This is a genomic window from Oceanobacillus sp. HCA-5259 (assembly GCF_037892815.1).
GTDB classification, from domain to species: Bacteria; Bacillota; Bacilli; order Bacillales; family Amphibacillaceae; genus Oceanobacillus; species Oceanobacillus indicireducens.
This window is the reverse complement of the sequence record NZ_JBBKBV010000026.1, coordinates 1-52159: the sequence shown is the minus strand read 5'-3', so window position 1 is coordinate 52159 and position 52159 is coordinate 1. Positions and strand designations below refer to the sequence as shown.

Below are 52159 nucleotides of genomic sequence, written 5' to 3'. Positions count from 1 at the left end.
AGGATTGAATGTGTTGGATATAAAGAAAAAAGTAAACAAAGAAAATTTTTATAAAGGTGACCCAAATCTCCGGCGACTGTTACAGAATTCTCTCTCTGATGACTTTTTTCAGTGGGCGGATGAAGAATTGGAAAAATACGGAGAGCTCTGCGCGGGACCGATTGATGAGAGAGCGATTCACACGGATAGAGAAGGAGAGCCCAAGCTCATTCGCTACGACCAGATGGGGAATGAAGTGTCGCGTGTCTGGTTGAACGAGGGATATAAGCAATCAGTGAAAGAGACATACAATACAGGTATTGTCGGTTACGTTCATAAGGAAATTCCAGCCTTTGGGCAGAAAGGGAATTACGTTTATTCTTATGCGCAGAAATATTTGCTATCCCACACAGAACCTGGTCTTGCCTGTCCCGTGACGCTGACAAAAGCAACAGCTTATTTGATTGACCATTATGCATCCGATGAACTAAGGGAAAAGTATTTGCCGCATGTTCTTTCAACGGGGGATGTTGAGTTATATGAAGGTGCGACATTGCTTACAGAAAGGCAGGGTGGTTCGGATGTCGGTGCGAATGAAGTATCTGCTGTGAAGGAAGGGGATAGTTACCGGATAAGTGGTGAAAAGTATTTTGCAAGTAATGCCGGCGCTTGCGGTGTTGCAATGGTATTAGCCCGTATTGACGGGGCCGAGAAGGGAACGAAGGGATTAAGTTTGTTCCTTGTGCCCTGGGAAGAAAATCGGGCTGCAGGAAACTTGCGAATTCGCAGGTTGAAAGACAAGCTCGGTGTTCGGGCGGTGCCGTCTGCCGAAGTTGAATTTGAACACGCAGTTGGTTATCTTGTTGGGGAAGAAACAAAAGGATTTTATTATATGATAGAAGCACTGAATTTGTCTCGTGTTTCGAATGCAGTTGCTTCACTGGGAATTATGCGCCGTGCTTATTTGGAAGCTCGTAATTATGCTAAGCAGCGATCGGCATTTGGTAAAAGGCTCATCGAATATCCGATGATACAAGCGACACTTAGTAAAATGGTTGCCAAGCAGGAAGTAGAGATGAATGCGATGTTCCGTATAATTGAGCTAATGGATAAGGTTATGGGGAAGGATACGAAACATACAGCAACGGATAGGGAAAAAACATTATTCCGGTTATATGTGGCGGTTATGAAAAAGGAAACGGCGGAGCAGGCTGTTCACTTTGCCCATGAAGCGATTGAGATGCATGGCGGGAATGGTTACATTGAGGATTTTGTGACACCGAGATTGCTACGGGATTCCCAAGTCTTAACAGTTTGGGAAGGGACGGCAAATATTTTGGGGCTTGAAGTGTTACGATTGATGGAGAAATATGAGGTTGAGCGAGTATTTGTCGAGGAGATGCGGGAGAGACTTTGGGATATTAAGGCATCTCGGGAAATGGATTTAGTGCGTGATTGGGTGGACTTATTATTGGAACAGATAAGGCAGTTTGAGAAGCGGGTAGCGGAGATTAGGAAGATGGCTTATGAGTTGAAGACTTATTATGTGAAGGATATTGCGAAGTGGGTTGCGGAGTTATTTGAGAGTGTTATTGCAATTGAAGAAAGTGTAAAAGATAGTAGGCAGTCTAGCATTGCTATCGTTTATCTGGAAAACGTTTGGAAGAAGGATGATTTCCAGCTTGAACCGGCAAATTTATTCCGGTTTGAAGAGATTTGTCTGAATTAAAACGGCAATCTATACGTGAAAAAACAGCTCCGAGAAAACTAAAATAGATCCTAGATAATAGAGGGCGACTGACTGTTTTTTATTAGTGTCTATTATCTAGGGTTCATTTTATATACAAGGTTCGGAGCTATTTTTATTAAAAAAATGCTTTAAATTAGAAAGAACTTTGCTATAATCAATTGAGATAGTCTAAAAGACTTATATGTTTCTTTTCTAGGGTTATAAAACTACTTTCCTTTACATAAAATCATCAAGGCAAGTGTACGAAAGGAATAGTTAATATTATAAAGGAGAATGTACAATGTTAGTCTGTCTAAGTTGTAACCATCAGCAGGAGGCTGGGAAGTTCTGCGGTGTATGTGGCGCAGCGATGCAGTCACAAAACGATGTTGATAACTCGAATCAGCAATCTAGAAGAGGGGAGGAGCCGTCCCAAGCGAATACTACGGAAGGGAATGCACAAGTAGAGCAACAAACAACAGCAAAGTCGAATCCAGCCGCGGCAACGATAGAAGGAAATGCACAACCAACAGCAGATGCGGTTAAAGAAGGGTTAAATCATTACTGGTCTTATTTTTTACATTTATTAAAAAACCCGGCACGGGCATTTCAATCCGGTGAAAAGCAATTAACGAACAGCTTGATCAACATCGGTCTATATGCCTTATTTTTCTCATTGAGCATTTATTTTCTTGGGAACTCCTTATTTAAATCATTTGGTGGGAGCTGGATGAGCGAATCACTTCCATTCTTCAGAATTGTCCCAAGGCTCTTTTTCTTTGCGCTTATATTAATTGCGATTACGTTCGGAAGTGCTCTTGCAATGACGAAACTCGCGAAAAATCAGGACTCATTTAAAAAAATTATCGCCGAGTATGGCTCGATCTATGTTCCGTTCGTTGCATTAAATTTAGTCGCCGTGCTCGGTGGACTGATTGGTTCTTATCAATTAACATTCTTTACGCTCGTTATTTCACTAGTAATGATATTTTCATATGTTCCTGTCTTATATGTTTATCAGAAAGCTTCCGAGGTCAACCCAAATGGACAAAAAATATACTTTAGTCTCGCAACGGTTCTATTAATCAGCTTTATCTGTTTCCTGCTTGCTGATGCGGTCTTAATGGACTTTATCAGTCAAATCGAAGACCTAACATCTTATGGGTGGTAAGAAAATTGAAAAGCAGCTCATGATTGCAATGCAAATGTTGCTGTTGTGATCTGTTTTTTGTAGAAAAAATTTTACTGAAAAAGTATTAAACAATTCGAAAGTCCTGCCGATATAAATAATAGAACAGCGGGAAAGATACATAGCTATGGCCATTCATCCTGTAAATAGGAGGAAATTTCGGCTGTGAATCGTTTCTGAGTGTTCTAATCAAATAGGTAGTAATTCCACAGGACGTGGAATTATTATAGATCAGCAAGATCACATGGATGTGGCTTGCTAGAAAACAAAATACATGGAGGTAGATTGAACATGATTATCAATCACAATATTTCAGCTCTTAATGCACATCGCCAATTAGGAACTAACCAGAACGCAGTACAAGGATCTTTGGAGAAACTTTCTTCAGGTCTGAAAATCAACAAAGCCGGAGATGACGCTGCAGGTCTAGCAATCTCTGAGAAAATGCGTGGGCAGATTCGTGGATTAGAAATGGCGACTAAAAACGCCCAAGACGGTAAACGAGAAATGCCGCACTAAGCAGCAATGTTTAGTTGATAACTCCGTGAATTCGGTGGAACCCCAAACCATATGAAGGATGGTGGGCAATACCGAGCCAAGCCTAATGAATTGGTAATAAGTAGTTGGGAAGGTGTAACGACCAGGTGGTGAGGAACCATACCAATAACCCACCCACGAGCGCGGGGCATCCTTAAAGGGATGAAGATATGGTCTGAACTTTATGGAAACATAAAGAAGTAGCGGATAAACAGCCACTACGATAACAAATTTGATTTCTCTAATCCAAACAGCAGAAGGTGCACTCAACGAAACACATGCAATTCTTCAAAGAATGCGTGAACTTGCGAATCAAGCTTCAAACGATACAAATAACGAAGCCGATCGTGGCGAACTACAAAAAGAAATTGACCAACTTGCAAATGCTTTAAATGATATTTCAAATGATACAGAGTTCAACACGAAAACTTTACTAGACGGAAGCTTGCAAAATGTTACTTTCCATGTTGGTGCAAATGAAGGACAGAACTTGAAAGTTTCAATTAACGATATGAGTGGTACAAAATTAAATGTTGCTGAGACTTATAAAAAAGATGATTTAACTTATAAAGTAGCAACTGATGATGTTAAATACACGGCAGTAACAACTCCTGGGGAAAATCCTGGCGACGATGATGTTCATACGATTACTGATGGTGATGGTTTCACAGCCACTTGGCAAGCAGCAGACACTTCGGATGAAGACCCAGCTAATCATACTGTAGCCGGATATTATAAAGATGGCGAATTAGTTCTAGCAGCAGATTCAGCACTTACGGATGGTGAAACTGGTACAATCAAAGGAGATGAAGCAGGTTACTATAATGATGCTGGTCGACTAGTATTAGCATCAGAAGAGGATTCTTTGGTAGATGGTGCTACAGTTACAGTAGGTATAAACATCACTGATCAAAAAAGCGCAGATGGTGCAATTACAACAATCCAATCTGCAATTGATACAGTTTCTGCAGAACGTTCTAAACTCGGTGCAGTACAAAACCGACTTCAACATACTATTAACAACCTAGGTACATCAGCAGAAAACTTAACTGCTGCAGAATCACGTATCCGTGACGTTGATATGGCGAAAGAAATGATGGAGTTCACTAAGAACAACATCCTTTCACAAGCGGCACAATCTATGTTAGCTCAATCTCAACAAATGCCTCAAGGAGTATTACAACTCTTACAGTAATTGTTGAGAAGGGCGTCTAATCTGGTAACGGATTAGAGTACCACTGGGTGAATTGCTGGAACTTCCTAAAGTGTTTTGTACCACAACGTAGCTGGAAACGGCAGACGTGAAGGTTTGAAAAACAAAACAATGAAACAATGGATAATCAGCAGCCAAGCGCCTAAGGTGAAAACCCGGCGAAGGTTCAACGACTAGAATGCACTGCCTAATGGTTAAATCTTATGGCAATGAGATTCGTAGAGTGATTGCAATCAATCATTCGAAGTGCCCAGCCCCTTATGAATATAAGGGTGAAGATATAGTCTATTCTATGATCGAAAGGCATAGCGGCGAAGCAAGCCAACCAACAACCACAAGGTGTTTTACAATTATTACAGTAATTCTAGAATTGAGAGACTCTGGCTTTGGCTGGGGTCTCAATTTTATTAATTAAGGAGATAGGAATGGACATAAAACGAGTATTACTTCAAGATTTTATTTATGATATCTGTATTTTGATTGATAATGGTTTTGATATAGAAATAGAGGAAATTAATTTTCTTATTGAAAGTAAGAAAATTAAAAATTACTTTAAGAATAAATATTCATTCGAAGTGGTTGGAGTTCCATTACAAGGCTATCAATTTTCTGATGAGGATTGGGGCATACTACAAGATTTATTGGAAGAAGTCCACAATGCATATGGCAATAAAAGGTTTGGTATAATAAAGAGAGGTTTACCATATCTTATTGTTTTAGCAAATACTAATTTAAGAAGTTTATTAACCAAGGACTATTAAAAATCTATTCTGTAAATGAAATTTAAGATTAAAAAGTTAAGTGAAAGCTTTTTAATGGGGCTCTGGAGTCCATGGATGCTCTAATACGATAATGTGGCAGAGTACTTACTTTTTTAGCCTAATATATCAAAGTGCGTGTTGACAGTGCCTAATTATTCGAAACTCTTATAGTAATAATCATTCCGTCAATATTATAAAGCAGCAGCAAAATATGATAGCGGTTTCAGATGAAAAATGGTAATATTAACCTAGCAACTACATAAGTAGGATGGGCGGTGACCATTTCCCTGAGAAGGGAGGTGGTAAGATGGTGACATATCTAGAATTAATTAAATTATTAATTGATTTTGGAAGTTTCATTGTAGTATCGTTAGGAACAATCGTAGCGATAATTGCGATTATTGTCACCAATAAAAATAAGTAACCGCCCTCCCGAGCCATAGGATAAGGCGGTTACTTATTCACTTGATTAATAGGTCACCGTAAATCTTACGGCATGTAGTTGCAATAGATCGGGTGTTGACGCACCTGAGCTTTTATTATTATATGTCTTTCTTAAGATTAGTATACCTTGTTTTGAAATGTCTTTCAATAAATAAATAGTATTTTAAAATGAAAGGGCATTACATTTCTGTTTCGAATGAGGTTATACACTAATTAACTTTGGTATTTTTTTGTAATGTCGTTAGCAACTATTATACAAAATTACATTAGTTCGTAATTGGTCAAGGAACCTGATCCACCGTCCTAAACCCTTTCCTTAAAAATATTCTTCAAATCTATGTTCAGCTTAGGAAAAATTCCAGTAGTTACGCTCTCCTTCTGCTCATAAATCCCTGCTTGATGTATCCCACAGTTCATAAACTTCAACAAACATATTAGCGGTCAACAATTCAGTATTCTTTTACTCCCACTTTCTCATAACTGTTGAATTTATTCCAGCGATCAATACGGACAGTTGATTGGGAGAACACTTCAATTATGTTTTTTTGAAATAAATTACACTAAGAACTCCTATCTTTTGATACAGACCACTCACTCTTTCTTTTGTTTTAAAATAAATATTCAAGGGCATTCAGGGGCATACTTAAGACATAGCGAAAAAGTAGGCTTTATCGCGCTAAATTAACGACGAGGAGAAGATCTATGGCGAGTCTTGACTATGATGACATACAAGGAATCCTACTGCAGGAGCGCCCTGAAAAGTATGTTGGTATGTATTTACTCTTACAAATAGATGATCCAAAGAGCGGACGTAGTGTTCTAAAAAAACTCCTTCCTGAAATCACCTCTGCCAATCGTTGGGAAAAACCATCGGATGGGGCTTGGGTTAATGGTGCCTTGACCTATAAAGGTCTGGAAAAGCTCGGTGTTCCAAAAGAGTCTTTGGAAAGTTTTCCGGCTGAATTCAGGGAAGGCATGTCTTCACGAGCTGAAAAGCTGGGAGATTACAACGAAAGTGCACCCGAAAACTGGGAAGATTATTTTGAAGAAGAACGGTTGCATTTAGCGATTGCTATTTTCTCACCCGATGAGGAGCGGTTGAAGGAAGCTCTGGACCGTGCGAGAAAGGTATACGATGAGTTGGATGGAATTACGCTGCTGTACGAACTTAGCGTCAGTTCACCGGAAAATGGGCTGTCCCATATGGGGTTTACGGAGGGGATCAGCAACCCGGCAATTGAAGGAAATGAGCTGCATCCGCCATTAAAAGGTGAGACCCCTCTCAAGGCGGGAGAATTCATCATCGGAAAAGAAAATGAAAAAGGGAATATCGAGGAGGGTCCGACTCCGAACATACTTGGGAATAATGGCAGCTATATGGCGCTGCGGAAAATTCATTTGCGGGTCGCGGCCTTTCGCTCGTACTTGCACGAAAAAGGAGAAACTGATGAAGAGCGTGAATTGCTTGCTGCAAAAATGGTTGGCAGGTGGCCAAGCGGAACTCCTCTTTCCTTGTCACCGGATAAGGACGATCCAAAACTTGCACTGGACGAGAATGTACGGAATGATTTCCTGTACAAAGACGATCCGAAAGGGCTCAAATGCCCTCTGAGCTCCCATGTTAGAAGAGCTAATCCGCGGGATAGTCTGGAGGACTCAATTGCAGATGTAAATATTCATCGTCTGCTCCGGCGCTCTACCATGTATGGTCCGCCCCTTCCTGAAGGTGAGCTTGCAGACGATGGGGAAGACAGAGGACTAATCTTTGCAGGGATTTGCACCTCGCTCTCCCGCCAATATGAATTTATCAAATCAACCTGGCTGAATGACGGCAATTTCATTGAACTGTCTGAAGAAGACCCTATTACAGGCAACAAAGCCGGAGAAGGTATGTATACCATCCCGGAGGAGCCATTCCGTAAAAGAATGCACGGAATTCCTGCTTTCTCTGTAACAAAAGGAGGATCGTATTTCTTTATTCCCAGTATTTCTGCATTAAAATGGATTTCTGAGTTGGGTGAAAAATAATTTATTATTTCGGAGGTTAACAACAATGACAAATGAAAACAACGAGAACAAACAAAATCAAGCAATTGAGATGGAAACTGCAGGTCGGGTCGGCTTGCGACTGGGTAAAGTCTCAGAACTGACCGTCATCGCTCCTTTGAAAGAAGGCGGTGCTGAACGTCTGCGAAAAAAACTTTCAAATAATCCGGACCAAATGGAAGTTATGGCCCGAATAGCAACTGTTCATGACATGCGCTGGGTGATTTTTGATGATGACAAGCGGTTGTTGTTCGCGACCGCCTATGATGGTGACTGGGATGCTTATATTGACGATTTCGGCACGAAGATTCCGGAGCTGCTCGACCATTTCTTTTCGGAAGTTGTAGATTATCCGGGAATCAATGATCCGACAATCAAAGACTTTATTGCCAAGCATCAAGTGACTGCTACTGGCTGGTATTGTGCGTACCCTAACTCTACTGTACGTGACATTTGGCGCGGCGAACGCAGCTTGAAAGCCTTCAACGACCTGATTGATGCCGTGCAGGGTTATTAAGACCATCTTGATACCTAAAGTATATAAAAGAGGAGATCCCCATGACTAATCACAAACAGAAACCATTAACCGAAGATGCCATCGATACGCTTGAAAAAATAGCGGGTACATTCCCTTCGGCTCGCCGGGCGCATGCAAAAGGACAAGTGTATGACGCGAAGTTTGTACCGAATGGAAATGCCGTGTCCTATACGACGGCACCCCATTTTCAGAAAGAAGAAGTGTCCGCAACTGTCCGTTTTTCAAACAGTTCTACGAATCCGACGGCAGCTGACATTCTGTCCCCAGTAAAAGGGATGGCCGTTAAATTCAACTTGCCGGATGGCGGGCACAATGATTTGATCGGTGTATCGATTCCTCTCTTCCCTGCTGAGAGTCCGGAAGATTTTATCGAAATGATTAAAATACTGACCGATGATAAAACGGACAAAAGGATGGCACTCAAAAATCTGCTTACTCGCTACCCAGACAGTAAGGAAGCTCTGCTGAAAGTAAAGGAACTAAAAAGTTATCCGCCTGCCAGTTTTTCGGAACTGTCCTATTATCCGCTGCACGCTTTCTACTTTGTAAATAAAGAAGGAATGAAGCAGCCAGTCCGGTACGAGTGGCATCCGATGCTCGATAAGCATACACTCACCAGCAGAGGAGCTAAGGAGACATCCCATGATTACTTGATGGAAGAACTGGATGATCGACTGACAAGAGGCCCCATCTCATTTGATTTGATCATTCAGCTGGGTGAGGAGGGGGATCCAATTGATGATCCTTCGAAGTCTTGGCCAGAAGCAAGGACGAAAATTTCAATCGGACGGCTTTCCGTAATCAGCAAACAGACTGGAACACCAGAGAGTCTATTGTTTGATCCCACCGTTGTAAGTTCTGGAATTGAGCTTTCCGGCGACCCATTCCTGAATTTCCGTCATGAAGCGTACGCCGTCTCTCTCGACCGACGGACTAACGGCTGATTTAGATTGCACGGTTAATGGCCTGATCACAAGATAAAAACGAGCCACCACTTTATTTGAAAGTGGCAGCTCGTTTTTTATGCTGTTTCAGACTGAAAGTTGAGTTATAATAAAGGTGATTACAAGACTATTTTTAAATAATTAACAACGCATACAAACACAAGAAAAAACCCGCCTCTTACAGAAAGGAAATTAAAATGAAAATACAAAAAGTATATAAAAAAGGAGACAGCCAAATTAACGAGGATACTTGTGTAGTAAATGAAGCTGCACAAGTATTTGCGGCTATTGACGGGGCTACTGGTCTGTTTGGCGCACCGGGCTATCTCGCTTCTCAGACCTTACAAGAGGGTCTGTCAAAAATGACCGAAAGCAGCAGTCTCTACCAATCTATTCAACAAGCTAATGAGAGACTTGGTACCAAAATGGTTGATTATTATGAAACAAATATCGGAAAACTGGCAAGCCCTGTTATCACGGAAATACCTAAAAGTCAGCGAAGTACAGCAGGAATTGCTGCAGTAAAAATTCATCCAGAAAGAAAAAATCTTGAATATGTGCATGCTGCTGACTGTATGATGTTTCTTAGATATAAAACTGGCGAAATTCGAAGTGTGACCTACGATGGAATCCATTACTTTGATGATTTAGCCATTAAAGAGATGGTTCGCCTTCGGGAGGAAGATCCACCAATCAGCCAGCAAGAAATCCAACAATCTGTAAATGCTATTTTACTCAGTAATAAAGAAAAACTTAATACAAACGAGGGTTACGGTATCATCGACGGCAGTGAAGAAGCGCTTGAATATATTTCCTATGGCAGACTGCCGCTTCATCAAGTTACAGATCTTCTGCTTGTAAGCGACGGATTGCTTTTACCTACAGATGGAACTGAGACGGATATATGGATGGAAACTGCTAAGCTAGTTTTTGAACACGGGCTTCATTCATTGGTAGCAGCGGTTGAAAGACGAGAGGAATGGGATGCGGATTGCGAGATGTATCCGCGTTTTAAACAGAGGGATGATAAGACAGGGATTTTATTAAAGTTCGAATAGGTCATATTCAGTTGTGATTGATATGAAGGGTTGGCAGGACTTGCTTGCTAATGAAATTTTATCAATAAAAGTAAGAATAACCGCCTTTCCGAATCAATGGATAAGGCGGTTATTTCTTATGCTTAGGAGTTTGGTTAGCTAGTCCTTCAGTATTAAACACCAATTCAAGACTTTCCATTCATGATTATTTTACATTTACAACGGCGGGTATGCTAACTTTACCAAAATATAAAGCGGAGATAGAAGTCTTTACACCTTGCCCCTCGGCTTACATCTTTCTGAATTTCCTTTTTTCTCTTTAGGGGTTTTTCTAAATTCAACTTCTGTACAATCTTTTTCCTTCAATTGCGAATTATGAATAAATTAGGTTGTACACAATTGAGAATATCAAATATAGAAGAACATCTATCGGAGCCTTACAGTATTCCATTCTCCTGCACAACAAAATCATACACTTTCGGATGTTCCGCTTTTATCATATACTTTTCAAAAAACTCTTGCTCCACATCAAGCAAACTAGCTAACGACTTCAGCTCGAATTTTAAATAACCCAATACATCCTCCACCGACCGTACGTCCTTTTCAAATATAGCTTCGAACGAACTTCTGATTTTACCGGGTTTCATTATAACAATTTCATCATCAAGAGGTTCCATCAGCTTATAATTCTTCCGGTTCAATGAAGCATTAAAGTATCTGTATTGTTGATAGGTCATCTGATTAAGGGAGTAAGCGTGGTAAGCCATAGCGGCGATTGAAACTTTCCACTTTTTCTTGAGAACGCTGTAGGCATCGGGATTAGAAATTTTACTCACTGTTTTTAAATCGCTCAGGAACTCTTCTTTTGGTAAAAGAAAGTGTCTTGCAAACGTATTTGCTTCTTTTTCGATTGTGCTATATTCTTTATTGTTTAAATCAGTGATGTCCATTTTGTAATGTAAGAGCAAATGTCCTAATTCATGTGCTAAATCAAAGTTTCGTCTTACCGCAGTTTTTTTAATATTTCCAAGGATAATATAAGGAATACCACTGCTTGACCAGGTGCTGCATGCGTCAACAGTATCCCCGAATGATTTTTCGAAAATAAAGGCTCCACTCTTCTCAATTAAAAATAGAAGGTCTTCATTGTGCTGGTCGCTCAACCCAATCGAGTTCCTTGCGTATGAAGCGATATGCTCGATTATTTCATCCATTTCTAAATAACCAGCGTTTTTACTTTTGTAGTTAACGGCATAGTCTTTTATTGCCTTTATTTGATTTGGTGGAAATGTAATAATAGAACTTAAATAATTCGTTACATAATTAAGAAATTCCAAATAAACCGTTTCCGATTTTGTTTTCTGCCTGCTATTACGTACGGTTGAGCGATATGCGATTTGTTGTTCATTTATTTCATTAGAAAGGTTAAGATTTGAATAAAAATACTTTGGCTGGACGTTGAAATATGTCCTCATTTTATTAATGACTTGTAAACTGGGGGAGATATACCCATTTTCATACTGCCAGATGGACTGTTCTGTTAGATCTAACTCTTCAGCTAGTTGTTTTCTCGATAGTCCGCGGAGTAATCGAATGTTGGTTAAGGAATCACCAACAAACATGTTGCATTCCTCCTTTATTATTCTGTGTCACTAGCTTTATCTTTGTCTTCAACTACTATATCATAATCACCAATGGTTATTTGTGTATCAATTTCTTTATCATCCCTAATTCCTGCAAAATCTTCATCCGTAAATTCTATATCGATTATATCAATAAATCTCGTCAATGAATCAATCCGGTGCAATTTAAAAGTATCTGGATGGGGGAGGCATAAGGAAATGTCGGAAATCATTTTTTGTTCATCAAGTGTATATGTAACAACATAAAAACGGTCAATTTGGTCTTCTAGTTCTTCTATTTCACTTTCAATCAAGTCGGGAACAACTTGAATCTGATCATATAATCTAAACAAATTTAATTGCTCACTAACAGTTGTTTTGCTGGAAAAATTGATTTTTCCATTGAATTTTCTTGCCATTTGTTCGAGGTAGTTGTCCTCCCGATTAGCTCTTTTTTTGGTTACATTCCTTTTGATTGCAGCCCCGTTTTTAATTAAAAAGAGCACTTTATCGTTAATATTTTGAAATTGTAAATATCCCCATGAATAACCTGCCTTTGAGGGGATATAGTTGATGCCTAAGTTTTTTGTCTCCATTGCTACATAGTGGTCAATATGATTTCCTTGAACCCATGCATATGCACTGCTGATAATAAGTTCTTTTTTCTTTTGAATACGCTCATTTAAGTAACTTTTATATCCTCTCATGATTCCCTTTACAATACTTGCACTCATTTCATCTGTAAATTTATACTCATCCATCGGTTTCTCCCTCCCCCTTATATTAAATTTATTATAAACAAAAATGTTATTAAAGTAAATCTATAAAAGGTGGAGAAAAATTAAAGTGATAGCATATACAATATTTACTTTTGCAAAGTTGGATGCAATGTATTACAGTGTATTAAATTATTGTCATCAATAAAATAAGTAACCGCTCTTCCCAGTTAAAGGATAAGGCGGTTACTTATTCGCAATTTAAAATAGGTCACCGTATATCTTACGGCATGTAGTTGCAACTGCTCGGGTGTTGACGCACCTGAGCTTTTCTTATTATATGTCTTTCTTAAGATTAGTATACCTTGTTTTGAAATGTCTTTCAATAAATAATATTATAAATTGAAGGGTACTACATTTCTTTTCGAATGTGGTCATACACTAATTAACTTTGGTATTTTTCTTCTAATGTCGTTAGCAACTATTATTATAAAATTGCATTATCCCTCAATAGAACAAGGAACCTGATCCACCGTCCTAAACCCTTTCCTTAAAAATATTTTTCAAATCTATTTTCAAATCAGGAAAAATTTCCACTGTTATGCTCTCCTCTTGCTCATAGATCCCCGCTTGATGAAAGGATGTATCCCGCAGTTTATAAACTTCAACAAACATATTAGCTGGGTCAACAATCCAGTATTCTTTTACTCCCGCCTTCTCATAACTGTTGAATTTGATCCAGCGATCAATACGGGCTGTTGAAGGGGATAATACTTCAATTACGAAATCAGGGGCACCGACAATATTCGTATCTTTTATTTTCTTTCGATCACATATAACAAATAAATCAGGCTGTACCCAGTCGAAAATGTTTTCTTTTTTTGTTGTTTCTGTGGCAAATAGGCAAACGTCCATTGGAGCTGAAAAAGCTATGCATTCTTTCCCACGAAGAAACATTTTGAATTCAGCGGTCAATTCAGCAACGACATCTTGATGTTTTGGTGTAGGAGAAGGAAGGGACATATTGAGAATCTCACCGGCAATAACCTCATAGGTTTCTTCCTTTTCTAAAACATAATCGGCGTAGGAATGTTTCTTATTATCCAATGTCATACTCATTATCGCTCCTTAAATTTATGTGAGACGCGGTAAAATAGAAACAAATATTTCTGAAATTGTTAGTTGTCTTTGCCTATAGTTAATGGCAGTATACCCTGTTTTGTAATGCCTTTCAATAAATAAAGTTATGAGGTCAGCCACCTGCCACATCCTTCAAGCGTTTGTAACACTAAGAACCAAACGAAGGGAAACAGATCATACACATTCAACGGTTGTATCTCCATTTATACTTCTCAAAAATCTCTCGCACCCCATCATGTAAGCCAACTAACACTTTTACTTAAATTTTATTAACCTAATATACCCTCAACGGACCTGTGTTTATTGCAGGGTACAAGTGGAATGCATTACAATGAATACATAATGAACGATTTGCTTTTAAAACTTCTATCTAAAATACACCTCTATCTACGTGAGGCTTTTTTCCCGTCATATCTTCTAAAAGGATGTGAAAATATGCAATCGAAAAAGAAAAAAAATGTCATCCGCGAGGAGCCGCTAACCTATGACGATTATGCAAGTCTTGCTGATGATGGTGTGCAGTATGAATTAGCTGATGGGATACTTCAAGCTATGACGCCAGCGCCTCATCCCATTCATCAATTAGTTAGCCAAGAGATAGCATATCAATTAAGGCAAGGCTGTCAAAATGAATATATTCTCTTCGTAGCGCCAATAGATTTAATTCTCTCTAAGCATGAAGTAAGGCAGCCAGACTTACTTCTGATACACACAAGGAAATCAGAATTTGTTACCAATCGTGGAATTGAAGGGAGTCCAGACTTAGTTGTTGAGATTTTATCACCTTCATCTATGAAACGCGATAGAAAGGACAAGTTAGATACCTATGCAAAATATAGCATTTTCTATGGATACTATTTTTAATGAGATTCCGGATTTTCCCAATCTGTAATTAAACTAATTTATCTGTGGTTGCAGTGTGAGAATACAGGGATGTAACCTCAATCAATAAGGAGTGAAAGTCATGAATTTAACAAAAAAGGAAAAGCTGGCAATATTAAGAGCGGCGGATGAACTGATCGCGACAGGTGGAAGAAATCTTCTTTCCAAAATCTTAAAGGGATCCCGCGAGAAAAAAGTGCTTGAATTAGAATTGGATAAATCACCTGTCTATGGTTATTTTCAATCCGAAACAATCGCAGCGATAACGGAAAAAGTAGATTGGATGATTGAGCATGATTTTCTTGAAATATTTTATTCAGGTAAGCTACCGATGATTGTATATACGGACCGGGGCTGGCAAATTGAAGCAAGTCAGCGAGCGGATGAATTTTTACTAGCAACCATAAGGAGGAGAAATGAATGGATGGTCGTGAAGTTTTTGAGGAATTTGATGTGAAAGCACTCAAAATGTATCAAGTTATCTTCCCCTAAATCTCTTGAAATCCCTGCAATTAATCTTCATAATACAAAGAAAGACCCCAAAAATGAGGTGAAGGCTGATGAAGAATATCGGAAGAAACGATCCATGTCCCTGTGGTAGCGGCAAGAAATATAAAAAATGTCATGGCGCTTCAAATGTGATCGAAATTAGTCCAGAACGGTATAATGCTGAATTGGAACGCCTTCATATAGGTTTATTAGAATTTGCCACGCAGAACTATTCATATTTTATAGAAAAAGAATTAGATGAAATACTAGAAGAGTATAAGGAACTACAAGTAGCGGATGATGAAGAGAAAGAAGTTTTTTCATCCATTCTCAGTGCTTGGATTATTCTCCATGCACCAATACAAAATGATAAAACGATCTTTGATTTATATTATATGGAACAAAAGTGGAAAATTAGTAATGAAAGGGTAAGGAGAACTTTTGCATCATGGTCGGGAACGGTTCCTTCGATTTATGAGGTACTCTCGAATACAGAAGACGAAATAGAAATTAAAGATTTGCGTTCTCAAGAAACGTACAAGCTTATAGGAGCAGGGGCTGAAGAAAGAGATTTTTTAGAGGGAAGTTATCTAATGGGCTTCTTGCTTCCTTATATTCAGTTGTATGATTTCTTTATGATGATACCAGAATTCACCGATACGACTCCAGAAGCTCTGGAAATGATCCAAACATGGAGCGAGGAGGAAATCATAAATAACTACCCTGATATATTAGCTGCATCCATTGAATTTGAAACAGTTACCGGTGAGCTCGAATGGGATTATCCACCCTATGAAATGGTTGCAGAGCTTTTCGCAAGACATATGGAACAAAAGAAAGCACCTCAAAATGTGATTTCAACTGGGATAGTACTCTGGAAGTACTTTACAGAATTGGAACAGCCCATGTTTACAAAGGTAGGATCTTATGCTGGGGCATTAGAGTATGTTATTCAGCGTGAAATTCTTGGGATTGAATTGGATAGCCAAAAGGAATTGGCGGAAGAGTACGGGATAAGTGTTACGACATTATCTAAAAATGCAAAGAAATTGAAAGAGCTATTAGAAGAACAGATCACTGAAGCAGCGGAGAACATAAAAGCGGACTTACCTCATGATCTGGACGACCTTCTGGATCCAGAAATAATGGAGAGTTTTATGGATGAAGTTGAAAGCCTTCTAGAGGAACAGGAGTTTGAATCAGAAGAAGAAGCGGAGGCCTTTGTTGATCAGTTGCTGGAAAGTGTTGGGTTATTTGATCCTATTTTAGAGACACCTAGAGATCTCGCCGAAGAAAAACTGGCTGAAGCAATTCAAACGAGCGGAAAGGGCCGGAAGAAACTTATTGACGAAGCGTTAGCAATTGATCCGGATTTTTCCGATGCATATTTAATGAAAGCGGAAGATACAAGCTCAACCAATGAAAAATATCAGCTTTATTATTATGCGCTCTCACTTGCTGAAAAAGAGTTAGATAAAGAATATTTTCATGAAGATAAAGGACATTTCTGGGGAATTACGGAAACTCGTCCCTTTATGAGGGCAAAGGCAGGACTTGCTATGTTCCTTGATGAATATGGCGATAAGACGAAAGCTCAAGAGCATTATGAACAATTACTTGAATTAAACCCAAATGATAATCAGGGAATCAGATATTATCTATTGCGATTATATCTTGAACTTGGAGATTATGAATCTGCTAGGAAGCTAGTCACTGAATATAAGGATGATGAGTCTGTAGAATTTGCTTTCAACAATGTGTTGCTGCATTATTTCCGGGATGGAATCACAGCAAAAACAAAGAAACTATTGAAACAAGCAATGAAGCAGAACCCGTTTGTCAAATATTTTTTAACTGGTCAAACAAAGCTTCGGACGAAGAGAGACAAAGTGGCAAATATCCAAGACATGGAAGCGAATGCCTATGTTCTGGATAACATTGCCTTGTGGCAACAAGCTGGGGAGCTGATTGAAGCGATTAAAAAAATGTAGTCTACTTTGTTCAGTGGAGAAGATCATGGAACTTAGATAATCCCGCTCACGTTATTTTATACAAGCAGAATAATCATCCGACGAGGAGGATTATTCTGCTTGTTTTTTTACTGCTCTACATTCAAGGATAAAATCTGCTATTGAGGGTGGGTATCTAGTTGGTGTGAACCTCGGCTGTATGGAGTGACGACATATAACATCATACCTTAAAGCGTCGGGCAGCCAATGGGTGTTAGCTAAGTGATGTGTGAAATGTTGAGTAGCGTGCGTGTATATAGGCAAACTTAAACAAAGATACTTTCACATGTTTACCTAGAAGTAGTAAAACGGAGTAAAAGATCAAAGAGTTATAACAAGTAGTTGTAAGGCGTATTACAAACTTATAGCTGCCGGCAACGCATCGTCTCGTCGTTTTTGTTTTGTTGAAGGAATAACATAATTATTCCAAGAGATTAAGACGTTACAAGCTTGAAGTTGCTGCTCAAAATTACGAATATATACTTTCACTTTTTTATGGTTTTCCTTCGCTGGTATAGTTACAATCGAAGCAACTGCTTCATACCATTTACCAGAAATTTTTATCGAAATTGGATGGTAACCTGTTGTAGGTAATGGGATATCCGGATGGATATTTATGTCCGCAATTTGGTAATCTAAAAACTTAGAACGAATATTTTCCTGTGAAATGGTTCCTTGTGTTTGATACAGACAAGCAACTGTTGGATCAGCTTTGTTCATGTCATGACCTCCTTTTCATGTTTTTACTATTTGTGAAGCGTATCACTTAGTATTATTATATAAAAAATTGCTCGTAATTGCAAGGGCTTTCATGAGTGAGAGGATGAAGAGCAATTTGCATTTTATTATAATCCATATTTTTTAATCTCAAAAATGGTAACAAGTACTGAAACTCCAGATTATATACATTATTTTACCCTCTGCTAATCCGTTATTAACATTAACTTTTTACATCATTATTTAACAAAAAGGGAAGAAAACTACTGAATTAAGAATCGTTTCTTGGCATGGACAGTAAATTCCTAAAATACCAGCAGAAAATAGAATGTAGGAATTTAGGCCTTTGAGTATTATTGATAGTTAGTGCTGTAGAGATCTTAGGGTCAGCGTACTTGTCCCTAAAAAATGGGGTGTGAGCACTGACCCTCAAGTCTCTTTTTTTATTTGATAGTGTTTCCACCGTCAATGACTATGTTTTCGCCTGTGATTAGGTTTGTGGCATCACTTGCGAGGAATAGAGCAATTGCTGCGACTTCTTCAGGGTAGCCGAAGCGTCCGAGTGGTATTTCTTTTTTCGCTTTTTCTCCTTTTTCACCAGCCCATGCTTTTTGACCGAGTTCAGTCAAAACTACAGTAGGGGAGATTGCGTTAACATTAATTCCATATTGTGCCCATTCAAGTGCAAGCACTTTCGTCATTCCTACAATTCCCGCTTTACTTGCACCATAAGCAACATGATTATCGAGAGCAATAATTGCTGCCTGGGAAGCTAAGTTGATCATCTTCCCTCCGTTACCCTGTTCGATCATGACATTCCCGATCTTCTGACACATCTTGAATGAACCCGTTAAATTTAAATCAATCGTTTTTTGCCAATAACTATCAGAAATATTTTCTGCATCGTCTAATAGTGCAACTCCAGCACAGTTTACGAGAATATCAATTCTACCGAATACTTCTCTTACTTTCGAAACAGCCTGATCCATACTTTCATCATTCGTAATATCACATTTTACACCGATTGCATGCTCATCGCTAATTTCCTTCGCTGCCTCCATGACGTCTTCTTTCAAGTCTAAAATAGCAACATTGGCACCTTTTTCTACATATAAGTCCGCGATGGCTTTGCCGATTCCGCTAGCTCCACCTGTTATTACTGCAACTCTATCTGTAATATTAAAGTTTTTATCAAATCCTTGAAATCCCATTCCAATCCCTCATTCCTAAATTTATTAATTCATTAAGTAAGCGATTACCAAAAGGGTGAGAAAAATGAACAACAATTACATAACTGTAATGTTATTATCTTGTAAGCTCTCCAGCATAGCCGCACTAATTTGTTCTTCCGAAATTAATACATCAATTTCATCCGTAGTAGCAAAAACCGAACTTGACGTTTTCCCTATTTTGGAGTAGTCGATAATTGCAACTACCTTTTTTGAACGCTTAACCATTTCTCTCTTTAATTCCACTTCATATAAATTGAAGTCTGTTAATCCATTCTCGACGGTATACCCACTTGCAGAAGTAAACATGATATCAATATTCACATGATCCAAGATGCTTACTCCAAGTTTTCCTTCAATGGAGGTAGAACCGTTTGTAACGACACCACCTACAAGAATAACGGTTATCGCTGGGTTATCCTTTAGTTCTAGAGCGGATTGAATTCCACTCGTTACAACAGTTAATCGCATGGAGCTTTCATTAATTTTGCGAGCTAATGCCAAAGCGGTTGAACTTGCATCGAGTAAAATACATTGTTGGTCTTCGATTAACTCAAAAGCCTTTTCAGCTATTTTCATTTTCTCTTGAATGTTTTTCTTTTCACGAACAGAGAAGCTTCGATCGTTATCAGAGCCATCATTTAAAACTGCCCCACCATGAGTTCTTTTTAGAAGGCCGCTTAATTCCATTTTGGTTAGATCTGTTCTTAATGTAGCTTCTGATACATCCAAATGTGATGCAAGCTCCTTGACGGTTACTCTCCCTTTATCCTGTAAGAGCTGCAAAATTTTATCTCTTCTTTCACTTGCAAACATTTTCATTTCTATAACATCCTTATACTTTATATTATCTCTTATGTTAGACGAAAAAGTGAAATTAATCAACGTGCAAAATCACTTTCTTTTATTGTTGAGATAGCGATTTATATGAAGTTAATGAAAATACGCGAAAATATTCAATAATAATATTGACAAAACGAAAAACAATGATAATATATAAATTGAGATGTAACCGATTCCAATTCAATCAACGAAAATTGCCTTTTAGTTTTCGGTGATTGAATCACTTTTTACAAAAATATTAATCTATTAAAGGAGAATGGAAAATGACGGATACAGTAGAGAAAAGCCAAGTAAAAAATCAAGAGATCCCTGAAATGATGAAGGCTGTCGTGGCATATGCTCCAAAAGATTATCGATATGAAGAAGTAGCAACTCCGACTTTAGAAAATGATGAAGAAATTATTATTAAGCTAGAAGCTTGTGGAATTTGTGCTGGTGATGTGAAAGCGTTTGAAGGTGCACCGAGCTTCTGGGGCGACGAAAATCAACCGGCTTATATTAAAGCGCCAATGGTTCCCGGACATGAATTTATTGGAAGAATTGTAGCGAAAGGTGATGCAGTAACTGATTTTGAAATTGGTGACCGAGTAATTTCTGAACAGATTGTTCCTTGTTGGGACTGCCGTTTCTGTAAAAGAGGAGAATATTGGATGTGCCAGAAACATGACCTTTATGGATTCCAAAACAATGTAAACGGTGGCATGGCTGAATATATGAAATTTACAAAAGAAGCGATCAACTATAAAGTTCCGGAAGATCTTCCTTTAGAAAAAGCTATTCTGATTGAGCCGTATGCATGCAGTCTTCATGCGGTACAGCGTGCACAAGTACAACTTGGCGATGTTGTTGTGTTGTCAGGTGCAGGTACACTCGGTCTAGGGATGATCGGTGCACTTAAAAAGTCAGGTCCTAGCAAACTTGTTGTACTAGATATGAAAGAAGATCGACTAGAATTAGCGAAAAAATTTGGTGCTGATGTTGTATTAAACCCAGGTGAAGTTGATGTTGTTAAAGAAATTCAAGATATGACGGAAGGGTATGGCTGTGATGTTTATATTGAAGCAACAGGGCATCCGTCTTCTGTTGAACAAGGACTTCACGCAATTAGAAAACTTGGCCGCTTTGTAGAGTTTAGTGTATTTGCGGAGCCGGTAACAGTGGACTGGAGTATTATTGGTGACCGTAAAGAACTAGACGTTTTAGGTTCGCACTTAGGCCCGTATTGCTATCCGCTTGTCATTGAAGGAATTGCAAATGGTGACTTCCCCACTGAAGGTGTAGTTACACATGAGTTGGGATTAGAAGATTTTGAAGAAGGCTTTGAACTAATGGCAAAAGGCGATAAATCATTAAAAATCATTTTAAAACCTTAAAATTCAAGGGAGAAGGGATGGCATGCAAAGATGACGGATTTAGGGCAAAAAGGAACTTTGCTTGATAGAATGGGAATGCCGGCGCACTTAGCATGGGGGTACTTTGGTGTACTTATCTTCATGATGGGAGATGGGTTAGAACTTGCTTGGCTCAGTCCGTATCTTGTAGAACAAGGGCTTACCGTTCAGCAAACGGCAACACTCACAACGGCTTATGGTGTAACGATTGCTATTGGTGCTTGGCTTTCAGGTGTACTAGTTGAAGCGATTGGACCAAGAAAAACGATGATGTTAGGGGTAGCAGCTTATATTATTGGACATGTATTGTTTGTTGGACTTGCTGTTTCTACCTTAAATTATGGATTAATGATTCCAACTTACGCGATAAGAGGATTTGGTTATCCGTTATTTGCTTATGCCTTCCTAGTCTGGATTACATACCGGACACCACCGCATCAGTTAGGACGAGCAGTTGGTTGGTTCTGGTTTGTGTTTACAGGAGGATTAAGTGTACTCGGTGCCTTCTACTCTAGCTGGTCAATTCAAACATTTGGCCATATCACTACATTATGGAGTGCGCTTATTTGGGTATTGATTGGAGCGTTCTTTGCAATAATAGTTAACCGAGATAAATTTGAAATGCCTGAGAAAGAAGAAAGAAGTGGAGCAGCATCTAAGGTTAAAGAACTGATAAACGGAATTACTATCTTAAAAAGAGAGCCAAAAGTTGCGATTGCAGGTGTTGTTCGCGTTATTAACCAATCATCACAATATGCATTTCCATTATTCTTGCCGTTATATTTAGCGGATCATGGGATCGCAACAACAGTTTGGTTAAATATTTGGGGTACGATATTTATTTCGAATATCGCATTCAACTTAATCTTTGGTTATCTAGGAGACAAGTTAGGGTGGAGAAATACAGTCACATGGTTCGGGGCAGTTGGTTGTGGAGTCTTCACACTCATGCTATTCTATACACCGCAAATTTTTGCCGGTAACGTAACACTTGTAGCAATTGTGGGAATGCTATGGGGGGCATGTATCGCTGGTTTCGTACCACTATCTGCATTAACACCATCATTAGTTGGTGACGGGGACAAAGGTGCCGCCATGTCGATTCTAAACCTTGGAGCAGGTCTATGTGTATTCGTTGGTCCTGCACTTGTAGCATTATTCTTCGACTTGGCCGGTCCTCAAGGATTAGTGTGGATCCTGGCTGGACTATACTTCATCGCAGCTGTCTTAACAAGATTCTTAAAGCTTCCAAACGAAGAAAAGAAAAAAGAAAAGGTAAAAGCAGAGGTACATTCGGCGATATAATAGAATTACCCTTATAGCTGTGGGGGGCTCTGCTAAAGTGAAACTTCATTCAGTGGGGAGGATCATTACCTTCCCACTAAATGTTAGTTGAACAGAATCAGGGATTTACGGATTGTTTATCTCCACCCTTCACATATTGGGTTTCCCTCCTGTTTAGAGGAGGGGGATTACAGACTGTTAATATTGTTGTTTAAAAAGTAAAAAATAAATGAAGATCTATTGAAGACTTGATATTTCTAGCGGAAAACGCTTCATCGTTTGATATAATGAATAGTTAGTTGATTGAGTAAATAAATAACAAGCAAGGAGTGCATTAATATGAAAAAGTTAATGAATGATTCTAGATATGTTGTTGAAGAAATGGTGGAAGGATATGTCAAAGCGCATCCCGACTTGATCAAACAGTTACCAGAAAATGATAGAGCACTAGTGACTGCGAAGGAAACACGGGAAGGGAAAGTTGGAGTTCTAATCGGTGGTGGTTCTGGACATGAGCCTGGATTCTTAGGTTATGTTGGTGAAGGAATGGCTGATGGTGTAGCGGTTGGTAACATTTTTGCATCGCCTTCTCCAGATCCAATCTTAGAAGTTACGAAAGCAATTGATAAAGGCGCTGGAGTTGTTTATCTATACGGAAACTATGCAGGTGACGTGATGAACTTCGGTATGGCTGCTGAAATGGCGGACTTAGAAGAAGACATTGAAGTTGGTATGGCTTTAGCGACAGATGACGTCGCATCAGCCCCTAAAGAAGAGAAAGAGAAACGGCGCGGAATTGCTGGTGAGTTTTTCATTTTTAAAGCGACAGGGGCAGCTGCTGACTTCGGCTATAACTTGGAAGATGTTGTCCGCGTTGCTAAAAAAGCAAACGAAAATATTCGCTCCATGGGTGTCGGTCTCACTCCTTGTTCGTTACCGCAAACTGGAGAGCCAAGCTTTGAAATTGGTGATGATGAAATGGAAATTGGATTAGGGCACCACGGAGAGCCCGGAGTAGAAAAAGGTCCACTTCAATCGGCAGACGAGGTTACTGAACGCTTAGTTAATGATATTTTAGCAGATATTGAAATTAATAGTGGTGACAAAGTTGCGGTTTTAGTAAATGGTCTTGGTTCTACATCGAGAATGGAACTATATACAATGTTTCGCAAAGTTGAACAAATGCTAAGTGGATTAGGTATTGAAATATACCGTTCTTATGTTGGAGATTACATTACATCCCTTGAAATGGGTGGAGCGTCTATTACATTAATGAAATTAGACGATGAATTGATTAAAACAATTGATCATCCAGTAAATTGCCCAATGTTTGTTCAAAAATAAGGAAAAGGAGTTTTCGAAATGCAATTAACAGCTAAAGAATTAAAAGCTTATTATAAAGAGATTGTTAGTATGATGGAGGAACAGAAAGACTACCTTTGTGAACTTGACCGTAAGATCGGTGATGGAGACCATGGTGTGACAATGTCTATCGGTTGGCAAGCTGTAAATGAGAAACTTGACAATGAGCTTGTTGATGAAGAAGATTGTGCAAAAGTAAGCATTACGGTAGGAAAAACATTCTTGAGTGCTGTTGGTTCCTCTGTAGGTCCATTATATGCAACAGGATTCATGAGAGGTGCGAAAGCAGTTAAAGGAAAAACAGTCATTGAAGATAGGGACTTAGCGGAGTTCTGGATTGCTTTTGCAAGAGGTATTAAAGAGCGTGGTCAAGCGGAAGTGGGAGATAAAACAATGGTGGATACGCTTGAGCCATTTGCGAATGAACTGGAAGCAAAGTTTGCAGAATCTGGAGAATTTCTACCTGCATTTACGGACGCTGTCGCAGTTGCAAAAGCTGGTATGGAATCAACGAAAGAGCTTGTTTCTAAAAGAGGCCGCTCCAGCCGTCTAGGAAATCGCTCTATCGGCGCCCAAGACCCAGGCGCAACTTCCGCCTATATGATCTTAGCTACTTTTTTAAACTTTGTTCAAGCTAAAACCGAACAAGCTATTTAAGACAGCGCAAGAGTTATCACAGCATTTTTATATTATTGTTTCTTTTATTATAAAAATAAAAAAATAGAACCAGAGGTGTTATTTCTGGTTCTTTTTTATCGAAAAAACACTAAATACGAAACCAAGCGAAAGTAAATAAATGAAAATAAAAATATATAACTTGATAAACGATAAGATGTATATTAAAATGAAAGTAAGTGAAAGTAAGTGTGTGAATATGGAGGAATGTAAAAATGAAAATCGCAATCGGCAGTGACCACAACGCATTTCAATTAAAAGAAACAATTAAAGAGTTTTTAGCAAATACAGAGCACGAGGTAATCGACTTCGGCTGCTACTCCGAAGATGCAGTAGATTATCCAGACGTAGCTTTTAAAGTAGCAGAGACAATCAGTGAAGGAAAAGCGGAAAGAGGTATTTTAGTTTGTGGAACTGGTATTGGTGTATGTATTGCAGCAAATAAATATCCAGGAATCCGCGCGGGACTTGCTCATGATGTTTATTCAGCAGAAAGAGCACAATTAAGTAATAACGCACAAATTCTAACAATGGGATCACAAATTATTGGACCAGAAGTTGCAAAGAAAGTTGTTGAAGCTTACTTGAACGTAGCGTGGGCGAAAGGTTCCAAACAAAAAGTAGATAAGATTATCGAAAAAGAAGCGGAGTTCGTAGGGGAAAATTTTAAAGAAGCGGTAGCTGGAAGTAATTGTGCAGTTAACTAAACATGCGAATCGAGGAGAATAAGCATGCAATCATTATTATTGGATTTTTTAAAAGTAACTGAATCAGCTGCAATCGCCGCTTTGCCGTGGGTTGGTAGTGGAGACAAAATCGCGGCTGACGGAGCTGCAACCAATGCGATGCGGGAAACCTTGAATAAAATGAAAATGCACAGCAAGATTGTAATTGGTGAAGGCGAGATCGACGAAGCCCCGATGCTCTTTATCGGTGAAGAGCTTGGAAGAGGTGGCAGTCACGAGGTCGATATTGCAGTAGATCCGATTGAAGGAACAACACCAACTGTTAATGGACAAGGAAACGCGATTACAGTAATCGCAGCGGCTGAGAAAGGGACACTGCTCCACGCTCCTGATATGTATATGAAGAAGATGGCTGTCGGACCAAAGGCGAAAGGGCATATTAATTTAGATGCACCAATCGAAGAAAATATTAAAAATATCGCAAAGGCGCTTGGAAAAGAAGTAACAGAGCTAAATGTTCTGATACAAGACCGGCCGAGACATGAGGAATATATTGAACGAATTCGAGAAACAGGTGCTAAAGTACGTTTGTTTCATGATGGTGACGTCATTTATGCCATTGCCACTTGCATTGAAAGTTTAGGTGTCGACATGTTCCTTGGAATTGGCGGTGCCCCTGAAGGAGTGCTGGGAGCAGTTGCCGCGCGTTGTATGGGGGGAGAGATGCAAGCAAAACTCCTACCACGCAATAAAGAAGAAATTGCTAGATGCATAGAAATGGGGATCAACAATTTCGAAAGCGTTTTAACGCTGGATGATTTAGTGCGCACAGATGATTGTCTGTTTGCAGCTACTGGAATCACCGATAATATTATCATCGACGGTATTGAAACAATCGCTGGCAACCATCACATTTCTTCTATTCTCGTAAATGGCAGAGAAAAACAAGTGAGATATGTGAAAAGTGTTTATCCAGTGAAAGCAACGGTCTAGCACAGTAAAATCTGAGGAGGTTTTTTTAATGGATTTCTATTTAGACACAGCAAATATTGAAGAGATCAAACGAATTAATCGATTGGGATTAGTGGACGGTGTTACAACAAATCCTTCCATTATTGCAAAGGAGAATAGAGATTTTAAAGAAACGATTAAAGAGATTTGTGAGCTTGTGGATGGCCCGGTTAGTGCTGAAGTTATCGGACTTACTGTGGAGGAGATGGTGGCTGAAGCGCGTGATATCGCAACATGGGCATCAAACGTCGTTGTGAAAATCCCGATGACGGAGGCTGGATTAGAAGCGGTTAATATTCTTTCTAAGGAAGGTATTAAGACGAATGTTACGCTCATTTTTTCCGTATCCCAAGGACTGATGGCGGCAAAAGCGGGTGCAACGTATGTTAGTCCATTTGTCGGTAGAATCGATGATATTGGTGAAGATGGACTGGAATTGATTCAGAACCTGAAAACAACGCTTCAGAATTATCATTTCAATACAAAGATCATTACAGCAAGTATCCGGACGATTAATCACTTGGAAAAAGCAGCAATTGCTGGAGCAGATATTGCGACGATCCCCGGTTCCCTATTACCGAAATTATGGAAGCATCCATTAACGGATAACGGAATTGAGCAATTCTTAGCTGATTGGGAAAGTATTCCAAAATAAGCACTAGCTATAATTGAAAGGGATGATGACGTATGACAACTTCAACTATTTCTGTAGAACAATTATCAATTAATACCATCCGCACACTTGCTATTGATGCCATCGAAAAGGCGAACTCTGGACACCCAGGGCTTCCAATGGGGGCGGCTCCGCTTGCCTATACGCTCTGGACAGATTTTATGACGCATAACCCAAAGCATTCAAAATGGTTTAATCGGGACCGATTTGTTCTTTCTGCAGGGCATGGGTCGATGCTTTTATATAGTTTACTGCATTTATCTGGCTATCATGTGACGATGGATGATTTGAAGAACTTCCGTCAGTGGGGTTCGAATACACCAGGTCACCCGGAGGTACGCGACACAGATGGTGTTGAAATGACGACAGGTCCACTAGGACAAGGGATCGCCTCTGCAGTAGGGATGGCGATGGCTGAAGCCCATTTAGCTGCTACGTATAATAAGGAAGATTTCCCTGTAGTTGATCACCATACATTTGCACTTGTTGGAGATGGCGATTTAATGGAAGGAATTTCACATGAAGCAGCCTCCCTTGCAGGACATCTCGGTTTAGGTAAATTAGTCGTTCTATATGACTCGAATGATATTTCTCTCGATGGGGATCTGGACAGGTCATTCTCTGAAAGTGTCGAGGGGCGGTTCCGCTCCTATGGTTGGCAAGTTCTTCGTGTGGAGGACGGTAATGATGTAGGTGAACTTCGTAAAGCATTGACAGAGGCGAAGGAAAATAAAGAGCAGCCGACATTAATTGAAGTGAAGACCGTAATCGGTTACGGTTCACCGAATAAAGGCGGTTCCTCCGATTCTCACGGTGCGCCACTTGGTAAAGAAGAAGTGAAGCTCGTAAAAGAAAATTATAACTGGGAACATGAGGAATTTTTCGTCCCAGAAGATGTGTATGAAGATTTTAACGAAAAAGTAGTCCGTAAAGGTACGCAGGCTGAGAAAGAGTGGGACGCGTTAATTGAAAAATATAAAACTGTTTATCCAGAAGAGGGCAGGCAGTTACAATTAGCAATCAATGATGAACTTCCGGTTGATTGGGATAAAAACCTGCCAACCTATGAAGTCGGCTCAACGCTTGCAACGCGTGCTTCCTCAGGAGAAGTTTTGAACGCGATTGCCCAAGCTGTTCCGAACTTTATCGGCGGTAGTGCAGACCTTGCAAGTTCGAATAAAACGATGATTGATGAAGCGGGTGACTTCACAAAAGCGAATTACGCGGGACGAAATATTTGGTTCGGTGTCCGTGAATTTGCGATGGCGGCAGCACTTAATGGAATGGCACTGCATGGCGGCTTGAAGGTATTCGGTGGAACCTTCTTTGTCTTCAGTGATTATTTACGTCCCGCTGTTCGTTTATCGTCCCTAATGAAAACACCTGTTACGTATGTTTGGACACATGATTCAATTGCTGTAGGAGAAGACGGCCCAACGCATGAGCCTGTTGAGCAGTTAGCATCATTCCGTGCAATGCCAGGCTTATCGGTGATTCGCCCGGCTGACGCGAATGAAACCCAGGCTGCTTGGCGTCTTGCTGTGGAATCAAAGGATGAGCCGACTGCACTTGTGCTTACACGTCAAAACCTTCCAACATTGGAAGGTACGAAAGAAAAAGCATATGACGGTGTAAGAATGGGGGCTTATGTTGTAAGTGAAGCGGAAAAGAAAACACCGGATGCTCTAATTCTCGCAACAGGCTCTGAAGTGCAATTAGCAGTTCAGGCGCAGGGCTCTTTGAAAGAGAAGGGGATTGATGTTAGAGTCGTCAGCATGCCGTCTTGGGACCGTTTTGAAGCTCAAGAACAGGCTTATAAAGACAGTGTGCTGCTTCCTGGTGTTAAACAGCGTCTAGCTATTGAAATGGCTTCTTCGCTTGGCTGGGACCGTTATGTAGGTGATAAGGGGGATATCCTTGCCATCGACACATTTGGTGCCTCAGGCAATGGAGAACGAATCATAGAAGAGTACGGCTTTACTGTAGAAAATGTTGTAAAACGCGTAGAAAAATTAGTAGGACAGTAAAATAAGAAACAAAAAAAGATGCCTTGGACTGGGCATCTTTTTTTGTTGTGTTAAAACCAAGCAATAAAATCTTCCCGGTCAACATCTCAATTTTCTGCTTTCAGATAATATTTACCATCTGTAATCATAGCAATGGTGACCGTTAGATTCTCTTCTACTTTGTGATCTATTACAGTAACAGATTTCATACTTATCATTACCAATTCTATGCATAATTTCACAAGATAGTTGTAAATCTAGCGATCCGCTTCATAGCAAAATACACGTATATAGCCTTATCATGTATCGAGTTAAATTCAATGCCGCAATTTAAATGATTATGCCAAGTTAAACTCCCTGCCCTTTCCAATGAAAATGTGACCCTATCCTTGACACACAAGGTGTCTTGGTGTTTCCTGTTTTGAGAAAAATAATAGCATTTTTAAACTTAATTACGAGTAACCTTGAATTATTTATAAAAATTGCCCATAATTAAGAGATAACTAAGCTTTATAGCTTTACTAGAGGTGACAATGAATGAGGAAGATTGGAAGAAACGAACCGTGTCCTTGTGGGAGCGGGAAAAAATATAAGAGATGTCACGGTGCAGCCCGTGTAATGGAGGTTGATCCTACTCGATTTAATAATCAATTAGATGAGCTTCATCGGGGACTGTATCGTTTTGCCATGCAGAACTACCGCGGGGAACTTGGGGACATGATTTCGCGACACCCGAAGTATTCACCGATTGAAGACGAAGAACGAATGAATTTATACAAGTTGGGTTTGACTGCCTGGGCAATGATTCATGAACCAATTAAGCATGATCAGACCGTTTTTGACATATATTATGAAGACCAACGGAATAAAACGAAAGACGCGAGAGTGAATCGGGCATTTACAGCTTGGCAGGATGTCACACCATCCATTTATGAAGTTGTTTCTATAACGGATGAAAAATTCCATATACGGGATATCCGAATAAATGAAGAGACGACTGTAAGAGCGTATGAAATGAGCAGCGTAGAGGAGGGGGATTTTGTAATCGGGATGCTGCTTCCGTTTGTACAGAAGCATGAATTCCTATTGGCGATGTTTGAATTGTTTGGTGCGGATGAGGAATTTATTGATAGAATAAAAGCTTTGAATGATGAGGAGTTTACGAAAGAATATCCCGCGATTTTAGCAACTGCTTTAACGATGGAAAACACACCAGCTGACCCTGCAATTGAACCGGCAACCGAAGCATCATCCGAGGAAATGCTTTGGGATAATCCATTATATGGTAAGGTTGCTGACATATTTGAAGAACATATGTTGAAAAAAGAATTTGATGAAGAACATATAGCACAGGGACTTGAAATCTGGAAAACATTTACGGAAAAAGAAAATCCGACTTTCAGAAAACCTGAAAGTTATGCGGCTGCCCTTGACTATGTCCTCCAGCAAAGAGTACTCGGACAAGCGAACCAATCACAAAAAGAACTGGCTCAGATTTATGGTACAAGTCCTACCACCATATCCAATAATCGCAAAAAAATTATCGAAGCAATCGCGTAATCATTGTGCCTGTCATGCCTTAGATTTTGTCAAAAAAGGTATGACAGGCAGTTTTTTGATTGTATACGTAACTACGATTGATGCTCCAGATGGGAATAAAAATGCGCAACTGTTCTGTGAGTGTGGTCGGGCATTAAGAAAGGTTCTTTTATTCGTCGGAAGGAAAGATGGAATTAGTCGGCAGTATTAAGTGGTGAAGCGTTAGACATACTAAAAAAGTTTTAATGTCTCGAAATAGGGAACAGTATTTATAGGTCCTAATAGAGCCTGAACATTAATAAAAAGGAGAGATAGTATGGCAATTGAACATGCACATTCACACAGACATCCTGAAGAATCGGCAGTGATTATATTAAATCATCTCGTAGCAAATCTCGGAGTATTGTACGTAAAACTTCATCAATATCATTGGCATGTGAAAGGACCGCATTTCTTCACTTTGCATGCTAAATTTGAAGAACTTTACAATGATACAACAGGCTACTTTGACTCGTTTGCAGAACGTTTACTCCAGCTTGGTGAAAGACCTTATTCGACACTCCAAGAATTTATTGAGCATGCGTTCATCAAGGAAGAGGTTTATCAACGGGAAATTCATGCAGATAAAATGGTGGAAGATCTCGTAAATGATTACCGTGCGATTCGTGATTATACGGTAAAAGGAATTGAACTAGCAGGAAATGAAGGAGACACGGTGACGGAAGATATGCTGATCGAATATAAGAACAATCTCGACTTCCAGCTGTGGAATTTGCAAGCTTATCTTGGTAAAGATGCAACAGAGGGTGAGTAAAACAAAACCCCCTATTTACTTGAACAAACTGGAAGTCTAATGGGCGATTAGAACCTTCTAATCGCCCGGATGAGTTCAACTCAAGCTCATTCGGTCGATTAGAGCACCTTTAATCGCCTGAATGAGTTGTAATCTATCTCATCCGGTTGATTAGAATGCCTGTAATCACCCGAACGAGTTGTTATTTATCTCATCCAGTTGATTAGAAGGCTTGTAATCACCCAAGCGAATTTCAAATCTATCTCCTTCGAGTGATTAAAACTCTTTAATCACCCGAACGAACTCGAATCTGGTTCAAAGGCGGTAAAAAAATAAAAAAAGCCATCATTCCCCACATTGAAGGGAAGTTGCTTTATGATAAGAAGTGGGACAGTAATCAAAACGTCTCGCTTCTTTTTTATTCGGAAAATATTTGTAATGTCAAGCGCTAAGTCTGAACAATTTGTATACTGGAAATAGTTATTATTATAAGTATAATAGACTTAAAGTTGTCGTTTTTGACAAAAATAGTTCAGTTTATAGAGAGGAGTGTTGGTATGGAACGGAAAAAGAAAAAACAAGAATGGCGCTTTTCTGTTGCAAATAGGGAGGCGCTTATAGGATGCGGGCTTGCTATATTCAACTTTATCTGGTGGTATGGTTTTGCCTATGGACTTGGTTCGAAGCCACCTGAGGAATATACATATGTTATGGGATTTCCTGCGTGGATTTTTTACAGTTTAATATTTGGAACACTAGTGATGTTTGTTGTTGTCATTTTAGTTGTTAAATTTTTCTTGAAAGACATTTCACTAGAGGATGACGATGAAGATACAAAGGAAGATGAGGTGATGAAAGGATGAACTGGGCGGTAGTTACCCCTTTATTAATTTTTCTTGTTGTAATTTTTATTATCGGTATGTGGTCTAGTAGAAGATTATCGGAAGCGGATGGGTTCTTGAGTGATTATTTTCTAGGCAGCAGAGAATTCGGTGGCTTACTGCTCGCGATGACGATGGTTGCTACATATGGAAGTGCGTCAAGTTTCCTTGGCGGCCCAGGTGCTGCCTATACGATTGGTTTTGGTTGGGTACTGCTTGCAATGACGCAGCTTGCGACCGGATATTTCGTGTTGCTTATTCTTGGGAAAAAGTTCGCAATCGTTGCAAGACGGTATAATGCGGTTACGTTAATTGACTTTTTAAAAGAAAGATATAAGAGCAAGACGGTTGTGCTGCTCTCTGCATTTAGTATTATTGTTTTCATGTTCGCTGCGATGGCGGCACAGTGGGTTGGAGGAGCTTATTTAATCCAATCATTAACTGGAATTAGTTATATTGGCTCTTTATTTATTTTTACGATTTCGGTACTCGTTTATGTTACGGTTGGTGGGTTCCGAGCCGTTGTAGTAACGGATGCGGTCCAGGGGGTTATTATGGTCGTTGGTACATTGGTTCTCCTTGCAGCGGTTATTATTGCGGGCGGTGGGCTATCGAATATATTCGCTGATTTGGTCGCAATTAATCCGAATTTAATTACCCCGTTCGGTCATGACGGTTCCTTGACGGCTGCTTACGTTTCGTCTTATTGGATCCTTGTCGGAGTAGGGGTTGTAGCACTTCCGCAAATCGCAGTTCGTGCGATGTCCTATCGGAATTCGACAGCGATGCACCGTGCGATCATCATTGGAACAATTGTCACTGGGACGATTATGCTTGGCATGCATCTGATTGGGGTATTTTCCCGTCCAGTATTGCCTGGAGTTGAAGTAGCGGACCAGGTAATTCCGCTCGTTGCTTTAGAAGTGTTGCCTCCATGGCTCGCCGGAGTCATCCTGTCTGCACCGCTTGCAGCAATCATGTCAACAGTGGATTCGCTTCTATTACTCGTTAGTTCATCCGTTGTAAAAGACGTGTATATTAACTATATAAAACCGAAAGCAACAGATCGACAAATTAAAAATGTGAGTATGGGAGTTACTGGAGTAATTGGGATTGTCGCTTTCATTCTTGCAATCAGTCCGCCAGAATTACTTATTTACCTGAACTTATTTGCTTTTGGTGGTTTAGAATCAGCTTTCATGTGGCCGCTCATTATGGGGCTTTACTGGAAATATGCGAACAAGACTGGTGCCATCGCATCGATGATTACAGGGATCGGTTCTTATATTGCTATTCATTATTATAACCAGGCATATGGCGACTTGTTTGGCGTCCATACAGTTACCGTGCCGGTTTTCCTATCCTTGATTGTGTTTGTTGTCTTCAGTTTGATCTTTAAAGAAGAAGCGTACGAGTTTCCAACAAAAAATATTAACAAAGGAGCATAGGTAGGACATGCCTGTTTTTAAAATCAGGCATGCCTCTTATGAATAGATTGGATCCCCGGAATAGATGGGATTTGCAACATAGAGATAAAGAAAAGGGGAGTGAAGTTTGTGAAAGAATTGCTGAGTTGGGAAGAATGGGCAGAGCTTGATGCGACAGGTTTAGCCGAGTTGATTCGGGAAAAAGAAGTGACCCCGCAGGAAGCCGCGCGTCAAGCAGCAAAAGGGATTGAGGCATTGAATCCTGAAATTAGTGCAGTTATTGAAGTATTTGACGATGTTGTGGAAGATCCACTGCAAGACGGAATGAACCCGGATGGTGTGTTTGCCGGTGTTCCATTTTTGATGAAAGACTTGGGACCGACGATAAAAGGTCGACTTCAGGAGATGGGTTCTTTACTTATGCAAGGAAATCGAGCAGAGAAAGATAGTTTTCTAACGACGAAGTTTCGCGGTGCAGGTCTGAATATTATAGGAAGAACGACGACTCCCGAACTAGGTCTATGCAGTTCCGCGGAAAACCCGGATCTCTATGTGACGAGGAACCCATGGAATGTTAATTACACGACTTGCGGTTCTTCAGCAGGCTCGGCTGCTTCCGTCGCTGCTGGCATTGTTCCAATTGCTCATGCGACAGATGGTGGTGGCTCAATTCGAATTCCGGCAGGAGTAAATGGAAATATCGGACTCAAGCCATCCCGAGGAATTTTTTCCTTGGCTCCCAATGGTTCCGATTTAATGAGTGTTGTGTCGAGCCAAGGAGCTCAGACCCGTACAATTCGGGATATGGCAGCTTTTGTCGATCATACGCGAGGCGGGGCACCTGGTGAGTTCATGCCGTTTTGGCACCCGGATGAGCCTTATACGGAACTAATTAAAAAGGATCCGGGTAAATTGCGGATTGCGGTGTCGCATGAATGGGGGGATTACCAAGCAACACCAGAAATTGTTGTCGAACTGAAAAAAACAGCAAAATTCCTCGAAGAATTAGGACATGACGTCGAATGGACGATCCCGGATATTGATTTCCATGCTGCATATAAGGCGCAGACGGAGGCATATATCATGAATTTTTCCCAAACGATTTCTGAAATTTTAGAAGAGAAAGATTTAGAAACACCACCTGCTGGATTAGTGGAACCGATGTGTATCCGGGTGTGGGAGGAAGGAAGACATGCAACATATGGTGAACGGGCAAAAATGCAAGCGGTTTTTAACCAGCTATCCAGGTCAACAGCTTCATACTTTGAAAAATGGGATATCATTCTGACACCGACGATGGCACTTCCGACGCCGCTTGTTGGAACGACAGAGTACTTGACGATGAGTGATAATCCTTCTGTTTACGACTGGTTCCATAACCTCTGGAGTATTTTTTCCTATACGTCGATTGCCAATATTTGCGGTATCCCAGGAATCTCTCTTCCGGTGGCACAACTTCCTAATGGTTTACCGTTTGGAATGCACGCACTCGCCAAACAAGGAAATGACGGTCTGTTGCTTCAGCTCGGTGCCCAGATTGAAAGAGCGCTCGATGGGAAATGGAACGATGGAAGGAAGCCGGATATCCATGTTACTAAAATACAATCCATGCAGAAGCAATAATTATAATAATAGACTTTGTAAAAAGAGGATGAAAGAGATGAGAGAATACAAGATTGCGGTATTACCCGGAGATGGGATCGGTCCAGAAGTGACAAGGGAAGCGGTAAAAGTCCTTGAACGAATTGCTGAGATGGATTCTAGCTTCCGTTTTAAAACGAAGAATTTTAATTGGAATAGTGAATATTACTTAGAGCACGGGAAAATGATGCCAGAAGATGGACTTGAGCAGTTAAAAGAATTTGATGCCATTTTATTCGGTGCGATTGGGGATCCTCGAGTGCCAGATCCAGTGTCGATTTGGGAATTAATTTTACCAATACGGAAAAACTTCCAGCAGTTTATTAATTTCCGCCCGATTAAACTGTTGCGGGGCCTGGAAAGCACATTGAAAAAAGAGGTGCCGATTGATTTCGTTATTGTCAGGGAAAATAGTGAAGGAGAATATACAGACTCAGGTGGAGCGATGTTTCATGGGGAAACCCGAGAAATGGCGTTACAGAACATGGTGATGACGCGGCAGGGGGTTGAACAGATTGCTAGATTTGCTTATGACTATGCACGTGCGAATGGCAGGGAAAAAGTGACGAATGCGACGAAATCGAACGTCATGCTCCATACGATGACGTTTTGGGATCGACTTGTGGAAGAAGTGGCAGCGGAAAATAAAGATATCGCTTATGAAAGATATTATATCGACGCACTTGCTGCTTACTTTGTCCAACGTCCCGAAACCTTTGATGTCGTATTAGCTTCGAACCTTTTCGGGGATATTTTATCTGATCTTGGATCAGCAATTGTCGGTGGTCTTGGTCTTGCGCCATCTGGAAATATTAATCCGTCGGGTGAATTTCCTTCGATGTTTGAAGCGGTTCATGGTTCTGCGCCTGATATTGCAGGAAAAGGGATCGCAAATCCAATCGCTCAAATTTGGTCAGCTGCCCTAATGCTCGAATATCTTGGAAGGAAAGATCTCCATGATCTCGTTTTACAGGCGATTGAAGAAGTGTTGGTTGAGAAAAAAGTACTGACGCCAGATATTGGCGGAAATGCGACAACAGCAGATGTTGGCGATGCAATTAGTGACAAACTGGAACGAATTGGAGGACTTTTATGACAATAACAAATAAGACAGTCATTGTAACAGGTGCTGGCGGTGGTATGGGGCGAGCTACGGTGGAACATTTACTCGAAGCAGGTGCAAATGTTGTCGGGTGCGATTTAAATATTGCAGCTTTAGCTGAACTTGAGGAGAATCCCCGTTTTAAAGCTATGAAAGCAGATTTGCTTAATGAAGCTGCTGTACAGCATATTTTTGCACAGACAAAGAGTGAATTTGGTTCTATCGATGGACTTGCGAATGTGCATGGGATTGCGCAACATGCAACACCGATAGAAGACTGCAGCCTTGCCGAATACCGAAAAATAATCGATGTGAATATGACTAGTATCTTTTTAACGTGCCGGGAAGCCGCTGCTTATATGAAGGAACAGGGAAGCGGAAAAATTGTCAATATCGGTTCTGTTTCGACGACACGGCCACGACCTGGACTGCAGGCTTATGTTGCTTCGAAAGGCGCCGTAGAGTCCTTTACAAAAGCATTAGCTTTAGAACTTGCGCCATATCAAGTGAACGCGAATGTGCTCCATCCGGGGCCAGCTGACACGTCAATGCTTGGTGAGTTTACTGCTGTGGGTAGCAGTGTTGACGATACCAAAAAGGAAGTCTTTGAAAGCAGTGTACCACTTGGCAAATTACTGCAACCGGGAGACATCGCTAAATCGGTGAAATATTTATTGTCTGATGCGGCAGAAATGATAACCGGAGCTGTTTTACATGTTGATGGTGGGAGAAATATATAGTTTCAAAAAAGGGGAGACACTTGGTGAAAACATATGAAATGTATATCAATGGAGAATGGACGAAAAGTGCGAACGAAGCGGTAATTGATGTGCTGAATCCGTCAAGCAGTGAGAAAATCGGTGAGATTCCTCGAGGTACGAAGGAAGACGTGGACCGGGCTGTTCGAGCTGCAGCTGCTGCATTTCGCACGGAGGAATGGCGTTCGTATTCGGCATTTGACCGGGGAGATCTTTTATTTGCAATTGCCGATAAAATGCAGGAAAGTAAGGATGAATTAGCGGAGCTTGAAACAACGGATGTTGGAAAGCCGCTCTCCCAAGCGTATGCTGATGTGGATGCGGCGATCCGCTACTTCCGTTTTTATGGTGGAGCAGCTGATAAAGTAATGGGGGATACGATTCCAATTCAAGACGGATTGCTTGATTATGTTGTGCGCGAACCGGTTGGGGTGACGGCCCATATCATTCCATGGAATTATCCGCTGCAAATTATTTCTAGAAGTGTTGCGGCAGCAATTGCGACAGGGAATACGGTTGTTGTAAAAAGCGCAGAGGATACGCCGCTTACCGCGCTGCGCCTCAGTGAATTTTTTGCTGAGTTAGACTTACCTGCTGGAGTGTTCAACCATGTAACAGGTTACGGGTATGAAGCAGGAGCTGCTTTAGCAGGTCACCCACTTATTAATCAGCTAACATTCACTGGTTCGGTTGCTACAGGAATTTCCGTTGGACAAGCGGCGATGGCGAATGTCGTGCCAGCCACGTTAGAGCTTGGTGGGAAGTCTCCGAATATCGTGTTTGCCGATTGTGATGTAGAATCGACCGTTGCCGGCGTTGTCCGTTCGATTATACAAAATGCAGGCCAGACTTGTTCTGCAGGGGCACGGTTGCTCGTTGAGGAATCATTCAAAGATGAATTTTTGAAAAAGGTGATTGAACAGTTCGGTAAACTAACGATCGGTGCAGGTATCGAGGATAAAGATATTGGTCCGATTTTAAATGAAAGGCAATTTGACCGGGTGATGGGGATGATCAATATTGCTCGGGAAGAGGGAGAAATTCTTTTTGGTGGCAATCAAATGACTGTCGAAGGATTTGAAAATGGATTTTATATCGAGCCGACGATTGTCGATGGAGTAAGTCCACGCAGTAGAATTGCCCAAGAGGAGGTATTTGGTCCGGTGCTTACCGTGTTTACGTTCAAGGACACGGAAGAAGCGTTAGAACTTGCAAACAGTACGGATTATGGGTTAGTTGCCGGCGTTTGGACGAAAGATATTAACCGCGCTCATTACTTAGCAAGCAGAATTGATTCCGGTCAGGTGTTTATCAACAATTACGGTGCTGGTGGTGGTGTTCAAATGCCATTTGGCGGCTACAAAAAGAGCGGGTTCGGCAGAGAAAAAGGTTGGGCAGCACTGGATAACTACACGACGTTAAAAAACGTGGCAGTAAAGTATAGATAGAATACAGAAGTGAAAACAGACCATTGTTTTCACTTCTTTTTGTGAATTATTTTTAGAAGGGATTGCTAGTACTATGGAAACCAAACTGATCGATGCTCATATCCATCTTGATTTTTACACCACTGAAGAACAAAAGCAAATAATCGAGTCATTGGACAAGCATCAGATAGAAGGCCTTATTACCGTTTCACAAAATCTCAAGTCCGCAAAATCAAATCTCGCTTTATCCAAAACATATTGCACTATCCAACCGGCCTTTGGATATCATCCGGAACAAACTTTGCCTTCAGAAAAAGAAATAGTCCAGTTGACGGAATTTATCTTAACACAGGAACAAGACATGGTTGCAATTGGAGAAGTAGGGCTACCTTATTATTTAAGACAGGAGACAGATCTTAAACTTGAAGAATATATCAACCTGCTCGAGCATTTCATCATGCTTGCCAAGCGAACAAAGAAACCAATTATTCTCCATGCCGTTTATGAAGATGCACCAGTTGTTTGCTCTTTACTTGAGAAACATTCGATCGATAAGGCGCATTTTCATTGGTTTAAGGAGATGATAAAACAATGCAACGGATGCTTACGAATGGCTACTTTATTTCTGTAACGCCGGATATCATATATAAGCCTAAGATTCAGCGAATAGCCAAACAATATCCACTTGAACAATTAATGGTGGAAACGGACGGTCCTTGGCAATTTTCCGGTCCTTTCGAAAATAAACGCACTCATCCCAAAATGATGCATGAGTCGGTAAAGGTGATTGCACACTTAAAACAAATCGATAGAACAGCGGTTTATCAGCAAATTTATGAAAACACGAGAAGTTTTTTCACGCTTTAGCTTTGACGACTATTGCCGAAATCGCGTCACGAAAGACATGAATAAAAAAGGTATGTTATAATATTCGAGCGGTGTTTTTCCTCAGGCGGAATGTTTTTTTATAATTTGATACACATTAAAATGTGTGCTTCTTTTTAACCTATATTATCCTACACCAAGAGAAAGGAGTTACATATATGGAGTTTACTCTATGGGATGTTCTGACGGATTTAGGACTATTATCGTTGTTATTGTTAGTAGGAATGGTTTTACGTGCAAGGGTAATATTTCTGCAACGTTCTTTTATGCCGGCAAGCATTATCGCCGGAATTTTGGGCTTGATACTGGGACCGAATGGTTTTCAAATCATCCCGTTTTCTGATTTTATCGGAACATATCCGAGTGTTTTAATTGCTATTGTTTTCGCTTCCATACCATTATCATCAGAGAAGTTCGATTGGCGGAAAGTCATGGACAAGGTTGGTGGTTTTTGGTCATATTCACAAATCATCATGTTATTGATGTGGGGACTAGGTTTAATGTTTGCACTAATTTTTCTTGTACCTACATTCCATGTCCATGATGGATTTGGTTTATTATTAGCTGCCGGCTTTGTCGGGGGACATGGTACTGCTGCAGCACTTGGCGATGCTTTTCAACAGCAGGGCTGGAAAGAAGCGACTTCCCTTGCGATGACTTCCGCAACAATTGGTGCAATTGTCGCTATTGGAGTAGGGTTGCTTTTAATCCGTTCTGCGGCAAATAAAGGTGAAGCGAACTATATCAGCCGGTTTGAAGAACTGCCTACAGAATACCGGACCGGTCTATTGCCAAAAGAGAAAAGAACTTCGATGGGGAATGATACAGTTTCGAGTATTTCCATCGATCCCCTTGTATTTCACTTGGCGCTCGTGCTGCTTGTAGCAACCGGGGGTTATTTTTTAAGTCAATTTGGTGAGCGGCTATTTCCGCAACTTACGATTCCAGCGTTTTCTTTGGCGTTTTTAGTCGGTTTATTTTTAAATATTATGATTCAAAAAGCAGAAGTGGATCATTATATTGATAAAAATGTTGTATCAAAAGTGAGCGGAAGTGCGACAGATATCTTGGTAGCTTTCGGAATCGCATCGATTAACTTAACAGTCGTAGCGGAGAACATTGTACCATTTTCAATCCTGATTATATTCGGTATCCTCTTCTCTTACTTTTTCTATAAAGTCGTTTCTAAGAATTATTTCCAAGAGAATTGGTTTGAAAAAGGTATCTTTACTTGGGGCTGGATTACTGGTGCAGTGGCAATGGCGATTGCTTTACTGCGGATAGTTGATCCAAGAATGGAGAGTAAGACGCTTGATGAATATGGCTTGGCCTATATACCAATCGCGCCGGTTGAAATTATGCTCATTACCTTCTCGCCAATGTTCATTCTTCATGGCCGTCCGTGGTTATTCGTCACGATAACGGTCGGATTGTCCATTCTCATTATCCTATTTTCTATCCGAAGGGGCTGGATTATGATAGGAGAAAGAGAAAATGGATAAACGGGAAAAACAATAAATTCCCCCGATTTGTATGATGTTATGCTAGTATGAAAGTAAGTTTCTAAAAAATGTGAGTAATATGTTAACGAGTGTTTTAAAGGGGGAGAAATAATGGATTTAAAATTAAAAGGGCAGTCCGTCATTGTAGCTGCGAGCAGTAAAGGATTGGGTAAAGCAATTGCATTAAAATTTGCTGAAGAAGGGGCGCATGTTCTGATTTCCAGCAGGAGGGAAGAGGAATTGAAACTTACCGCAGCTGAAATCAGGAAGAAAACAGGTAATGAAAATGTCCGCTATAAAACATGTGATATAACGGATGAATCGCAAATTAAACAGTTAGTGGGAACAGCTATAGAATGGAACGGGAAGGTAGATGTACTGATCAATAATGCTGGCGGCCCACCTGCTGGAACTTTTGATAAGTTTTCAGACAGCGACTGGCAAGCTGCTTTTGAGTTGAATCTATTAAGCTTTATCCGTCTTACGCGGGAAGTATTGCCTTCCATGCGGGAGTCAGGAGCAGGGAGAATTGTTAATATTGCATCCTCATCTATTAAACAGACATTGGATAATCTAATTTTATCCAATACATTTCGTGCCGGAATTGTCGGCCTATCGAAAAGTCTTTCTCAAGAACTGGCAGGAGACAATATTCTTGTTAATACCATTGGTCCGGGCCGGATTGCAACAGACCGAGTGCAGGAATTGGATGAAATACGAGCGGATCATAAAGAAATCAGCTATGAACAACTCCGGAATGAAGTCGAACGGTCGATCCCGATTGGGAGATACGGAGAACCCGAAGAATTTGCGAACATGGTCGTTTTCCTTGCGTCGGGCGCTAACTCCTATGTCACTGGTCAGAGTCTCGTTGTTGACGGAGGGCTTGTAAAGGCATTGTAGATGAGGAAACCAGCATTACTTAAGTAATTTATGAACTATGTGATTGTGTACACAAACAACCCGCTTGTCGATATTTCCCGGGAAATAACAACAAAAGCGGGTCTTTTTATTCAGGAAGAAGTGGGTTCTCCTTTAATAAAGTAAAACTTCATTCAGTGGAGAATTCCTTCCCCCCACTGAAAGTTAGTTGAACAGAATCAGGTATTTACGGACTATATATCCCCCCAGCTCCACATGTTGGGCATCCCTCAAGTTTAGAAGAGGGGATATTACAGACCGTTAATGCGTGATAAAGTGAAACTTCATTCAGTGGGGAATTCCTTCCCCCCACTGAAAGTTAGTTGAACAGAATCAGGTATTTACGGACTGTATATCCCCCCAGCTCCACATGTTGGGCATCCCTCAAGTTTAGAAGAGGGGGTATTACAGACCGTTAATGCGTGATAAATTCCCACAAGCCATCAAAAACTTTCGCATCATACAAAGAAATAATTAGAACAAGGCTGATTGGTCCAATAATAAGGCCAATTAAACCAAATAGTTGCAGGCCTGCAAACAAAGATACGAGAATGGCGAGCGGATTTAACTTCATACTGGATGATAGTACTTTTGGTTCGGCAATTTGTCTGACGGTTACGGTGGAGCCATATAGAATGAGAAGGCCGATCCCCATAAACAAATCCCCGGTAAAAAAACTATATATACTCCAAGGAATCAAGATGAGCCCTGGTCCGAAATATGGCAATAGATCGATGAAACCAAGAATTACAGCGATAGTAAGTGACTGCTCCACCTGCAATATCAATAAACCGATGAAACTGACTAAAGCAGTAAGAATCATTAAGATGATTTGGGATTTTAAAAAGCCGAATGTTTTTCGCTTTAAATCACGTAAGACATTCCAGGTCTTTTTTTGGAAAATGAGCGGCAACTTATTTTTATAAAGGGTGGCATATTTCTTAGAATCTTTGCTGATGAAATAAATTGCAAGAATAGAAAAAATAATAACTGTAAATGTAATGGGAAGGGCACCGATAAAGGTGGAAAGACCGTTAGCAATACCCTGACCAATTCTGCCGAGTAAGGCGGCGACATTGCTACCGATAATTTGAATCCCTTCCTGCAAGGCTTGGCGCTGCGAAGAATCGAGGTTGTCTATAAAGCCAATGCCTTGATCCCATAATGGTAAAATGACATCATTGAAATATAACTGGATATTTATGGAAACTACTTCAATTTGATTCGGGATATAATCCGACAGGTATAAAAATCCGTCAATGGTCTTTTTGATAAGGATCGTCACAATGCTTCCGATAATTCCAATAAGGAAAAGGATTCCGGTTAATACGGCAAGTGGTCTTGGAAAACGTAAATATCTTTCAACAGTATTAACAATCGGATTGATTAAAAAGGCAAGTAAAGCGGCGATTAGAAAAGGATATGTAAGTCTAAGAAAATGATATAGTAAAAATAAGCCAATTGCGGAAATAAAAGCTAGAAATAGGATGCGGAAAATTATTTGGATCGCTGGGTGTTTCATAAGCAGAGCTCCTTTCAATCGCTTGGAACATAATTTGCTATCTGTTAATAAAAATAGCGAAAATTCATTTGTTTTTATTTTTATCCTATCATAATTTCTTGGCTTTAACTAGAATGAGTCGCGTCTATATAAAGAAAGGACGTCACGTAAGTAACATGAACGTCCTACTTAGTTAGCTATATAATTTTCCGTATAAAAAGGAAGAGAGTCTTTGTTGAAAGCTACCCCGACAACGAGGGTTCGGTAGCTATTATGCAACTTGTTTTCACGGTGACCAGGTGAATTCATTAAACCTTCATGGGCAAAAATACTGCTTTGTTGACCAGCAGCGAGATTTTCCCCAGCCCTTTGGTAGGCAACAGCATCTTCTGTTAAGCGGTCAAATGGGGACTTGCCTTCCAGATTTGTGTGGCTGAAATAATTATTTTCTGCCATATCCTGACTATGGGCGCGGACCGTTTCTAAAGCGGATTCTTCCCAATCGAGAACAGAAAGCCCGTGTTTTACCCGTGCCGCATTGGTGAGATCAAATAACTGATATTCGAATCCCTCTCTTAATTCTTCGCTCGGCATTCCAAAATAGTTTTTCTTCTGTTTTTCCAATTGCTTATCAATAATCAGAATAGCGGTCACTGTATTATTCTGATGAACATCATAAAATATTGTCGTGTAACTTTGGTCAATTTCGAAAGTATGAAACTCCCCGTTATCCTGAATTTCGTAATTCACTAAACCTTTTCGGAGCGTTTGCAGTGGCTTAGGCAATACGGAAAGCACTTCTTCCCGCGTGCTTTCAAATGTAATTCCATTACTGGAAGTAAGCAAATCTTGATTCGTATATAAACCATTGACTCGGTTGTCGTCATCATAAGAAATCATCATGAAATGTTGGTAATTCTGATGATACGTGACCCAGTCCACACCATATTCATTCCTTGTCGCTCTTTCAGGTTCACCAATCTGTGCTTCAACATCCGCCCGCAAATCACCAAGTTCAATGTTATGAATAGAAAATAAGTGATCGGAAGGAGCTGATAACTCGGGTTCCTCTAGTTGAATTGGTGAATCTTGATCTTGAAAGGTTTCAGAAACTTTATCAGAAAGTAACCGAATCTCCTGTCCAATCCAATCGATCGTATTGCTAACAACTGGATGCTCGCCGATTCGATAAATATCTGATTGAATATTTTCAAAAACTCCGCCTACTCCTGATTCTTTAAAACTATCCCCATAAAAATGCCAAAACAACCCGACAATAAGTAACAAAACAATAAATCTCCGTAAAAAAGTCAAACTCCCACTCCCATCTATTGAGACTAGGGTCAGTGCACATGTCCCAGTTCATAGCAATCATTCTAGCCAAATTGCTGCCTCACATACTTGCAAAGTATCTTCTTTATTTTATCATAAAAGATATCAAGCTAGTGTGATGTAAACTTACAAAAATATGGAAAAGAAAACAGGGAATATTTTATCATGTATTAACGGTCTGTAATATGCCCTCCTCTAAACAAGGGGCTAATAGGAAAACAACTGGGGTTTATTTTCCTATTCGCATGTTCATCTTACTTTAATAGGAAAATAACTGTGCTTTATTCTCCCATTAGCATGTTCATCTTACTTAAATGGGAAAACAACTTGGTTTTATTCTCCCATTCGCATTTCATCTTACTTTAATAGGAAAATAACTCTGCTTTATTTTCCCATTCGCATGTTCATCTTACTTAAATGGGAAAACAACTTGGTTTTATTTTCCCATTCGCATGTTCATCTTACTTAAATGGGAAAATAACTAAGGTTTATTCTCCCATCCGCATGTTCATCTTACTTAAATGGGAAAGCAATAGGGAATTATTTTCCTATTAGGGCGCATACCTCGCTCTAATAAGAAAATAAACGATTCCTATTTTCCCATTCGCATGATTTTCTCACTTAATTGGGAAAGTATGCGTCTGCCGGGCAACCGAACGGTAATCAGGGCACCAATATAATGACCGTGCAAGATACTTACGGTGAATGAAAGTAAGAAGGATTAAAAAAGTTTCAAAAACCCCTTGACATCTTCTTGGAATTATCTTAATCTTATTTCTAATAACTTAATTAATCTGCGTTGATGAAGAGTAGTAATTTATTCAGACACTTAAGAGAGCTGGTGGTTGGTGTGAACCAGTGTGGAGGGGATAAATGAATGGACTTCGGAGCTTCCAAACCGAAACGACAACTGGAGTAGGCTTTGGCGAATACGTCTCATCGTTATCTGAGACAGGTGTTAGGCAATAATTGCCCGACATGTTGAGTGAGCTTTTACAGCTAATAAAGGTGGTACCACGGTCCCTCGTCCTTTTTCGGATGAGGGATCTTTTTGTTTGCCAAAAAAATATAAATATAAAAAAATCGTAAAGTAAGAGTAGTAAACAGTCGCTTCAAGCGTTCCAGAGAGCTGGTGATGGTGAGATTCCAGCGCGCTCGTGACTGTTGAATGGACTTATGAGAGGGTTTCTGAAAAAGCAATTGTTGCTTGAGTAGGAAAGCACGGGTTTCCGCCGTTACACGGATAGGATATCGAAGGAGTGAAATGTAAGCTTTCCGTATCCGAAAAAGATGAAAAGAAGATTCTTTTCCAAGTGAGGTGGCACCGCGGTCCCATACGTCCTCTATAAACATCAAGTTATGTTTATAGAGGACTTTTTTATTTACAGAAAAGGAGTGAAAGGTAAATGATCTTAGCGTATCAATATGAAAAAATACCGGCAGCTGGAATGTCAGCTTTAAAGATTTTCAAAAACCTGAAATCCCGAAAAAAGTTCTTGCTTGAGAGTACGAGTTACCATGAACAAAAAGGAAAATTCACTTATCTCGGAGTTGATCCGTACGAAGAGGTTATTGGCAACCAAGGAAAAACTACGATAATAGATGTTCAAACGAAAACGACGAGACAACTCGAAGAACATGCACTCGACTATTTGAAAAAGCAGCTACCCGACATGGAAACACATTTACCAATCCCATTTTTCGGCGGGGCGGTCGGCTATGTCGGATATGATTTCATTTGTAATTTGGAAGATATTGCTTTTCCAAGTGTGGATGAGTTACAAATGCCCGACGTTCATTTCATGTTATTTAGAAATATTATCGCTATTGATCATACGAAAGATTGCTTATATCTTATTGCAGTCAATCCGGACCAAGACCCTAACGTATTCCTGGATGAAGAGCTCAAGAAACTAAAAAATTTACTTCAAGCCGACATGAAAGACAGCAATACAGCTTTTCCCAATGTAGATTTCAAGTCTCAAGAAACAGAAGCAAGTTTTACAGAAAAATTGTTGCGGGCGAAGGAATATATCGAACGGAAAGAAGTGTTACAGGTAGTACTATCACAGCGGATGCAAGCAGATATTAGCGGGAACCCAGATTTCCCATTTGCCTTTTATGAGAATTTATGTGCGTCTAATCCGTCTCCATATATGTTTTACATTGATTTTGCGGATTATATTCTGCTAGGCGCGTCACCAGAAAGTTTGCTGCAAGTAACTGGTAATGAGGTGGTTACGAATCCAATCGCTGGCACAAGACCAAGGGGTGCGACACAAGCGGAAGATGCGAGGCTAGAGGCTGAACTTCTTGGGGACGAAAAGGAACTTTCTGAACACCGCATGCTCGTTGAACTTAGTAACGAAGATCTTGCCAGTGTTTGTAAGGAACAGACAATCGAACTTACAACCGATATGATCATTGAAAAATACCAGCATGTGATGCATATTGTTTCCGAGTTAAAGGGTGAGTTACGAGAAAACTCTTCAAGCGTCGATGCATTAATATCTTTGTTACCTGCAGGAACTGTTTCCGGAATGCCGAAACAGCGCGCGATGGAGATTGTGAATGAACTGGAGGAAAAGAGGCGCGGCCCATATGGCGGGGGAGTTGGTTATATTAGTTTCAACCGGGATTTGAACATCGCACTTACGATTCGCACGCTGATTATCAAAGGAAAATACGCATATCTCCAAGCTGGGGCAGGGATTGTCCGTGACTCGGTAGCGAAGAAAGAATACGAAGAGACATTGCATAAAGCGCGATCCTTAGTAGAAGCCGCATACACGTTCAGTTAACAAAAAGTCGTAAAGAAAGGAGAACGAACAAATGAAGACATATCTTCAAAAGTTGATCAACAAGGAAAATTTAAGCCGGGAAGAAATGAAAGCAGCTGCAAGCCATTGCTTTACGAGTGAAGTGACCGAATCGGAAATTGCCGCATTCCTTATTGCACTCCAAGCAAAAGGCGAAACGGCCGATGAAATTACTGGTCTTGCGGAGGTAATCCGGGAAAAGTCATCCTTCCAGACGGAAAACACATTAAATGTCATCGATAATTGCGGTACTGGCGGGGACCGGTCAAATAGTTTCAATATCAGTACAACCGCGGCCTTTGTCATGGCAGGGGCGGGGATTAAAATTGCGAAGCACGGCAACCGGAGTATTTCCAGTAAAACGGGTAGTGCAGATGTACTCGAGCACTTAGGCGTCTCACTTTCCTTTTCAAAGGAACATATTGAGGAAATGCTTGCGGAGAACAATATTGCATTTTTATTTGCTCCTCATGTCCATGAAGTGCTGAAGCCTTTTTCCGTTGTTCGTCAGCATCTTGGCGTACCGACGATTTTCAATGTCATCGGCCCACTGACAAATCCAATTCAGCTTGAGACCCAGCTAGTCGGAGTTTACCGGAAAGATTTGCTTGAGAAGGTCGCAGAATCATTGAATAAGCTAGGACGGCGCAGGGCAGTGGTCGTGACCGGGGCAGGTTCACTTGATGAGGCTAGCTTAGCCGGTTTGAACAAATTGATAGTTATAGAAGATGGTAAACTAACACCGATGAATTTACACCCAGAAGAGGTCAATTTACCAATCTATCCAAATGAAGCGATTCGTGGAGGCGACTCCAAGCGTAATGCAGAAATTCTTTTGTCCGTTCTAAAGGGTGAGCCTGGTGCTTACTTCGACACGGTGCTTCTCAATGCAGGGATTGGCATTTACACAAGTAGAAAAACGGATTCAATCCAAGCCGGGATTGAATTAGCCCGAGAGAGCATTTTATCTGGAGCAGCATTAGAACGACTGGAACGATTAGTTAGCTTTAGTGAAAAAATTCCTGTGTGAGGTGTATTGAATGACTATTTTAGATAACATTTTAAAACAAAAAAGAATTGAACTGACAGAACTGATTCACAAGAAATTAATGGAGCCGGTAGGTAAAGCAAATCCCTCCTTTAAAGGGCGGGCTGCTGCTTCAGAAAATATGAATATTATCGCTGAAATTAAGCGCGCTTCCCCTTCCAAAGGAGCGATTGACCTTGAAGTGGATCCAATCGAGCAAGCGAAAACATATGAGAAAAATGGTGCGGCAGCCATCTCGGTATTGACCGATGAGAAATTCTTTAATGGCTCATTAGAAGACTTGCGGGCAGTTCGTGAAGCAGTCGACGTTCCGGTCTTATGTAAGGATTTTATTATCGATACGTTGCAGATCGATCACGCAAGAGCTGCCGGAGCAACAATCATTCTATTAATTGTTGCAGCTCTCTCAGATGAGGATTTAAAGAAATTATACGATTATGCAACATCTCTTGAATTGGAAGTACTCGTAGAAGTGCATGACGAGGAAGAAATGAAACGGGCAGTAAAACTTGAACCTGAAATAATCGGAATAAACAACCGAAATTTGAAAACTTTTGAAGTCGATGTAGCAATAACGGAAAAACTTGCATCCCTTGTTACGGACCGTGACACATTGCTTATTAGCGAAAGCGGCATGCGGGAAAGAGAAGATGTGCAGCGGGTGAGAGACGTTGGGGCAGAAGCAATTTTAGTCGGAGAAACACTTATGCTTGCGGAAGATTTACAAAGAATATTTACGAATCTACAAGTTCCACTGAAAGAGGGGAAGAGGCTGCATGTTCGTTAAAATTTGCGGTATCACAACGGAGGAAGCAGCACAAGCGGCAGCTGAAGCGGGAGCCGATTTAATCGGATTTGTTTTTACGGAAAGTAAGCGGGAAATTTCGCCGGTTGCGGCAGCAGCGATTGCAAGCCGACTTCCGGCATCTGTCCAAACAGTCGGTGTCTTTGTTAATGAAGAACCGGCTGTGATGGAGCAAATTGCCAGCCAAGTTGGGCTTGATTTCCTTCAACTGCACGGGGAAGAACCGCCACATGTGGCAAAATCTCTTTCTGCAAAGGTTATTAAAGCATTCCCCGCTGAAAAAGAAAGGTTAGAAAATGTCCACACGTATCCATGTGATTATTTTCTAATTGATACACCGAGCATCAATCGTGGCGGGAGTGGCAAGACGTTTGACTGGAGCTTGCTGCAAGAATCAGGCATCGACCGGGAAAGGTTGCTGCTTGCAGGAGGTCTTCATCCAGAAAACGTGCGGGAAGCAGTGGAAGCAGTGAATCCATTCGCAGTTGACGTCTCAAGCGGTGTCGAGACGGCAGGAAAGAAGGATCCAGAAAAAATGAAAGCATTTATCGAGCAGGCAAAACAAAGGGAGGCTTATAAAAAATGAGTGTATATACCGTACCAGATCAAAGTGGAAAGTATGGCAATTTTGGCGGGAGGTTCGTCCCGGAATTATTAATGCCGGCAGTTCTTGAACTTGAAAAAGCGTATGAAGCGGCAAAGCAAGATAAGAGCTTCCTTGGGGAATTGAACTACTATTTAAAGCAATATGTCGGAAGAGAGACCCCATTATATTTCGCGGAGCGGCTTACAGATAAAGCAGGTGGGGCGAAAATATATTTGAAACGAGAAGACCTTAACCATACAGGCGCACATAAGATCAACAACACGATTGGGCAGGCTCTGCTTACGGTTAGGATGGGAAAAAGGAAAGTGGTGGCAGAAACCGGTGCTGGTCAGCACGGGGTAGCAACTGCAACAGTTTGTGCGCTGCTTGGTCTTGATTGCATCGTCTTTATGGGGGAAGAGGATATTCGCCGCCAAGCACTGAATGTACAGCGGATGGAGCTGCTTGGTGCCGAGGTTAGAAGTGTTGAAGGCGGAAGCGGGACACTGAAAGATGCCGTGAATGAAGCACTTCGTTACTGGGTGAACCATGTGGAAGATACCCATTATATTATCGGTTCTGTCGTTGGTCCGCATCCATTTCCGCTGCTTGTCAGGGATTTTCAAGCGGTGATCGGTGAGGAAACGAAAAGGCAAATCTTAGAACAAGATGGAAAGCTGCCGGAAAAGATTATTGCCTGTGTCGGTGGTGGCAGTAATGCGATGGGAATGTTTTATCCCTTTGTTGAGGAGGAAGATGTCTCTTTAATCGGGGTCGAAGCTGGTGGAAGTGGCCTAGAAACGAATAAACACGCAGCAACTTTAACAAAGGGGAAAGTCGGGGTATTACACGGGACATTGACTCATCTTTTACAGGATGAAAACGGACAAATAGAAGAAGCTTTTTCAATTTCGGCAGGACTAGATTATCCGGGCGTCGGACCGGAACATAGCTATTTACAGAGTATCGACCGGGTAAATTATACGACTGTAACGGATAATGAGGCACTGGAGGCTTTCGAACTTTTATCGCGGAAAGAAGGGATCATACCGGCTTTAGAAAGTTCGCACGCAGTAGCTCATGCAATGCAGGTTGCCGGAAAAATGTCTAAAGATCAAATAATTGTTGTCTGCCTTTCGGGCCGGGGAGATAAGGACCTTAGACAATAAGGATTTATTGAAGTGAAGGAGGAGAAATAAATGGGAAAAGTAAGATTAGAAAAGGCATTGCAAGAAAGACTTTCTGCAGGAGAAAAAATTTTCTCACCATTCATTATGGCTGGTGATGGTGGTTTGGATATTTTGCCAGACAGAATAAAATTTTTCGAGGAAAACGATGCAGCTGTTATAGAACTTGGTATTCCATTTTCTGACCCTGTAGCAGATGGTCCGACAATCCAAGCGGCTGGCAGCCGAGCTTTAGCTAACGGGACAACACTTGCCAACGTTCTAGATATATTAGAGGTGACAAAATTAGAACGGACGATACCTGTCGTCATCATGACGTATATCAATCCAATTATCGCATTTGGTGTTGAAACGTTTGCCAAAAAGAGTGCAAAAGCTGGGGTTGATGGAGTGATTATTCCCGATTTGCCGATGGAGGAGGAGCGCCTCATTGCGGAAGCTTTAAGTAGGAGGGACATCGCCTATGTAAGGCTTGCTGCGATGACGAGTCCGCAACAACGCTTACAGGAACTTGCCAAGCGTACAGAAGGTTTTCTTTATGCGGTTGCTGTTACCGGTACAACTGGCGCAAGGGCAGAGCATGATGCATATGTATCAACATTTTTACAAGAATTAAAGACATATACAGATACTCCAGTACTCGCGGGCTTCGGTGTATCTACAGGAGAGCAAGCGAGGGCGCTCAGTGAGCATGGTGACGGGGTGATCGTTGGCAGTAAGGTCGTTCAGCTTCTTCATGAAGGTAATTTAGCAGAAATCAGCCAGTTAATAGCGGAGAGTCGTTCGATCAAGGTATTATAATCCGTGCTTGTTCTTACAGACTATTCCCTCTATAATCTTTCATAAGATAGGA

General features: G+C 40.6%; 45 protein-coding genes, 1 pseudogene and 2 other annotated features. Of the genes and pseudogenes, 37 read left to right on the top strand and 9 right to left on the bottom strand.

Annotated features, from left to right (window positions below; all coding sequences use genetic code 11):
* Positions 1-4: 4 nt before the first annotated feature.
* From WKU33_RS13610 to WKU33_RS13570, 9 genes are all read left to right on the top strand, one after another.
* On the top strand, positions 5-1708 hold the full coding sequence (locus tag WKU33_RS13610) for an acyl-CoA dehydrogenase family protein (protein WP_340455146.1): 1704 nt from the start codon (positions 5-7) through the stop codon (positions 1706-1708).
* 301 nt (positions 1709-2009) lie between these two features.
* Positions 2010-2879: a Yip1 family protein gene (locus WKU33_RS13605; protein WP_340455142.1), complete on the top strand. Its 870-nt coding sequence runs from the start codon at positions 2010-2012 to the stop codon at positions 2877-2879.
* A gap of 309 nt (positions 2880-3188) precedes the next feature.
* A complete protein-coding gene (locus tag WKU33_RS13600; RefSeq protein WP_442946189.1) occupies positions 3189-3416 on the top strand; it encodes a flagellin N-terminal helical domain-containing protein in 228 nt (75 codons plus the stop codon).
* 313 nt (positions 3417-3729) lie between these two features.
* Positions 3730-4629, top strand: a complete 900-nt coding sequence (locus WKU33_RS13595; protein WP_445321703.1) for a flagellin — start codon at positions 3730-3732, stop codon at positions 4627-4629.
* 443 nt (positions 4630-5072) lie between these two features.
* On the top strand, positions 5073-5408 hold the full coding sequence (locus WKU33_RS13590) for a hypothetical protein (RefSeq protein WP_336252427.1): 336 nt from the start codon (positions 5073-5075) through the stop codon (positions 5406-5408).
* Positions 5409-6554: 1146 nt separating this feature from the next.
* Entirely contained in the window at positions 6555-7880 is a 1326-nt protein-coding gene (locus tag WKU33_RS13585; RefSeq protein ID WP_336252426.1) for a Dyp-type peroxidase, read from the top strand.
* Between the two features lie 25 nt (positions 7881-7905).
* Positions 7906-8415: a hypothetical protein gene (locus tag WKU33_RS13580; protein ID WP_156857565.1), complete on the top strand. Its 510-nt coding sequence runs from the start codon at positions 7906-7908 to the stop codon at positions 8413-8415.
* Between the two features lie 41 nt (positions 8416-8456).
* A complete protein-coding gene (locus WKU33_RS13575) occupies positions 8457-9380 on the top strand; it encodes a catalase family peroxidase (RefSeq protein ID WP_340455139.1) in 924 nt (307 codons plus the stop codon).
* A gap of 197 nt (positions 9381-9577) precedes the next feature.
* The gene (locus tag WKU33_RS13570; RefSeq protein ID WP_336252424.1) at positions 9578-10438 is read left to right on the top strand and encodes a hypothetical protein; all 861 of its coding nucleotides are present in this window, start codon (positions 9578-9580) and stop codon (positions 10436-10438) included.
* Positions 10439-10854: 416 nt separating this feature from the next.
* Here the strand turns inward: WKU33_RS13570 and WKU33_RS13565 are convergent, their stop codons facing one another.
* The 3 genes from WKU33_RS13565 to WKU33_RS13555 all read right to left on the bottom strand — a co-directional run bounded on the left by WKU33_RS13565 (position 10855) and on the right by WKU33_RS13555 (position 13874).
* Positions 10855-12039 carry a spr1629 family repressor/antitoxin gene (locus tag WKU33_RS13565; protein ID WP_340455137.1) on the bottom strand — a complete coding sequence of 395 codons (1185 nt, stop codon included), beginning with the start codon at positions 12037-12039 and terminating at the stop codon, positions 10855-10857.
* Positions 12040-12056: 17 nt separating this feature from the next.
* Complete coding sequence (locus tag WKU33_RS13560) at positions 12057-12800, bottom strand: spr1630 family ClpXP-sensitive toxin (RefSeq protein ID WP_340455135.1); 744 nt, start codon at positions 12798-12800, stop codon at positions 12057-12059.
* Positions 12801-13292: 492 nt separating this feature from the next.
* On the bottom strand, positions 13293-13874 hold the full coding sequence (locus WKU33_RS13555; protein ID WP_340455134.1) for a Uma2 family endonuclease: 582 nt from the start codon (positions 13872-13874) through the stop codon (positions 13293-13295).
* Between the two features lie 363 nt (positions 13875-14237).
* On the opposite strand from WKU33_RS13555, the gene WKU33_RS13550 reads away from it, so the two are divergent.
* The 3 genes from WKU33_RS13550 to WKU33_RS13540 all read left to right on the top strand — a co-directional run bounded on the left by WKU33_RS13550 (position 14238) and on the right by WKU33_RS13540 (position 17257).
* Positions 14238-14759 carry a Uma2 family endonuclease gene (locus tag WKU33_RS13550; protein WP_340455133.1) on the top strand — a complete coding sequence of 174 codons (522 nt, stop codon included), beginning with the start codon at positions 14238-14240 and terminating at the stop codon, positions 14757-14759.
* 100 nt (positions 14760-14859) lie between these two features.
* Positions 14860-15234, top strand: coding sequence for an RQC-minor-1 family DNA-binding protein (locus WKU33_RS13545; RefSeq protein WP_340455131.1), 375 nt, complete (start codon positions 14860-14862; stop codon positions 15232-15234).
* A gap of 103 nt (positions 15235-15337) precedes the next feature.
* Complete coding sequence (locus WKU33_RS13540) at positions 15338-17257, top strand: SEC-C metal-binding domain-containing protein (RefSeq protein WP_340455129.1); 1920 nt, start codon at positions 15338-15340, stop codon at positions 17255-17257.
* Between the two features lie 372 nt (positions 17258-17629).
* Here the strand turns inward: WKU33_RS13540 and WKU33_RS13535 are convergent, their stop codons facing one another.
* The 3 genes from WKU33_RS13535 to WKU33_RS13525 all read right to left on the bottom strand — a co-directional run bounded on the left by WKU33_RS13535 (position 17630) and on the right by WKU33_RS13525 (position 20043).
* The gene (locus WKU33_RS13535; protein WP_336252417.1) at positions 17630-17995 is read right to left on the bottom strand and encodes a riboflavin kinase; all 366 of its coding nucleotides are present in this window, start codon (positions 17993-17995) and stop codon (positions 17630-17632) included.
* Between the two features lie 440 nt (positions 17996-18435).
* Complete coding sequence (locus WKU33_RS13530) at positions 18436-19203, bottom strand: SDR family oxidoreductase (protein WP_336252416.1); 768 nt, start codon at positions 19201-19203, stop codon at positions 18436-18438.
* A 75-nt stretch (positions 19204-19278) separates the two neighbouring features.
* A complete protein-coding gene (locus WKU33_RS13525) occupies positions 19279-20043 on the bottom strand; it encodes a DeoR/GlpR family DNA-binding transcription regulator (protein WP_336252415.1) in 765 nt (254 codons plus the stop codon).
* Positions 20044-20327: 284 nt separating this feature from the next.
* Here WKU33_RS13525 and WKU33_RS13520 point away from each other — a divergent pair, with 284 nt between their 5' ends.
* The 8 genes from WKU33_RS13520 (at position 20328) to tkt (ending at position 29173) form a co-directional block, all read left to right on the top strand.
* Positions 20328-21437: an MDR/zinc-dependent alcohol dehydrogenase-like family protein gene (locus WKU33_RS13520; RefSeq protein WP_336252414.1), complete on the top strand. Its 1110-nt coding sequence runs from the start codon at positions 20328-20330 to the stop codon at positions 21435-21437.
* 30 nt (positions 21438-21467) lie between these two features.
* Positions 21468-22760: an MFS transporter gene (locus WKU33_RS13515; protein ID WP_336252413.1), complete on the top strand. Its 1293-nt coding sequence runs from the start codon at positions 21468-21470 to the stop codon at positions 22758-22760.
* A gap of 318 nt (positions 22761-23078) precedes the next feature.
* Positions 23079-24083 (top strand): dihydroxyacetone kinase subunit DhaK, encoded by a 1005-nt coding sequence (locus WKU33_RS13510; protein WP_336252412.1) that lies wholly within the window; start codon positions 23079-23081, stop codon positions 24081-24083.
* Between the two features lie 18 nt (positions 24084-24101).
* A complete protein-coding gene (dhaL, locus tag WKU33_RS13505; protein ID WP_340455126.1) occupies positions 24102-24758 on the top strand; it encodes a dihydroxyacetone kinase subunit DhaL in 657 nt (218 codons plus the stop codon).
* Positions 24759-24991: 233 nt separating this feature from the next.
* A complete protein-coding gene (gene rpiB / locus WKU33_RS13500) occupies positions 24992-25483 on the top strand; it encodes a ribose 5-phosphate isomerase B (protein WP_340455125.1) in 492 nt (163 codons plus the stop codon).
* Positions 25484-25507: 24 nt separating this feature from the next.
* The gene (gene glpX, locus WKU33_RS13495) at positions 25508-26455 is read left to right on the top strand and encodes a class II fructose-bisphosphatase (protein WP_340455123.1); all 948 of its coding nucleotides are present in this window, start codon (positions 25508-25510) and stop codon (positions 26453-26455) included.
* A gap of 28 nt (positions 26456-26483) precedes the next feature.
* Positions 26484-27128 carry a fructose-6-phosphate aldolase gene (fsa, locus tag WKU33_RS13490; protein ID WP_340455121.1) on the top strand — a complete coding sequence of 215 codons (645 nt, stop codon included), beginning with the start codon at positions 26484-26486 and terminating at the stop codon, positions 27126-27128.
* Between the two features lie 32 nt (positions 27129-27160).
* Complete coding sequence (tkt, locus tag WKU33_RS13485; protein ID WP_340455119.1) at positions 27161-29173, top strand: transketolase; 2013 nt, start codon at positions 27161-27163, stop codon at positions 29171-29173.
* Positions 29174-29259: 86 nt separating this feature from the next.
* On the opposite strand, the gene WKU33_RS13480 is transcribed toward tkt, so the two are convergent.
* A complete protein-coding gene (locus WKU33_RS13480) occupies positions 29260-29394 on the bottom strand; it encodes a hypothetical protein (protein ID WP_340455118.1) in 135 nt (44 codons plus the stop codon).
* A 295-nt stretch (positions 29395-29689) separates the two neighbouring features.
* Between WKU33_RS13480 and WKU33_RS13475 the strand changes: the two genes are divergently transcribed.
* From WKU33_RS13475 to WKU33_RS13420, 11 genes and pseudogenes are all read left to right on the top strand, one after another.
* The gene (locus WKU33_RS13475; protein ID WP_340455116.1) at positions 29690-30712 is read left to right on the top strand and encodes a YecA family protein; all 1023 of its coding nucleotides are present in this window, start codon (positions 29690-29692) and stop codon (positions 30710-30712) included.
* Between the two features lie 295 nt (positions 30713-31007).
* Entirely contained in the window at positions 31008-31505 is a 498-nt protein-coding gene (locus WKU33_RS13470; protein ID WP_340455114.1) for a Dps family protein, read from the top strand.
* A 536-nt stretch (positions 31506-32041) separates the two neighbouring features.
* Positions 32042-32347, top strand: coding sequence for a YhdT family protein (locus WKU33_RS13465; protein ID WP_340455112.1), 306 nt, complete (start codon positions 32042-32044; stop codon positions 32345-32347).
* Positions 32344-33813: a sodium/pantothenate symporter gene (gene panF / locus WKU33_RS13460; RefSeq protein ID WP_340455110.1), complete on the top strand. Its 1470-nt coding sequence runs from the start codon at positions 32344-32346 to the stop codon at positions 33811-33813. Before WKU33_RS13465 ends, panF begins: the two co-directional genes overlap by 4 nt.
* A gap of 108 nt (positions 33814-33921) precedes the next feature.
* The gene (locus WKU33_RS13455) at positions 33922-35415 is read left to right on the top strand and encodes an amidase (RefSeq protein WP_340455108.1); all 1494 of its coding nucleotides are present in this window, start codon (positions 33922-33924) and stop codon (positions 35413-35415) included.
* Between the two features lie 37 nt (positions 35416-35452).
* Complete coding sequence (locus tag WKU33_RS13450) at positions 35453-36529, top strand: tartrate dehydrogenase (protein WP_340455106.1); 1077 nt, start codon at positions 35453-35455, stop codon at positions 36527-36529.
* Entirely contained in the window at positions 36526-37275 is a 750-nt protein-coding gene (locus WKU33_RS13445) for an SDR family NAD(P)-dependent oxidoreductase (protein WP_336252401.1), read from the top strand. The genes WKU33_RS13450 and WKU33_RS13445 overlap by 4 nt, the downstream gene beginning before the upstream one ends.
* 23 nt (positions 37276-37298) lie before the next feature.
* Positions 37299-38741 (top strand): aldehyde dehydrogenase family protein, encoded by a 1443-nt coding sequence (locus WKU33_RS13440; RefSeq protein WP_336252400.1) that lies wholly within the window; start codon positions 37299-37301, stop codon positions 38739-38741.
* 73 nt (positions 38742-38814) lie between these two features.
* Positions 38815-39587, top strand: a pseudogene (locus tag WKU33_RS13435) (TatD family hydrolase).
* Between the two features lie 176 nt (positions 39588-39763).
* The gene (locus tag WKU33_RS13425) at positions 39764-41107 is read left to right on the top strand and encodes a sodium/glutamate symporter (RefSeq protein ID WP_336252398.1); all 1344 of its coding nucleotides are present in this window, start codon (positions 39764-39766) and stop codon (positions 41105-41107) included.
* Positions 41108-41218: 111 nt separating this feature from the next.
* Positions 41219-42010: an SDR family oxidoreductase gene (locus WKU33_RS13420; RefSeq protein WP_336252397.1), complete on the top strand. Its 792-nt coding sequence runs from the start codon at positions 41219-41221 to the stop codon at positions 42008-42010.
* A 433-nt stretch (positions 42011-42443) separates the two neighbouring features.
* Here the strand turns inward: WKU33_RS13420 and ytvI are convergent, their stop codons facing one another.
* The gene (gene ytvI / locus WKU33_RS13415) at positions 42444-43550 is read right to left on the bottom strand and encodes a sporulation integral membrane protein YtvI (RefSeq protein ID WP_156854944.1); all 1107 of its coding nucleotides are present in this window, start codon (positions 43548-43550) and stop codon (positions 42444-42446) included.
* Between the two features lie 168 nt (positions 43551-43718).
* Positions 43719-44843: a CAP domain-containing protein gene (locus WKU33_RS13410; protein WP_340455099.1), complete on the bottom strand. Its 1125-nt coding sequence runs from the start codon at positions 44841-44843 to the stop codon at positions 43719-43721.
* Between the two features lie 808 nt (positions 44844-45651).
* Positions 45652-45896: a binding site (T-box leader), on the top strand.
* Between the two features lie 42 nt (positions 45897-45938).
* Positions 45939-46208, top strand: a binding site (T-box leader).
* Between the two features lie 59 nt (positions 46209-46267).
* Between WKU33_RS13410 and WKU33_RS13405 the strand changes: the two genes are divergently transcribed.
* Genes WKU33_RS13405 through trpA form a run of 6 tightly spaced genes read left to right on the top strand, consistent with a single transcriptional unit; the run spans position 46268 to position 52107 of the window.
* Positions 46268-47662 (top strand): anthranilate synthase component I family protein, encoded by a 1395-nt coding sequence (locus WKU33_RS13405; RefSeq protein WP_340455097.1) that lies wholly within the window; start codon positions 46268-46270, stop codon positions 47660-47662.
* Between the two features lie 31 nt (positions 47663-47693).
* On the top strand, positions 47694-48710 hold the full coding sequence (trpD, locus tag WKU33_RS13400; RefSeq protein ID WP_336252394.1) for an anthranilate phosphoribosyltransferase: 1017 nt from the start codon (positions 47694-47696) through the stop codon (positions 48708-48710).
* Positions 48711-48720: 10 nt separating this feature from the next.
* Positions 48721-49515 carry an indole-3-glycerol phosphate synthase TrpC gene (trpC, locus tag WKU33_RS13395; RefSeq protein ID WP_340455093.1) on the top strand — a complete coding sequence of 265 codons (795 nt, stop codon included), beginning with the start codon at positions 48721-48723 and terminating at the stop codon, positions 49513-49515.
* Positions 49505-50119, top strand: coding sequence for a phosphoribosylanthranilate isomerase (locus tag WKU33_RS13390; protein WP_340455092.1), 615 nt, complete (start codon positions 49505-49507; stop codon positions 50117-50119). The genes trpC and WKU33_RS13390 overlap by 11 nt, the downstream gene beginning before the upstream one ends.
* A complete protein-coding gene (trpB, locus tag WKU33_RS13385; RefSeq protein WP_340455090.1) occupies positions 50116-51288 on the top strand; it encodes a tryptophan synthase subunit beta in 1173 nt (390 codons plus the stop codon). The genes WKU33_RS13390 and trpB overlap by 4 nt, the downstream gene beginning before the upstream one ends.
* Positions 51289-51318: 30 nt before the next feature.
* A complete protein-coding gene (gene trpA, locus WKU33_RS13380) occupies positions 51319-52107 on the top strand; it encodes a tryptophan synthase subunit alpha (RefSeq protein ID WP_336252390.1) in 789 nt (262 codons plus the stop codon).
* The last annotated feature ends 52 nt before the right edge of the window (positions 52108-52159 follow it).

Bases quoted from the DNA above. Each gene is read 5' to 3' on its own strand.
- WKU33_RS13550 (WP_340455133.1), top strand. From the start codon at position 14,238: ATGAACGATTTGCTTTTAAAACTTCTATCTAAAATACACCTCTATCTA.
- rpiB (WP_340455125.1), top strand. From the start codon at position 24,992: ATGAAAATCGCAATCGGCAGTGACCACAACGCATTTCAATTAAAAGAA.
- WKU33_RS13600 (WP_442946189.1), top strand. From the start codon at position 3,189: ATGATTATCAATCACAATATTTCAGCTCTTAATGCACATCGCCAATTA.
- WKU33_RS13470 (WP_340455114.1), top strand. From the start codon at position 31,008: ATGGCAATTGAACATGCACATTCACACAGACATCCTGAAGAATCGGCA.
- WKU33_RS13555 (WP_340455134.1), bottom strand. From the start codon at position 13,874: ATGAGTATGACATTGGATAATAAGAAACATTCCTACGCCGATTATGTT.
- tkt (WP_340455119.1), top strand. From the start codon at position 27,161: ATGACAACTTCAACTATTTCTGTAGAACAATTATCAATTAATACCATC.
- WKU33_RS13515 (WP_336252413.1), top strand. From the start codon at position 21,468: ATGACGGATTTAGGGCAAAAAGGAACTTTGCTTGATAGAATGGGAATG.
- WKU33_RS13390 (WP_340455092.1), top strand. From the start codon at position 49,505: ATGTTCGTTAAAATTTGCGGTATCACAACGGAGGAAGCAGCACAAGCG.
- WKU33_RS13590 (WP_336252427.1), top strand. From the start codon at position 5,073: ATGGACATAAAACGAGTATTACTTCAAGATTTTATTTATGATATCTGT.
- WKU33_RS13450 (WP_340455106.1), top strand. From the start codon at position 35,453: ATGAGAGAATACAAGATTGCGGTATTACCCGGAGATGGGATCGGTCCA.
- WKU33_RS13565 (WP_340455137.1), bottom strand. From the start codon at position 12,039: ATGTTTGTTGGTGATTCCTTAACCAACATTCGATTACTCCGCGGACTA.
- WKU33_RS13560 (WP_340455135.1), bottom strand. From the start codon at position 12,800: ATGGATGAGTATAAATTTACAGATGAAATGAGTGCAAGTATTGTAAAG.
- WKU33_RS13465 (WP_340455112.1), top strand. From the start codon at position 32,042: ATGGAACGGAAAAAGAAAAAACAAGAATGGCGCTTTTCTGTTGCAAAT.
- WKU33_RS13585 (WP_336252426.1), top strand. From the start codon at position 6,555: ATGGCGAGTCTTGACTATGATGACATACAAGGAATCCTACTGCAGGAG.
- WKU33_RS13595 (WP_445321703.1), top strand. From the start codon at position 3,730: ATGCGTGAACTTGCGAATCAAGCTTCAAACGATACAAATAACGAAGCC.
- WKU33_RS13540 (WP_340455129.1), top strand. From the start codon at position 15,338: ATGAAGAATATCGGAAGAAACGATCCATGTCCCTGTGGTAGCGGCAAG.
- glpX (WP_340455123.1), top strand. From the start codon at position 25,508: ATGCAATCATTATTATTGGATTTTTTAAAAGTAACTGAATCAGCTGCA.
- WKU33_RS13580 (WP_156857565.1), top strand. From the start codon at position 7,906: ATGACAAATGAAAACAACGAGAACAAACAAAATCAAGCAATTGAGATG.
- WKU33_RS13520 (WP_336252414.1), top strand. From the start codon at position 20,328: ATGACGGATACAGTAGAGAAAAGCCAAGTAAAAAATCAAGAGATCCCT.
- trpA (WP_336252390.1), top strand. From the start codon at position 51,319: ATGGGAAAAGTAAGATTAGAAAAGGCATTGCAAGAAAGACTTTCTGCA.
- trpD (WP_336252394.1), top strand. From the start codon at position 47,694: ATGAAGACATATCTTCAAAAGTTGATCAACAAGGAAAATTTAAGCCGG.
- WKU33_RS13510 (WP_336252412.1), top strand. From the start codon at position 23,079: ATGAAAAAGTTAATGAATGATTCTAGATATGTTGTTGAAGAAATGGTG.
- panF (WP_340455110.1), top strand. From the start codon at position 32,344: ATGAACTGGGCGGTAGTTACCCCTTTATTAATTTTTCTTGTTGTAATT.
- ytvI (WP_156854944.1), bottom strand. From the start codon at position 43,550: ATGAAACACCCAGCGATCCAAATAATTTTCCGCATCCTATTTCTAGCT.
- WKU33_RS13605 (WP_340455142.1), top strand. From the start codon at position 2,010: ATGTTAGTCTGTCTAAGTTGTAACCATCAGCAGGAGGCTGGGAAGTTC.
- fsa (WP_340455121.1), top strand. From the start codon at position 26,484: ATGGATTTCTATTTAGACACAGCAAATATTGAAGAGATCAAACGAATT.
- WKU33_RS13445 (WP_336252401.1), top strand. From the start codon at position 36,526: ATGACAATAACAAATAAGACAGTCATTGTAACAGGTGCTGGCGGTGGT.
- WKU33_RS13475 (WP_340455116.1), top strand. From the start codon at position 29,690: ATGAGGAAGATTGGAAGAAACGAACCGTGTCCTTGTGGGAGCGGGAAA.
- WKU33_RS13420 (WP_336252397.1), top strand. From the start codon at position 41,219: ATGGATTTAAAATTAAAAGGGCAGTCCGTCATTGTAGCTGCGAGCAGT.
- WKU33_RS13405 (WP_340455097.1), top strand. From the start codon at position 46,268: ATGATCTTAGCGTATCAATATGAAAAAATACCGGCAGCTGGAATGTCA.
- WKU33_RS13545 (WP_340455131.1), top strand. From the start codon at position 14,860: ATGAATTTAACAAAAAAGGAAAAGCTGGCAATATTAAGAGCGGCGGAT.
- WKU33_RS13425 (WP_336252398.1), top strand. From the start codon at position 39,764: ATGGAGTTTACTCTATGGGATGTTCTGACGGATTTAGGACTATTATCG.
- trpC (WP_340455093.1), top strand. From the start codon at position 48,721: ATGACTATTTTAGATAACATTTTAAAACAAAAAAGAATTGAACTGACA.
- WKU33_RS13535 (WP_336252417.1), bottom strand. From the start codon at position 17,995: ATGAACAAAGCTGATCCAACAGTTGCTTGTCTGTATCAAACACAAGGA.
- trpB (WP_340455090.1), top strand. From the start codon at position 50,116: ATGAGTGTATATACCGTACCAGATCAAAGTGGAAAGTATGGCAATTTT.
- WKU33_RS13570 (WP_336252424.1), top strand. From the start codon at position 9,578: ATGAAAATACAAAAAGTATATAAAAAAGGAGACAGCCAAATTAACGAG.
- WKU33_RS13525 (WP_336252415.1), bottom strand. From the start codon at position 20,043: ATGAAAATGTTTGCAAGTGAAAGAAGAGATAAAATTTTGCAGCTCTTA.
- dhaL (WP_340455126.1), top strand. From the start codon at position 24,102: ATGCAATTAACAGCTAAAGAATTAAAAGCTTATTATAAAGAGATTGTT.
- WKU33_RS13530 (WP_336252416.1), bottom strand. From the start codon at position 19,203: ATGGGATTTCAAGGATTTGATAAAAACTTTAATATTACAGATAGAGTT.
- WKU33_RS13575 (WP_340455139.1), top strand. From the start codon at position 8,457: ATGACTAATCACAAACAGAAACCATTAACCGAAGATGCCATCGATACG.